This is a genomic window from Holophaga foetida DSM 6591 (genome assembly GCF_000242615.2).
Classification (GTDB): Bacteria; Acidobacteriota; Holophagae; order Holophagales; family Holophagaceae; genus Holophaga; species Holophaga foetida.
This window is the reverse complement of record NZ_KI912268.1, coordinates 3,146,690-3,202,320: the sequence shown is the minus strand read 5'-3', so window position 1 is coordinate 3,202,320 and position 55,631 is coordinate 3,146,690. Positions and strand designations below refer to the sequence as shown.

Below are 55,631 nucleotides of genomic sequence, written 5' to 3'. Positions count from 1 at the left end.
CCATGGCCTTCCATGTCCAACCCACCACAGGAGGTGAACCGTGCCTATCAAACTGATGGCCGCATCCCGCAAGCGCCCCGGCCTGACCCGGGCTGAGTACCAGCGCTACATCGAGTTCTACCACGGCACCATCGCCCGGCAGGAGCGCTTCAAGATCGACTCCTACGTCCAGAACCACGTCATTGACGGCGCCTTCGGCCTCCTCAGCGACACCGACCACCAGAACAAGACGGCGGATCGTGACGCCGTGGTGGAGATCAGCTTCAAGAGCTTCCGGGACATGATGGAGACCCTGGAACCCGCCGTGCCCTCCGCCGCCTCCCAGGACGGCAAGTTCTTCGCCAACGAAAGCACCAATATCATCGTCATGGCCGAGGAGGAGGAGATCCCCGTCCCCACCCCCCTGACCACCTTCAACCCCGGCCTGGGCATCGTCAAGGGCGTGGGCGCCATGAAGGTCCTGCATTACATCATGCGGGATGAGACCGTCTTTCCCGAGGACTACAAGAAATTCTGGCGCATGGCCCACGAAGAAGCCGTGGAGAAGTCCCCCTACTACAAGGAGCAGGCCCGTCGCGTCCAGGCCAACTGGCGCTGCCGCGCCAATGACAATGACGGGGCCGCCCGCAAGCACTTCAAGATGGTCGATCCCCCGGTCTACGACCTGGTGGTCACCCACTGGTTCGACACCATGGAGCAGGTGGGCGCCTTCCGTCAGTACGTGGAAGCCATGCAGAACGCCACGGGCCCAAGGTTCGCCAACTGGTCCCAGTCCTTCTACCTCTACACCAAGCAGATCGTGATCATCCGCGATACGCCCCTGAGCTGAAACGCCCCCGTCGAGACAAGGAGCCCAGTATGTCGACCCCTGAAGCCAAGCAATACAACTACAAAGAGTGGTACGCCACCACCAAGCCCAAGGCGATGCAGCCGGACCTCAGCCCCGAGGAGAAGGCCCGCCCCTTCGCCAAGTATTTCTACGAGGAGATCCCCCAGCCGGATCCCGCCCACTACGCGATGATGGAAAAGCCCTGCGACCCCGCCAAGGCCCTCCACCCCTCCCAGATGAACGAGCTCCTCAATCCCGGTTACCTGGACGTGGAGATCGGGTGGTGCAACCTCCCGGACGGCGCGGGCTTCATCGCCAACAAGATTGTCTACCCTGGTGTCACCGCCGAAATGGTCGACTGGTGGTTCGCCTGGCACCCCCTGGAGGACCTCCGCTACCGCATCTGGTATCCCCCCCAGCACGGCGGCATCCACCTCAGCCCCGAGGGCCGCAAGCGGATCCTGGATGAGAGCATCCCCATGTCCGAGCGCAACTGGGGCGTGGTCCACCACGTCACCGAGAACTGCGACTGCGGCATGGAGAACATCACCATCAGCTTCCTCTCCCCCAAGGACTACGGCTTTGACATGAGCCGCTTCAAGCAGCCCAATGTGGCGACCTTCGCCGGTGGCCAGGGCTGGGCCGTCACCGTGGACAAGAACGACGAGTCCATCACGGCCCCCGCCATGATGTGCCACATCTTCCGGGACACCCCCGAGGGCCTGGAGCACCGCACCCGCTTCTGGCTGGGCTACCGCCTCTCCAATGGCGTCCCCGAGTGCACCCTGCCCCCCGGCGTGGCGGTCCCCCAGGTGGCCATCCAGGGCCTCGCCCGCCATAACGTGAAGGAATTCACCCGCTTCAAGCACTTCCTGCCCCGCATCTACGCGGAGTTCGGCGGGAGGATGACCGTCTAATATCAGATAGGATCAGTGAAAAAAGCAGCATCAGCCGCGGATAAATTGGATAAACGCGGATGAAGAAATGATCTATGGGCGGGGCACCTGGGCCTGCCCCGCAATGCGGGGGCGGACGGCAAAGCCGCCCGCGTTCAGCAAGGGATAGGGAGGCGGAGGCAAGCGAGCTTGCCATAGCCTCCCTATCCCTTGCTGAACCAGTCCCAGGTGCCCAGGTGAACTTTCTTGATCTGCCATCCTGTTCGGAGGTTGAAAGGTCCTTTGCTTTTCATGGAACGGGGGAGGTCAAGCTTCGCAACGCCGGTAACCAGGGCGTCCGTTATTCGCGTGCATCCAATTTATCCGCGGCCAACATGCTTTTCTCCTCGGAAAAATCGCGATCCGTGCCTCTCGAAGCGGAAGAACTCTCCTGGCCGTACGTGTAACCTAAGACCTGACCAGCACCTGCTTGATCGCCGCCACCACCTGGTCCTGGTCCTCCTCCTTCAGCCCGGGCCACAGGGGCAGGGAGAAGAGCCGCTCGCCGCTCCAGTCGGTGTGAGGCAGGCCGTCCTTGGGGAGGGCGTGGGGGTGCTTGGCGTAGAAGTCCCGGTAGAAGGAGTGCTGGTGGGTGGGCTTGTAGTGGATGCCCGTGCCGATGTTCTCCTCCTTGAGGGCGGCCACGAAGGCGTCCCGGTCCATGCCCGCCTTCTCGGGGCGGATGCGGGCCACGAAGAGGTGGAAGCAGTGGGCGTGGTCCCCGTCGCCCTCCCAGGGCATCATCAGCTCCTCGACATCCTTGAATAGCTCCAGGTAGCGGCGGAAGAGCTGGCTCCGACGCTGGTTGAAGCCGTCCAGCTTCTTGATCTGATGGATGCCCATGGCGGCCTGGAGGTCCATGAAGTTGGCCTTGCGGGCGGGCTCCACCACATCGATGTGGGGGCTGCCCTCCTTGCTCTGACGCTTCCAGGCGTCCCGTTCGATCCCGTGGAAACGCAGGCGCTGGATGCGGGCGGCATAAGCCGAGTCGTGGAAGGCCAGGGCCCCGCCCTCGCCGGTGGTCATGTTCTTGTTGGGGTGGAAGCTGTAGGCGGTCATGACGGAACGTGGGTCACTGCCGATCTTCCGCCCCTTGTAGTGGGCGCCCATGGCCTGGGCGGCATCCTCCACCACCCAGAGGCCGTGCTTCTGGGCGGTGGCCCAGATCTCGTCCATGGGACAGGGAAGGCCCGTGAGGTGCACAGGAATGATGCCCTTGGTGCGGGGCGTGATGGCGGCCTCGAGCTTCGCGGGATCGATGTTGAGGGTCCTGGGATCGATGTCCACCAGTACGGGGATGCCCCCCTGGAGCACCACCGTCGACAGGGTGGAGACCCAGGTGAGGGAGGTGGTGATGACCTCATCCCCGGGCTGGAGCCCCAGGACCTGCATGGAGATCTCCTGGCCCGTGGTGGCGCTGTTCATCACCAGGCAGTGCGGCACACCGTTGTAGGCCTTCAGCTCCTCCTCGAAACGGGCGGCCTTGGGCCCCGTCGTGATCCACCCCGACTGGATGGAATCGATAATCTCCTCGATTTCCTCTTGGCCCACCATGGGGCGGGTGAAGGGCAGGAATTCGGATCGGCGGGTGTAGGACATGGAAACTCCGTGACTCTTCAGGATAGCGCGGCCCGGAGACGCTCCAGGACGTCCTCGACCGATGGCGCCCCAACGGGCAGGCGGAGCTGACCCGTGTAGGTGGTCCTTGCCCACTCGAAGAGCAGGGGACCGTTGGCGGGGCCCGCTTGGCAATCTCCGTGATGCTTCCAGTAGTCCAACAGCATCCAGCGCGTCCTGGGAAAGAGGTGCACATGGAAGCGACGATCCATCTCCGCGAAAACCAAGGTATAGACCCGGTCGGCTCCCGCCAGCTCCTCGATGGCCTTCACAGCCTTGGCATAGAGAACCCCGAAGCGGGCGGCCTCCTCCTCGGAGAGTTCACCCGCGGAAGTGGCCGCCCCCTTGCACCGCAGGATCAGGTACCCGGGGATGGCGCAATAGTCCGCCCCGTCGAGGGTGAAGAACTCATCCTCGAAGACTCTCAGCACCTGACTCATGAACACCTCCATACCCATTACAATGGAGCCTTACGAGGAGCTTCATGCACCCCATTCTTTTCCGCATCGGTAACTTTCCTGTCGGCACCTATGGCCTCCTGCTGGTCATCGCCTTCTTTTCCGCCCTGGCCCTGGCCAAGCGCCAGGGGCGCATGGACGGCCTGTCCGGCGATGCCATCGTGGACCTCAGCATCACCCTGCTCCTGGCAGGGGTTGTGGGCGCCAAGGTTCTCATGGTCGTCGTGGATGTGTCCGGGGGTGCCCGCCTCCAGGATGCCTTCAGCCTGGACACTCTCCGGGCGGGAGGCGCCGTGCATGGCGGCATCATCGCCGGAGCCATCGCCCTCTTCTGGCGGGCCCGGAAGCTCAAGCTTAACCTGCCCCTCACCCTGGACGCCTGTGTCCCGGCCGTGGCGCTGGGGCAGGCCATCGGCCGCCTTGGCTGCTTCTCCGCAGGCTGCTGCTACGGCAGCGAAAGCCACAGCGCCCTGGCAGTGATCTTCACCAACCCAGACGCCCACATGCTATCGGGGACCCCCCTCGACCTACCGATCCATCCTGTCCAGCTCTACACCTTCTGCATGAACCTGGCGGTGATGGGCCTTCTGCTCCTGGTTCGCAAACACCGGCGATTCACGGGCCAGGTGCTGGCCAGCTACTTCGTCCTCGAAGGGCTGGGGCGGGCCCTCATGGAGACCTGGCGGGGGGATCTGGACCGCGGGGTCTGGTTCGCGGGGCTCTCCACCGGACGGGTCACCGCCCTCCTCTTCATCATCGCCGGAATCATTCTATGGTTCTGGTTCCGCCGCAGCTACGCGGCCCCCAAGGAGGCTTGAGCCTTGAAGATCATCCTGGAACAGGATTACGCACGTCTGGACCGCTTCCTCACTGAACGATTCCCCGAAATCCCCCGCTCCCAGTGGGATCTCTGGATCCGCTCCGGCAAGGTCGCTGTCAAGGGCCAAGCCGTCACCAAGAGCGGTACCCGCCTCCGGGCCGGGGACGAGGTGGAGACCGAAGTCCCGGACATCACCCCCCCAGGGCTCCACCTCCTGCCCGAGGATCTCGACCTGCCCACGCTCTACGAGGACGACCGGATCTGGATCCTGGACAAACCTGCCGGAGTCGTCGTACACCCAGGTCCCGGCCATCCCACCGGAACCGTGGCCAACGCACTCCTGGGGCGCCTCCAGAAAGAGGCCCTGGCCCTGCAGGAAACCCAGGCCGCCGAGGACGACGACGAGGAGGCTGCGCCCCTCTGGCCCGGTCTGGTCCACCGCCTGGACCGCTTCACCACCGGCTGCCTGGTCACCGCCAAGGACGCCCAGGCCCAGGCTTCCATCCAGGCCCAGTTCAAGGCCCGCACCGTCGACAAGCGCTACCTGGCCTTGGTGCGGAACTCCCGCAGGCTCCCGGAGCTGGGGAGCTTCCTCATCGACGAACCCATCGGCCGCCATCGTCTGGAGCGTCTGAAGATGTGCATCACCACCTCAGGACGCCCCGCCCAGACCCGGGTGAAGGTCCTGGCCAGGGTCGCGGGACTGGCCCTGGTGGAGTGCGAACTCCTGACGGGCCGCACCCACCAGATCCGGGTCCACCTGGGACACCTCGGTGCCCCCATCCTGGGCGACCCCCTCTACGGCGGACCCACCCGCTGGCAGGACGAGGAGAAGCGCGCCATCCTGTGCGAGCACCCCATGCTCCACGCATGGAAACTCTCCCTGGACCACCCCGGGAGCGGTGAACGGGTCGCGGTGATGGCTCCCCTGCCCCCTCCCTTCCAGACCCTCCTGGAACGCCTGGGGATAGAGATCTGAACCCATGGAGCCGAGGCGCCTCTACCGGAGTTCTTCCAGGCCACGGGGTTCGATTTGACTGGAAGATGAAGAAGAAGGGCTGATCGGGATCAGGGAAACCAAACAAATTCCCAACCGTGAAAGCCCCACTTGGCAAAGGGGAAAAACTTCCCATCATTGGTTCAGGATCTCCCGACTCCCATAAAGGAAGGTGTGATGCTGAACCGGTCGTTTGCGATGGCAGCGCAGGGCTCCTGGGGGCTCGACCCCAGTCTGCTACAGCCTGCGTTCCTGATCCCCATCGGCTTTACGCTGCTCGTGCTTCTGGTGCTCCTCTTCCTCAGGCTCCGGGACCTCCCCTCGGACAGGAGGGCCCGCAAGGCGCCAACCATGACCCCCCTGCAACTGGAGTCCCTCATGATGGGCAGCCCCCCCCGGATCGTGGACCTTCGACCCCGCGAAACCTACGAGGGTCCCAAGGGGCACATCCGCGGGGCCATGAGCATCCCGCTGACGGAACTCCGGAAGCGCCTGCATGAACTCGATGCCAAGGAGAAGGACGCCATCATCCTGGTGGACGAGACCGACGAACTCTCCCATCTGGCCCTGCCCCTGCTCACCGGAGAGGGACACAACTGGATCTATGTCCTGCGCGGCGGCATGCGGGCATGGCGCCGCGCCAAACTGCCGGTCTACACCCACAAACCCCTTCCTAAAGCCTGAGACGGTACCCCACCCCTGGTTCAGTGATGAGGTGCCTGGGCCTTGCTGGTTCCGCCTCCAGTTTCTGGCGGAGCTGGGCCATGTAGACCCGCAGGTAGTGGGGCTGGGCCCCGGCGGCATCCCCCCAGATTTCCTTCAGGAGCTGGGTATGGGTGAGAACCCTACCGGCATTGGCCACCAGCGTGGCCAGGAGCTTGTATTCGTTGGGGGTAAGGTGGACCCGCTGGCCAGCTACCGTCAGCTCCCGACGCACACGATCCAGCTTCCACTGCTCCAGCTCGAAAATGGGCTCCCCGACCGGGGCCTGCCCGTGGGCCCCATGCCGAAGGGCCACCCGGATGCGGGCCAGGAGTTCGCCTGTGCCAAAGGGTCAGGTAGTCGTCGGCCCCGGCGTCCAAGGCCTGGATCTTGTCCTCCTCCTGGCCCCGGGCGCTGATGACAATGATCGGGGCGGAGCAGCTCTCCCGCAGCGTCCGAGCAAGCTGCAGGCCATCCCGATCCGGGAGCCCCAGATCCAGCAGGATCACATCAGGGCGATGGACCGCCACCACATCCTCTGCCTCTCGGGCGGTGCAGGCCTCCAGAACGCCATAGCCATGGGTGGTCAGCGAGGCCCTGAGATACCGGACCATCTGCGGTTCGTCATCCACCACGAGGATCTGATTAGGCATGGTCGATGACCTCCACCGGGGGCTGAGGAGGCTGGGGAGCCAAGGGCAGGCTCATCAGGAACTGGGCACCACCACCCGGGCGGTTGCTGGCCTGGATGCGCCCTTCGTGGGCGTCCATGATGCCCTTGCAGATGGCCAGCCCCAGTCCGGCGCCGGGGCGCGCACCCGGCTGCTGGAGCCTTACCAGTTTCTCGAAGATCCGCTCCTCCTCGCCTGCTGGGATGCCAGGCCCATGATCGAGGATCGCCAGGGTTACCGACTTCTCGGTGGCCCAGGCCCTCACCTCGATGGGCTGATCCGGTGGCGAATACTTGTGAGCATTCTCCAGCAGGTTGATGAGCGCCTGTTCGGCCAGGATCGGATCCACCGGCACTAGCGGCAGGTTCTTGGGGAAGTCGAGTTTCACGCCCCGCGTCCCCAGGACCTGGCCGAGGCTGTCCAGGGCCGCGCCCACCAGTTCCTCCACGGGCACCCATTCCTTCTTGAGCTCCAACACACCGGATTCAATGCGGGTCACATCCAGCAGGTTGGAGACCAGGCGATGGAGGCGCTGGGCCTCCTCATGGATGGTCTCCAACAGCTCACGACGGTTCTCCTGCGTCAGACGCCCCTCGTCCTCTAGAAGGGTGCTGGCGGCACCGGTGATCCCCCCCAGGGGGGTACGGAGGTCGTGGGAGACGGAGGAAAGCAGGGCGTTGCGGAGATGCTCCCGATCAGCCTGGCGCTGGTTCTCCAGGGAGCGTTCCGACAACAGAGTGCGCTCCAGAGCCAGAGCCGTCTGATTGCTGAAGGCCTCCAGGAGATGGCGTTGATCCGGTTCAGTCCAGCGCGGGACATCCTCCGGCAGGACCCCCATGACCCCGATGGGTCCATTGGTGCCAGTCAGGGGAAGGTAGAGGGCCTTGGCTCCCGCCAGGGTGTCCGTTTCGAGGCCGGCGACCTCATGGTGATCGAAGGCCCACTGGGCCACCCCGAGCTCCGCCGGGCTGAACTTGGCCGCCAGATCCGCCGGAGGCCACTTGAGACGCCCCTGGGAATCCGGCAGGAAGATCAGGACATGGCTCTGGAACTGGGCTGCCACACTCCGGATGGCCTGGGAGACCATGCGGGCCGTATTGCCGCTGCGGGCGAGGTCTGCACTGAGTTTGAAGAGGGCCAAGGTACGCTGTTCCCGGAAGCGGGCCAGCTTGGCCTGCTGGCGAATCCGCTCCGTGAGATTCCCGATCACGATGCCCATCACCAGCAGCACCAGGAAGGTGGCACTGTGGCGGGTGTCCTGGACCACGAGGGAATATACGGGTGGGATGATGAAGAAGTCCAGTGCCACCACGCTCAGGACCGCAGCAAGGAGACTGGGCAGACGGCCGACCCGGGAGGCCACCACCAGGATGGCCAGGATGTAGACCATGATCACATCGGCCAGCTCGAAATACCGGGCCATGAGAAGCGCCAAGCCCGTGGCCACCGCCACGACCGCGAAGCTCCAAAGGAAGTGGCCGACGGGCGTGTGGCTGGCGGATCGACGGACGGGTTTGGTCTTCCCAGGCTTCTCTTCCCCCGCGATGACATGGATATCGATGGCTCCACTGGCCCGGATCAGGTCGGCCAGCAGCGATCCCGTGAAGAATTCAAGCCAGCGGGGCTTCGTGGGCTTGCCCACCAGGATCTTGGTGACATTGCGCCGCAGAGCCAGAGCCACCAGATCCTCCGCAAGGGCCAGACTCCCCTGGAGCACCACGGTTTCTGCCCCCAGACGCTCGGCCTGGCGCAGGTGCTCCTCGATCTGGACGCGGCTGGCCTCCGAGTAGCTGAGGTACCGCGGCGACTCGATGTAGGCCACGATCCATGGAGCATCCAGGGATTCAGCCATCCGCTTGGCGGCGCGGATGAGGTGGGCCGACTCGGGCCGGGAGCTGATGCAGACCATCAGCCGCTCTCCGGCGGCCCAGGTCTTGCCGATGCCCTTGGCATTCATGTAGCGGCGCATATCCGCATCCACCTGCTCGGCGGTGCGCCGGAGGGCAAGCTCCCGGAGGGCCATGAGATTCCCGCGCCGGAAGAAGCGATCGTTGGCATGCCGGGCCTGCTCGGGAACGTAGACCTTGCCCTCCTGGAGGCGCTCGATGAGCTCCTCGGGCGGAATGTCCACCAGTTCGATCTGGTCCGCCCGGCTCAGGAGCTTGTCCGGGATGTTCTCCCGCACCAGCACCCCCGTGATCTGGGCCACCACATCCCGGAGACTCTCCAGGTGCTGGACATTCAGGGTGGTGTGGACATCAATGCCCGCATCCAGAAGATCCCAGACATCCTGCCAACGCTTGGCGTGGAGGGCCCCGGGGGCATTGGCATGGGCGAGCTCGTCCACCAGGATGACCTTGGGTTTCCGAGCCAGCGCCGCCTCCAGATCAAACTCCTCCAGGGTGGCCCCCCGATAGGGGAAGGACTTTCTTGGAAGGACCTCCAGACCGGCAGTCAGAGCCTGGGATTCAGGGCGCCCATGGGTGTCCAGGAAACCCGCCACCACGTCCACGCCCTCGAGAAGCAGTTCCTGGGCCTCGGAGAGCATGGCGTAGGTCTTCCCCACCCCCGGCGCCGCCCCGAAGAAGATCTTGAGGCGGGCCCGGGATTTCCGAGCCTCATCCTCTTGCGCCTGTTCCAGGACTTCATCGGGGCGGGTATTCATGATGATTCAGTGTAGGCCAAGACCCGTGGAAAGCCCGATATCAGCGTCTTCCCGCACGGGTATGGCAAAGAAGCAGGCTAGTCCGTTGCGGATCAGTTGACAGGAACCAGGCAGAACCTATGCTGGTATCCCACCCCAGGGGGGGTGGGGCAAGATGGAGGATACCCCATGATCCGGCTGAAGATCGAAGGCATGACCTGCGGACATTGCGTCCAGCACGTGAAGACGGCCCTACTCGGAGTTCCCGGCGTCCAGGCCGCAGAGGTTGACCTGAAGAGCCGTAGCGCCCAGGTGACGGGGCTGGCGGATCCCTCTGCCCTGATCGCCGCCGTGGAGGAGGAGGGCTACCAGGCCTCCCAGGAGACCCTCTGATGATCTGCTGCCATGGCCTCAAGCTGGATGAAGAGGTCCAGGAGGATGTCCGCCGTCGCCTCCTTTCCGTGAAGGGGCATGTGGAGGGTGTGCTTCGCATGCTGGAGAACGACCATGTCTACTGCGTGGATGTCCTCAAGCAGCTCAAGGCCGTGGGGGGCGCCCTGGGGAAGGTGGGGGATCAGGTACTGCAGAGCCACCTCCGGAACCACGTGGTAACCGCCCACGAACGCGGCGACGAGGAGCGCATCGTGGGGGAACTGATGGAAATCCTCAAATACCGCTGATGGGAATCCAATGAGCATCCATACCTTCCGTGTCGAGGGCATGAGCTGCGCGAGCTGTGTGCGGCGCGTGGAGAAGGCCTTGGCCGCAGTGCCCGGAGTGGCGCATGCCCAGGTGAACCTCGCCACAGAGGAAGCCAGGGTCGAGGGCGCCGAGCTCTCCCTGGAAGTCCTGGGCCGGGCCCTGGAAGCCAGGGGCTACCACCTGGTATCCCCCACCGACGAACCAGCACCCGAAGCCACCCGGGGGGCCCTGCTGCGCCTCATCCTCGCCTGGGTAGTGACCCTGCCCCTCATGGCGCCGATGCTTCCCGGCCTGCATCTTCACCTTCCCTGGCCCATCCAGGCCCTGCTTTCGGCGGGGGCCGTCTTTGGGGCCGGATGGCCCTTCTTCAGGCGGGCCTTCGGACAGCTCCGGAAGTTGGAGAGCACCATGGATACCCTGGTGGCCCTGGGGGCCCTGGTGAGCTGGGCCTTCGGCCTCTACGAGGGCTGGCGGGGCAGCATGCACCCGCCCTTCGAGACCGCCGCAGCCCTGGTGTCCTTCCTCCTGGTGGGGAAGTATCTGGAGGCCCGGGCCAAGCACCGGGCCACCCACAGCCTCGAAGCCCTGCTGAAGCTGGCTCCCGCCATGGCCTCCCGCCTCGGTGAGGACGGACTGGAGGAGGAGGTGCCCACCCGGATCCTGATGGCGGGGGACCGGGTGCGGGTCCGCCCAGGCTCCGCCATCCCCGTGGACGGCATCGTCCTCTCGGGCCAGGCGGAAGTCGAGGAGGCCCTCCTTACCGGCGAGCCCCTTCCGGTGCCCAAGGGACCGGGGGATGGCGTGCAGGTTGGGGCCATGGTCCACGGCGGCGCCCTGGAGGTCCAGGTCCAGAGCGCGGGCCAGGGCACTTGGCTGGCCAGACTGGCCCGGCAGGTGGCCGAGGCCCAGGGCAGCCGCGCCCCGATCCAGGAGGTGGCGGACAAGGTCTCCGCAGTCTTCGTGCCCGCCATCCTGGTCCTCGCCGCCCTGACCCTGGTGGGCTGGTGGATCGCCACGGGCAGCCTACTCCTGGCCTGGCGCCCGGCGGTGACGGTCCTGGTGATCGCCTGCCCCTGCGCCCTGGGACTGGCCACGCCGGTGGCCATGGCCGCCGCTCTGGGGAGCGCCGCCCGGGGAGGACTCCTGGTACGCCAGGCCGAGGCCATGGAGCGCCTTGCGGATGTCACGGATCTGGTCTTCGACAAGACCGGCACCCTGACCCTGGGGCGCCCTACCCTGAAGGAGATCCAGAGCCCCCAGCTCCCCCGGGAGGAGATCCTGAGGCTGGCCGCCGCCCTGGAGCGGGACTCGGAGCACCCCCTGGCCCGGGGCATCCGGGGGGCGGCCCAGGCTCTCTCCCTCCCTGAGGCCCAGGACTTCAGGGCTTTCCCCGGGGGAGGCGTCGAGGGCCGGGTCGAGGGCCGAGCCCTAAGGCTGGGCAACGAGGCCTTCCTGGGCCTCCCTTTCCCCGAAATCCCGGAGGGCACCGTGACGGTGGGGCTCGCGGAGGGATCCACCCTCCTGGGACTCATCCTGCTGGAGGATGCCCTACGCCCGGAGACGCCCCGGGTGCTGGACGCCCTCCGACGCCAGGGCCTGAGGATCCACCTCCTGAGCGGCGATCGCCCGGAGGTGGTCAGGCGACTGGGCACTCAGCTCGGCATCGAGGAGGCCCGGGGGGGCTGCAAGCCGGAGGACAAGCAGAAGCGGATCCAGGAACTCCAGGCCGCGGGCGCCATCGTGGCCTTCGTGGGAGATGGCGTCAACGACGCCTCGGCCCTGGCCCAGGCAGACGCGGGCATCTCTCTGCCGGGCCTGGAGGCTACCCAGGCAGCGGCCCCCCTCAACCTCCTCCGGGAGGGCCTGGACCCACTGCTTCAGGCCCATGCCCTGGCCCGTCGAACCCGAAGCGTCGTGCGGCAAAATCTAGCCTGGGCCTTCGGCTACAACCTCGTCCTGGTCCCCCTGGCCGCCTTCAACCTCCTGGATAAGCTGGGAGGCCCGGCCCTGGCCGGCGCCGCCATGGGCCTCAGTTCCCTGACCGTGGTGCTCAACGCCCTGCGGCTGCGAAACGCCAGGTGACAGGGGAGGGCCGCTGGCTTAACCGCGCCGTCTGGGGCGTGGCCCTGACCAGCTTCTTCTCGGAGAAAGCGCGATTCACAGCCCCCGAACGGAACGCCTACACCCGATAATGGTGGCCTGGAGGCCATCGTGACCCTTCCCGTAATGTTCGCCTGCATGCTCGCCCTGGCCGACCCGACGGCAGCGACGGGCATCCAGCGTCCTGTCTGGATCGAGCAGCTTCCCCAGGAGCCGGGTCGGATCTATGCCCTCGGGACTGCAGATCTTGGACCCTTCACGTCTGAAGGGCGGGCCCTGGCCCAGGCCTCGGATCGGGCTCGACTGGAAGTCGTCGCGCGCCTGCGGGTGAGCGTCAAGGGACAGACGAGCACGACGACGCGCACCACCCAGATGGGTTCCGGTGGAAGCTCCTACGGGTACGGCGACAAGACCAGCCGGGACACACTGCAGGTGGGAACCCAGGCCGAGGACCTTCCTGGGCTCACCGTGGAGCAGACCTACCTTGATGCCACCGGGCGCACAGCGTATGCCCTGGCCGTCCTGGACCTGGGGCAGGCCGAGGCCTCGCTCCAGGGACGGCTCACGGGCCTGGAGAACAGCCGCCATGGCCTGGAGAAGGAGCGAAGCCGTCGCGCCCGCTGGCGCCTCAGGAAGCTCCAGGGAGATCTCGACCGCCTGGGCGAGTTGACCGCCCTCCTTTCCCTAGACCCTCTCCTGGCCCGGACCCGTGCCGAACGGGTAATCGTGGACAAGCGCCTCGCCGCTCTGGAAGCAGCGGATCTGCCCCCCCTGGATCTCGGCAAGTGCGCCATGGCCCTGCGCCCCAATATCGCGCTGCCCCCGGCCATGGAGGAGTTCCTCAGCTCACGCATCACCGAGAGCGGCCTCAAGTGCAGGGAGGCGGGCGCGGATTTCCGACTGGAGCTGACCTTCAGCGGAGGTTCCAAGGGGCCGGCCTTCATCTATGCGGAACCCCAGTTCGTGGGAAGCATCCTCTACCGCCTGGAGGCCACGGCCCAGATCACCGATGCTGGTGGAGTGGTCCTGGCCAAGGCGCCTCCGATCTCGCTTTCCCAGGAGCAGACCCCCGAGGGCCTGAGCGCCCAGTTCCATCGGCAATTCGAACGCCGCTGGGGCATGCTGCTGGACCAGCTCCTGGCCGAGTTGCAGTAGAAGCGAGAAATGTAACGTTTTACATTCGGCGTTGAAAAGACTCGCAGCAGTTCAGAATGGCTTTCGCCAGGGCCTCTTGATTGGCCTTGAATCTCCGAGTGGGTACAAGGACGGAGACCGCCGCCATCTCGCCCTCATATCCCTCCATAGCCACACCAAGGGAACAGATCCCGACGATGTTCTCCTCCCGATCAAAGGCGACACGGGTCCCCCGTATCGAGGCCAACTCCCGATCCATGTCCTCCCAGGTGACGATCGTATTCTTGGTCAAGGGTTTGAGGGGCATCTGCCTGCGCAGGGCCTCAAGCTCATGCTCAGGAAGCGCTGCCAGCATGGCTTTGCCGATTGCGGTGCCGTGCAGGGGAAGCGAACTGCCGACGGCGCTGGTCACCCTGAGCGCATGGGTCCCATGAATCTGCGCCACCACCACGGCACTGCCGTGGGAGAGGATCGAGAGTTCAACGGTTTCGCCAGTTTCACTGGCCAGGCGGACCAGGAAAGGGTGGATCATCGTCACGAGATCGAAGGGGCGCACGGAGTTCGCGAGAAGGGTCAAGGCTGGCCCAAGCCGAAAGCCACTTTTTGCCGAGGCGGCGATCACCAGATTGGATTCCTCCAAGGTCTTCACGATGCGCTGCACCGTGGAGCGCGGCAAGTCCATGATCTGAGCCAATGCAGCCAGGGTCAGGCCATCGCGATGGCGAGCCAGGACAAAGAGGATATCTGCAGCACGGGCGACCACCTGGATCACAGAACTTCCCGCTTTTTCCGACGAGGATGACATCGACATTCAATCCTTTTAGGAGATTAACGACATTCCATATGCCAACATCCGCGACGACTCAGATCTGCCTTACAAATGTTAATAGATACAGAATAACGCGTTTTATCACTCATCATAATGTACCGTTTTATGTGGAGAACTCCGTCCCTGACGTTCCTTTCCAAAAAGAGGAAAGCCCTGATAGTCAGGGCTTTCCTCTTTTTGGAATGGAGACAGATGCTACTCCATCACTACCCATACCCGGCGGCCGTCCTTGACGCCCTGAACCAGGACCATCATGGCTTCGGAGAGCTGCTTGCTCTTGGAGGAGCCATCCTTGAGGTCGACGATGGAGATGACATCGTCTTCCTTGATGGGAGGCAGGGCAACGCTCCGGGGAATCTCGCCGCGGGTGGGCTTGGCATTGGGATCCATCTTGGAGGGGGGATCCGGAACCACAAAGCCATCGCCCTTCTCAAGCGCGTCTACGCTGGTACGGAAGAGGGCCGCCAGGGCCACCATGGCGGAACCCGAGGGGACGATCTTGTCACGCTCCCAGAACGAAATGGAGGCCTGGTCCACACGCAGGGCTTCGGCCATCTCCTCCTGGGACCAGCGCCAAGTCACGCGCACGGCCTTGATGCGGCCACCCAGCGTATCGAGAGAGATTGGATTTTCGGGACTGGATTCTGCGCGTCTCAAGGGAAACCCTCCTATAGGAAGAATGCGATAAAACAAGCAGATCTTGCAATCATAAATTCATGACCGTAACGCGATTTATAGGTTCGGCTCGTAGAAAGGGTTTCTCTTCACCATGCCCCAAACGGACTTGACCGGGAAAAAACAGCCACCTACCGATGAGCAATATAGGCTCTTTTTTTTGGTGCGCCCGCGAAGAGCAGCTGAATTCAAAGAAGAACCCAAGTCACCGGACTCCACCAAATAAGGATGACTAATCTTGAAGGACACCCCCTGCAGTCTATCCCCGCGAGGGAGGAACCCGAACTTGTTTATACTAATGCGTCACCCCATGGGAGTTGAACCGCATGGCCCCCCGGGCCAGTGAGGCGAAGACGCCGACGAAGTTCAGAATGGCGAAGACCACAAAGCTCGCCTTCATCCCCATCAGGAAGTGCCCCGAGTACCCGGAAGTCCCAATGGTCCATGCCCCCACAAAGTGGGTGGTGATCAGGGAAACGATGGCCATGCTCAGGGCCTGCCCCACCACCCGAGCCGTCCCCATGGCCGAGGAGGCCACACCGTATTGCGTGCGGTCCACCGAGCCCATGATGGCGTTCGTGTTGGGGGCAGAGAACAGGGCGTAGCCCAGTCCGATGAAGGCCAGGTTCCACAGGATCAGAGAAACGCTTGAGCCCTCCCGCAGAAACACAAAGATCAGCAATCCGGCAGTGTTCACAGCCATCCCCAGGGAGGAGAGGATCCTAGGCTCGATGCGGTCCGAGAGCTTCCCAACGATGGGGGAGAGGACCGCCATCACCACCGACTGCACCAGCAGAATGCCACCCGCGGACCTCAGAGACACGCCCCGCACCGTCTGAAGATAGAGACTGAGCAGGAAGGGCATGGCGAAGATGGAGCTGTAGTTGATGACGGAGGCAAGGTTGGAGAAGGCGAAGACCCGATTGTGGGTGAAGAGGGTGATGGGCAGGATGGGGTGGGCCGTGCGGCCTTCATGGATCACAAAGACCACGAGGAAGGCCAGCCCCAGGAGGGTGATCCCCCAGTAGGCCGTGGAGAGCGACAGACTGCTGGAACCGTAAAGGAAGAGCACCAGCCCCACGATGCAGAGCAGGCTCCCCAGAGGATCGATGCGGGCGAGATCAGGAGCAGTCCAGGGGCCATGAAGATTGACGAGCGTCATGACCAGCACCGCCAGGGCGATGATCGCGAGGAAGATGAAGATCCCCTTCCATCCGAACCAGCTGCAGATCGCCCCTCCCAGGATGGGCCCTGCGGAGTAGGCAAAGTAGACGATGCCCACATTGATACCCATGGCCTTGCCCCGTTCCTGGGGCGGCACCACTGTCGTCAGCAGGGCCACGGCAGTGGAGAAGATCATGGATGCCCCCACCCCCTGCAAGGTCCTGAAGATGATGAGCCAATGGATGGTGGGTGCCATGGCGCAGGCCGCCGAAGCGAGAAAAAAGAAGAAGAGCCCGAGCTTGAAGATCCGTACCCGACCCGTCAGATCCGCCAACTTGCCCATGGGGAGGAGCAGGGAGCCGGTGACCAGCAGGAAAGAAGCCACCACCCAGTTCAGCAGATACTGGCTGCCGTGGAAGGCAAGGCCGATCGAAGGCACCGCCAGGTTCAGCGAGCTGATCATGAATGGAACAAGAAACGAGGTCACCATACAGATGGCATAGACCCACTTGGCTTCTCTGGTGGCAAGCGACATATCCGTTCTCCCAAGCGTTGGTTTCCAAGCTTTAAGGAATACCGTCCCTGGCAGACGAAGGGAAATCGAAGCTCCTGCTTGCCGAAACAATGCCCCTCTATTTCATGATCTGAAGCACCATCTCCACCCGGTTGAAGGGCGTCATGAAGTAGAAGCCGTCCACATGGGGCCTGAGCCTCCGGGCCACATCCCCCGCCAGCTCGACCCCGACAGCCTCGGCCTCATCCTTCGGCATTTCGGGATGGAAGCGGTTGATGAAGTCCTGGGGGACCTGGATCCCAGGCATCTCGTTGTTGAGGAACTGGGCGTTGCGGTAGCTCACCAGAGGCAGGATGCCGCCGAGGATCTTCACCCCCGCGGGGCGCGCCATGGTCGCCAGGTAGTCGATGACCTCCTGGGAGTAGATGGGCTGGGTCAGGAAGAAGGTGGCCCCCCGGGACGCCTTGGTGGCCATGCGGGCCACCTCGGCATCCCGGTTGGCGGCGTTCAGATTCAGAGCACCCCCGATCAGGAAGGGATCCCCCTGGAAGGGCCCCCGGTTGAGCTCCGCCAGGAATTCGATGAGGCGGAAGGAATTCAGGTTGAAGACCGCCTTGATCTCGGCCCGATCCCCCGCCGGAATGGCATCCCCCGTCACCGCCAGCAGGTTGCGCAGCCCCTCGATATGTCCCGCCAGGAAACCGGACTTGAGGGCGTTCAGATTCTTGTCCCGGCAGCAGACATGGGGCATGGTCTGGATACCCACCTCCCGCTGGACCTTGGCCGCCATGGCCAGGGAATCCACCCTGGCCCGGGCCATGGGCGAATCGGCAATGGTCAGGAGATCCACCCCAGCCTCCAGGCATCGGCGGGCCCCCTGGAGGAGCTTGCTGGCGTCTGTATCAAAGGGAGGATCCAGCTCCACGGCCACCACGAAGTCCCCCCTCTTCAGTTTTTCGGCAAAGGGGTTCGGGGCGGCCACCGGCCTGACTGGTGCCGCCTCGGCCACACGGAAGGCCACCCGCTCCGCAGACGACCTGCCCATCAACTCCGCCAGGGCCCGGATGTGGGCTGGCGTGGAACCACAGCACCCGCCAAGGACGCGGGCCCCCTGGCGGTGGATATCCCGCATCCGCTCCGCGAAATAGGCCGGGTTGGGATGATAGATGGTGCGCTCGTTCACCAGCTCGGGGTATCCGGCATTGGGCATGACGGAAACCAGGTCGTTCCCCAGATCCAGGCGCTGGAGGGTTCTCAGGAGGTGGGTGGGTCCGGCCCCGCAGTTGAAACCATAGGCATCGAGGGTGCCGAGGGCCTTCAGCTCCCGCACCAGCCGATCATTGGGCACCCCCTTGCGGCTCAGACCTTCGGGGGTCGTGGCGAACTGGGCCAGGATGAAAGCGGCCGGGCACCGCTCCCGGAGATAGGCCGTTGCGTCCCTCAGAGGCTCCAGACTGCTGAAGGTCTCGAAGATGAAGTGCTCCACCCCCTCCTGCAGAAGGGTGTCCACCAGGAACCGGTATTCCCCCTGAACATCCACCAGGCTTCCGTCCGGACTCAGTTCGGGAACAGGGCCGATGCTGGCGGCCACCAGAACCCCGGTCCCCAGTGCGGCTCGCCGGGCGATCTCCACCCCGGCCCGGAGGATGCGAGCAGCCTCGTCCCGGGGTACCCCCAGGGCGAGGCTGCTGGCACCGAAGGTATTGGTGCGGATCAGCCGGGCCCCCGCTGCGATGTATTCAGCGTGGATGCTCTGGATCAGCTCGGGGCGATCCAGGTTCGCCCGCTCCACGGCGCCGCTGTCCTCCCCGGTGATCTGGGTGAAGTAGGTGCCCATGGCCCCATCGGCGATCAGGAAGGGCTCGGCGCCCAGGATCCGCTGCATGCTATCCCTCCGCCCGCCCCAAAGGGACGGAACCCAAAGTTTATCCATGAGATAGAAGGGATGTGGTCCGACGAGAGAAAGCCATCCCTTGCCTTCATCCCCCACCCGTGGAATTCTGGTCATACCAATACATGCTGGTTAACGGGAAGCAGGTGTGAAACCTGCGCTGCCCCGCAACGGTATGCACCTCGGCGAAAGCCGGGAGACTTGACCGGAACCACTGGGGCTGCGATCCCGGGAAGGTGACGGGGATCTGCCAGGATCCGTCGCGTGCGAGCCCGGAGACCGATCCAGCATTCTCCAAACCCGCCGTGGGAGCGGATACGGATCGGCCCTCCGGGGCCTTCCCTCTGCCCCCCGGTCCCATGCGTGGAGGCATGAGATGGGACAGACCCGCATCGCACTTCTGCTCGCCCTCGGGGCGAGCCTCATGGCCGAAAGCACCGCAGGGAGCTTCAAGCCAAAAGCAGAGGCCAGCGCCACGGTGAGCGTCACCGCGGAGGCCAGTCCGGTCGAACTGGTGGAGACCCCGAACCCGGTAACGGTGGTGACTTCCGCAAAGCTTGAGCGCATCGGAGCCGACAACCTCTCCGACCTGCTCCAGGATCTCTTCCCCGGGCAGGTCTACCGCACGGGGGCCATCGGCGCCACCTCCTCCTTCCAGCTGGGCGGCGCCCGCTCCCAGGACGTGGCCGTCACCATTGATGGGGTGCGGGTCAACGACCCCTCGGGCACCGTGGGCACCAATATGAGCATGGTGAATCTGGTGGGCATTGATCGGGCCGAGATACAGCAGGGTCCATGCTCTGCCCGCTACGGATCCAGCGCCATGGGCGGCTCCGTAGCTCTCTACTCCGCGGGAAGCCCAAAGGATGGGTTCAGCGGCAGCTTCCGCCTGAAGGGCGGAACCGCCGGGATCGTGGGCACCACCTTCGCGCCAACCTATGGGTGGAACAGCGGATGGGTCCGGGCTTCCGTGGACCTCCAGCGGCAGGATTCCAACCTTGAGGCGGCCAACGCCTACCGTTCCACCGGGGTCTTCCTGGGCGCCGGCCAGGAGCTGGGAGCAAACACCCTCGCCACCCTCAGCTACCGGAATGCCTACATCGGCGTACCCCTTCCCATCGCCTCCATCAGCAAGAGAGCGACTGATCCTGCCGCCGCCTACGACGAGGAGCGCGGAACCCAGAGCCGCAACGAGATGCTGAGCGCCTCCATTCAGACCGTCTTCTCTCCCACCCTCCGGGGCGCCCTGGGACTGGGGGGCTATGAAGTCAACCGCATCGAGCCTGCCATGGGCACGGGCAGCCCCTCGCCCTACCACAGCCGCAGCAAGCAGGCCACGGGCAGCCTGACCTGGGACCCCGTCTCCATCCTTTCCACCACCTTCGCCGTGGAGGCCACGGAGGCCCAGGCCGAGATCCCGATCTCCGCAGTGATCTACAGGGGTGAGGACACCCACCTTGCGGCCTCCGCCGAGGCCGAGGTGAAGGTCATCCCCACCCTCAGAATCGTGGGGTCTCTGCGCTGGGAGCACGCCGCCCAGGACCTCCCCACGGCGACCCTGGGCCACCGTGAGGAGCGACGCTCCGCCGTGTACACCGGCAAGGGCGGGGTGAACTGGATCCTGCCTGCGGGCTTCCGGGTCTACGCCTCGGCGGGCTGGGGATTCAGCAACCCGCTCCTCTACCAGTCTGTCTACAACGCCAGGAAGGCCGGCGAGGCCCTTGATGATGAGAAGAGCAAGTTCATCCAAAGCGGCCTGAGCTACGAATCGGGCCCATGGAAGGCCCAGCTGAGTCTTTCCAGGACGCTATACGCCAGCCTGGTCTATTTCGACACCACCCCCTACCTCTACTACAACGGCCAGGGGATCCGCATCCAGTCCGCCGAGCTCTCCGGAGGATACGAGACCAAGGCCTGGGGCCTGACGGGCTTCTACCGCAACCAGGAAGCCCGGGACACCAGCAAGTCGGAAGCCCAACAGCTCACCTCCAGCGCCGTATACCGCCGCCCCTTCCAGGCCTGCGGCCTAGCCACCTACTGGGTGCTGGGCGATGTCCGCATGGATGGCCGCTGGTCCTGGACCGGCTCCCAGTACGAGAGTGGCTTCGCCTACCGGACCCACTTCAACGACCTGAGCCTCAGCGCCACCTGGGCGGTAAGCCAGCAGCTCTCCCTGGCCCTCCGGGGCGAGAATCTGATGCAGCCCCATGCCAGCAAGTCGGCCTGGATGTCGCGGACCTACGATTTCAAGAACGATGCCTCCCAGGTCTACGGATATCCCGCCCAGTCCCCCAGCCTCACGGCGGAACTGCGTTACCGTTTCTGACATGAAACGCCTGATCTTTCTCTTCGCACTGGTTCCCGCCCTCCTCTGGGGGCGGGTTCCCCTCCGGGTGGTGAGCCACACGGTGGGAACGGATGATCTGCTGCTGGCCGTGGCGGATCCGGGGCAGATTGCGGCCCTCAGCCGCTTCAGCCGGGATCCGAGGTATTCGATCCACGCCAGGGAGAACGAAAAACACCCCACGGTGCGGGATGCGGAGGCTGAGAGCATCCTGCGCCACAAGCCGGACCTGGTGCTCATCACCAGCTATTCGAAACCCGAGGTGGTGGAACTGCTCCGGCGCTCCAAGGTCAACCTGATGCTCTTCGATCACTTCGAGTCCCTGGAGGATGCCTACGCCAATCTTCGGCGCCTGGGACAGACCCTGGGACACCCGGAGAGGGCCGAGGCGGTCATCCAAAGGAGCCAGGCAAGGGTGGCGGAACTCCAGAAGCGTCTGGCGGGGGTCAAGCCCGTGCGGGTGATGGCCGCAGGGATCTATCCCTTCGTAGCGGGTGCAGGGACGACCTTCGATGACCTCTGCCTTCACGCCGGGGCCATCAATGTCGTGGCACAGGCCGGGGTGAAGGGCCACCAGCCCATGCCCACGGAGAAGGTGCTCACCTGGAACCCGGATGTGCTGGTAGGGGCCAAGGATGAGGACCTGCCGACCATCCTGCCCAAGACGCCGCCATACAAATACCTTCCCGCCATGAAATACGGCAGGCTGGTGCTCATCCCGAGGGCCCTTTTCTCCAACACCACCCACCTACGGATCGAAGGCTACGAGTGGCTGGCCCGGGCCCTTCACCCCGAACGCTTCCGTTAAATCACTGATAGGAAACCGCCGTCAGCCAAGGGCTGGGAGGACTTTTGGCAGGCCCCGAAACTGTGTCCCCTCCATCCCAGTCAGTCTTTTGCTTTTCTCTGCGCCCTCTCTTTTGAACCTCTGCGCCCTCTGCGTTTACTCTTTTGATCTTCCAGGCCGAGCAGATCCGCCCATCTGGTCAGACTAGTTCTTGCCGTATGCCTCCAAACCGTGGGATCCTGGGGGTTCACAACACGTGCTGGTTAACGGGAAACAGGTGTAAAACCTGCGCTGCCCCGCAACGGTATGCACCTCGGCGAAAGCCGGGAGACTTTGCTGGAACCACTGGGACTGCGATCCCGGGAAGGTTTCAGGGGGCCTGTAAAGGACCCGTCGCGTGCGAGCCCGGAGACCGATCCAGCATTCCCCAGAACCCGCCGTGGGAGCGGGAAGGGATCGGGACTCCTGCCCCTTTTCCTCCGCGCCACGGACCCATGCGTGGAGGCATGAGATGGGACAGACCCGAATTGCACTATTGCTCGCCCTTGGGGCGAGTCTCATGGCGGGCACGAACGCCGAAGCCATCGCCGAAAGCCCCAAGCCCAAGGCCGAGGCCAGCGCCACCGTAACCGTGACCGCCGAAGCCAGCCCCGTGGAACTGGTGAAGACACCGAATCCGGTAAAGGTGGTGACCCCCGAGAAGCTGGATCAGGTCGGCGCAAGCAACCTCTCCGACCTGATCCAGGCCCTCTTCCCCGGTCAGGTGAGCCGCACCGGAGGCATCGGAGCCACCTCTTCCTTCATGCTGGGAGGCTCCCGCCCCCAGGATGTGGCGGTCACCATTGATGGCATCCGCATCAATGACGCATCTGGACTGGTCGGCACCAACATGAGTCTGGTTAACCTGGCTGGCATCGACCGCGCCGAGATCCAACAGGGTCCCTGCTCGGCCCGTTTCGGCTCCAGCGCCATGGGTGGCAGCGTGGCACTCTACTCCACCGGAAGCGCCAAAGATGGTTTCAGTGGAGACTTCCGCCTCAAGGGTGGAACGGGAGGTATCGTCGGCACCACCTTTGCTCCCGCTTACGGCTGGGGTAGCGGCTGGGTCCGGGGCTCTGTAGATCTTCAGCAGCAGGACTCGAACCTGGAATCCGAAAACTCCTACCGCTCGACGGGAGTCTTCCTGGGAGGAGGCCAGCAGATCAGCGACTGGGGCCTGGCCACCCTCAGCTACCGGAACGCCTATACCGGTTCGCCCATTCCCATCGTCTACGCCTACTACGGGACAACCCCATACGGTGCCTCTTACTACGACGAGACCCGCGAAACGCGCAGCAGAGACCAGGTGCTGAGCGCCTCCCTCGATGTCATCTTCCGGCCCAACCTCAAGGGCTCCCTAACTCTCGGTGGCCATGAGCTGAACAGGCTCGAACCGGGGATGGCCGCAGGAGATCCCGCCGTTCCGTTCTTGAGTCGTGGGAAACAGGCCACAGCCAACCTCAGCTGGGAACCTTTCCGCATCCTCGCCCTGAACGTCAGCACTGAGGTTCTGCAATCCCGGGTCAGGGCATCCGACCTTGAGGGCACAGCCTTCCTCGTTGGCGAAGACAAGCACTTCGCCTTTGCCACAGAGGCCCAGCTGGAGGTAATCCCGACCCTAAGACTCGTGGGATCCGTACGCTGGGAGCAGGACAAACAGGAGGTTCCCACCGATACCCTCGGGAATATGGTGGATCACAGTTCCTCCCAGTACACCGGCAAGGGCGGTGTGAACTGGAACCTCCCGGCAGGTTTCAGAGTCTATGCCTCCGCAGGCTGGGGTTTCAGCAACCCCCAGCTTTACCATTCGATCTTCAATGCCCGTTACGGCGGAGAAACCCTCGAAAACGAGAAGAGCAAGTTCATCCAAACCGGGGTGAGCTTCGAGAGGGGTCCATGGAAAGGCAAGCTGGAACTCTCACGGACCATATACTCCAGCTTGGTTTACTACGACTACAACGGTGGGACCTGGATCCCCTCCTGGTACGGGTATTCTGGGGTATACCGCAACGGGAACGGTATCCGCATCCAGTCCGCCGAGATCTCGGGCGGTTACGAATCAAAGCACTGGGGACTGACCAGTTTCTATCGCAACCAAGAGGCCCGGGACACCAGCGTGGAGGAGTCCCTGCAGCTGACCTCCAGCGCCGTGATCCGACGCCCATTTCAGTCCCTCGGACTGGCCGCCTACTGTGTCCTGGGGGATGTCCGCATGGATGCACGGTGGTCCTGGACCGGCTCCCAGTATGAGAACGGCTTCGTCTACCGCACCCACTACAACGACCTGAGCATTTCCGCAGCCTGGGCCATCCAGCAGAACCTTTCGGTCACCTTGCGGGGCGACAACCTGATGCAGCCCCATGCATCGAAGGAGGCCTGGATGTCCAGGACCAATGACTTCCGGAACGATGCATCCCAGGTCTACGGTTATCCAGCCATGTCTCCCAGCCTTTCAGCGGAACTGCGCTACCGTTTCTAGATATGAAACGCCTGCTCTGCATTCTCGCCCTGGTGCCCGCCCTCCTCTGGGGGCGGGCACCGCTCCGCGTGGTGAGCCACACGGTGGGCACGGATGACCTGCTGCTGGCGGTGGCGGACCCGGGGCAGATCGCGGCCCTGAGCCACCTCGCCCGGAACCCCAAGTTCTCTGTGCACGCGAAGGACAACCAGCGCATCCCGGTGATCCGGGACAGCGAGGCCGAGAGCATCCTGCGCTACAAGCCGGACCTGGTGCTCATCACCAACTACTCCCGGCCCGAGGTGGTGGAACTGCTCCGGCGGTCGAAGATCAATCTCATGCTCTTCGACCGTTTCGAGTCCCTGGAGGATGCCTACGCCAATCTACGGCGTCTGGGCCAGACCCTGGGACACCCTGATCGGGCCGAGACCATCATCCGCCGGACCCAGGGCCGAGTGAACGAACTGCAGCAGCGACTGGCCGGGGTGAAGCCTCGCCGAGTGATGTCCGCGGCGATCTACCCCTTTGTGGCGGGCTCGGACACCTCCTTCAACGATATCTGTCTCCATGCCGGAGCCATCAACGTGGCGGCCCAGGCGGGGATCAAGGGCCACCAGCCTCTGCCCACGGAACAGGTGCTCCGTTGGAACCCGGAAGTCCTGGTGGGCCCCAAGGACGAGGAGAAGGACCTGCCCAGCATCCTGCGCCAGACGCCCCCCTACAAATACCTCCCTGCCATGAAATACGGCAACCTGGTGCTCATCCCCGGAGCCCTGTTGGCCAGCACTACCCATACCCGGGTGGATGCCTATGAGTGGCTGGCCCGGGCCCTTCACCCGGAGCGATTCCGATGAAACGATGGCCCGCTCCCACCCTCTTCCTGTCCCTCCTCCTGGTGGCCGCGATCCTGGCATCCCTTGGGATCGGAGAAATGGGCTTCTCCCCCAGGGAAGTGATCCAGGCCTTGGCGGGCCGAGGCGATGAGTTGACCCGCACGGTGCTCTGGGATGTCCGCCTGCCCCGCACCCTGGTGGGCATCGCCGCCGGAGCTGGCTTGGCCGCCTCAGGTGTCGCCATGCAGGCCTTCTTCCGCAATCCCCTGGCCAGCCCGGGGCTCCTGGGGGTCAGCAGCGGAGGCGCCATGGGCGCGGTCCTGGTGCTGGCCTTCGGCATCGGCCAGACCTCCCTCTTCACCGTCCCCCTGGCCTCCATCCTCGGAGCGTTCATCGCCACGGGTGCTGTCATGGCCCTAGCCCACAAGGGGGCCAGCACCGAGCACCTCATTCTGGCAGGCGTGGCCCTCAACGCCCTCTTCGGAGCCGTCACCAGCTTCCTCCTCAGCCTCACCGCAGGGCAGTTCCAGGTGAGCGGCCAGATCCTCTTCTGGCTCATGGGGGGCATTGAGAACCGCACCTGGGCCCATGTGTGGATGGGGCTGCCTGGCGTTCTCGTGGCCTGCTTCCTCATGCTGCCCCTGGGGCGGCGCCTCAATATCTTCTCCCTCGGGGAGGCCAGCGCCCAGAGCCTGGGCGTGGACGTCAAACGCCTCCGCTGGGAACTCATCATCCTTTCCACGGTCCTGACGGCCCTGGCCACGGCCACCGCGGGTGTGGTCGGTTTCGTGGGGCTGGTGGTGCCCCATCTCCTGCGCCTCCTCTTCGGTCCCGACCATCGGCACCTCGTGCCCCTCTCGATGCTCGGGGGCGCGGCCTTCGTCCTCATCTGCGACCTCCCCACCCGCTGTCTTTCCTCGGGGATGCGACTCGGCGTGGTGACCGCCATCGCCGGTGGCCCCTTCCTTCTTTATCTCCTTCGGAGGCGGACATGACGGCCATCGAAGCCACTGGCCTCACCGTGGGAGAGCGCCTGAAGTCCCTGGATCTGGCGCTGCCCAAGGGCTGCCTCGCCGCGGTGATGGGCCCCAACGGTGCTGGCAAGTCCACCCTTCTCCAGGCCCTGGCCGGGCTTCTGCCTGCCAAGGGCAAGGTCCACTGGCAGGGCCGGGATCTCAAGAAGATCCCCATCCTGGATCGGGGCCGCCTCCTGGCCTGGCTCCCCCAGGAGTCCCACGCCGAATTCGCCTTCCCCGTGCGGGACGTGGTGGTCCAGGGGCGCTACGCCTGGGACGATGAGGACCAGGGGGTGGATCAGATCCTGGAGCGCCTGGATCTCTGCCATCTGGCCAAGCGCCCCGTGACGCGACTTTCCGGCGGCGAACGCCAGCGGGTCTTCCTGGCCCGGGCCCTGGCCACCGAAGCCCCCATCCAGCTCTGGGATGAGCCCATCAGCCAGCTCGATGCCCGCCATGCCCTGGAGGTCCTCCGCCTTGGCCGTCAGCTCGCGGAACAGGGGGCCACAGTCCTCATGTCCGTCCACGACTTGCGCCTGGTGCGTTTCATGGACCAAGTCCTGGTCCTGAAGGACGGCGAACTGCGGGCCAATGGCGCCCCGAACGAAGTCTTCACCCCCGAGCTCATCCTGGAGGTCTTCGGCGTCCAGGCCCGCTGGGAGAACGCCATGGTGCTGGAACTGCCCTGACAGACGTGATGGTCGGGCTTTGCCCGGCCACCACGTGGGGGTCAAAGGGGGGACATCGCGAGCGCAGTGAGCAGGCGGTCCCCCCTTTCATGGCAGAACAAACGGCCCGCCAATGACGGGCCGTTCCTTTGGAGCAGAGAGCGTCTACTTCCCGAGGGCCTTCAAGGCAGCCTTGGCAGCCATGCGTCCGGAATTGACCGCGAAGCCGTAAGTCGTCCCGGGGACGTCGAGGGGATAGGTGTCGCCGAAGAGGCCTCCGACGGCATCATTGCCCACCACGTAAAGACCGGGGATCACATCCCAGTTCTTGTCCAGAGCCTGGAGTTTGGGATTGACGGTGACGCCACCCAGGGATGTCAGGTAGTAGGGGTCCAGCTTGACCGCATAGAGCTTGCCAGTGGGCTTGTGCATCAGCTCCTTGGGCTTCAGGAAGTCAGCGTCGTAGTGCGCGTCCACAGCATGGCTGTAGCTCTCCATGGTGGCCTTCAGGGTGGTGGCAGGGACACCCATCTTGGTGGCCAGTTCATCCAGACTGTTGGCCTCCACGAAGTTCTTTCCCTTGAGGGCCGTCTGGCAATCATCATCCAGCTTGGGGATGGGAATGGCGTGCTGGACCAGGACGCCGATACCCCAGTCGGGACCATCCTTCTTGACGTGCTGCCTCATGTTCTCGTCGAAGATGCTCCAGCCGAAGCCCTGGCGGCGGATGGCATTGCCCGCGATGCTGAAATTGCGGAGGATCTCCTCATTGCAGAAACGCTCACCCCGCTTGTTCACCAGGATGTTGGTGGGTTGCCAGCCGAGGCAGCTCACCGTCAGGGGCGTGGTCCTGGGATCGGCAGCCGGGAACCACTGCATGTGGGACATGCCTTCCACCGCAGCCCCCGCGTCCATGGCCATTCGGATGCCGTCGCCTGTCTTGTTGAAGGGAACCGCCGCACCGGCGCCAGCATCCCCGCAGTATTTGGTGACCCACTCCCGGTTCTCTGCGTAACCGCCGGTGGCGATGATCACGGCTCCCGCCCCGATACGGATGGCCTTGCCAGCCTTGTCCTTGGCCACCACGCCCACCACCTTCTTCCCGTCCATGATGAGCTCCTGGCCAGGGGTCTGCATCATGATGGTGATGTTCTGGTTCGCCTTGGCATTCCCGAAGAGGACCTTCACCAGCGTGTGGCCCTTGCCTTCGATCAGGTGCCAGGTGCGCAGTCCCCTGGCCTCGGGCGCCGTGGTCCCGGTCGTGACGAAGGGAACGCCCTGTTTGCGGCGGAGCCAGGAGAAGGTCTGGTCAGATTCATTGATGTAGGCCCGGATCAGGGGAGCGTTGCCCTGCCAGTGGTTGGATTCCTCCATCTCGATGCGGAAGACCTCATCCTTGGTGTTGACGATGAGCTGCTCCCGCTGCATTTCGGTTTCGGCGCCGAAGATCCCCTCGGCCGCATTGGAAGTGCCGCCTGGGAAGGGATTCTTCTCCAGGAGCACCACCTTGGCGCCCCCCTCGGCTGCGGTCAGGGATGCGCAAAGCCCCGCACCGCCGGAACCGACCACGACGATGTCGGTCTGGGTATCAAAAGCCGGAGCGGCGAAGCCCCAGACACCGACCGCCGCAAGAGCGACCAGACGTCCCACTGAAGAAATGCGTGTCATGACTCCTCCTTGGAGATGAATCACCTGCGTTCGGATTGCCTATCGAACAGCATGGTTGCTGCGAAGCAACACCCAGGGGCCGGAGGCCCCCGGGCGGGATCGCGTGGATAGGTTCTACTTGCCAGTCGCGGCGGAGATCATGGCCTTGACGTTTTCCACCTTCGCGTTGGGAGGGCAGGAGCATCCGCAGGAGAGGATGAAGCCAGGGCCGTTGGCCTTGATCATGTCGGTGCAGTATTTGTAGACCTGATCAGGGGTGCCAAGCACCAGCATGCCCGCGGGGACGTCGCCCTTGATGGCGATGTGGCCGCCCAGCTTCTCGCGGATCTTGGCCATATCGGTCACACCATCCGACTCGAAGATGACCGAACCCGGCTTGAAGGCCCGGAAACAGTCGAGATCACGCTCCCAATTGCCGTCGGCATGGATGTCACAGACATAACCCTCCGCGTTGACCATGTCCACGGTCTCCTTGATGAACTTGAAGACATAGCGTTCCCAGAGCTTGGGGGAATAGAACTCGCTGGCGCCCCGGGCAGGGGAGACGAAGACCACCGGGGACTTGCCAGTGCTCGCGCGGATCATCCCGCGGAGCTGCTCGAGGTTCTCCTTCTGGATCACCTCCAGAACCTCGGAGATTTTGTCGGGCATGGTGAAGAGATCCCGCATGAACTTGCCCATGGAGCGGCCGCCACTCAAGTATTCATTGACGGTGATGGTCACCAGCTCGGAGTAGACATACATGCCGTGGGCTTCGAACTTCTGAACGGCCTCGCCGGCATGGGCCAGGTCCGCGCCCAGAGCGGGCAGGTCCACCCCGAGGCGCCCCATCACGTAGCCCGGCATGAAGGCGTTCCAGCCCTTGGCGAGGATCGTGTCGTAGTCCTCGCGGGTCATCACCTCCCGCTCATCGAGCTGCCAGAGGGCATCATCGGGAAGCTCGCGACCCGGAAGCTTGACCTTGGTCATGAAGATGAGGGGAAAGAGAGGACCCGCAGGGAAGGCGGAATTGACGCCATCCAGATCCCCACCGAGCGCCACGGCGGATTCCACCATGATGTCGCTGGCCATCGGGATTCCCTTGCAGAGATCGGCGATCTTGCGACCCCGCTCCTTGGCAAAGAAGGAGTCGGCCATGAGCACCACAGGGGTGCGGTCCGTCTTCTCAAGCCTGATGGTCTTCTTGAGGCGGTCCAGCCGCTCGTTCAGGAGTTCTTCCGGGGTCTTCATAGACAAGTCTCCTTCAGGGGGATGAGTGGTCAGGCCATGCTGGCCTGGGTTGTGGAAATGGAGTCGAGGATGATCAGGGAGATGGCAACAGGAATGCCAAGACCCTGGAACCCCGCTCCGATGAGTTCTCAAACATGCGCAATAACTACAGGGTAGGCATTTGTCGCCACATGGCCCGTTCCCGGGACAACTTTTTCCCCTGAGCATTTCTTGTTCAAATCCGTACCAAAGCAGCGCATCCTTGGTACAAACCTGAACAAATGAGGGACAAGATGCTCCCGCCCCCAAGCTCTGGAGTTGATCTGGAAATGGAGTCGAAGCTGCGCTCGGAGGTGGCATCCTCCTGGATGCGCTGCCAGGCCGCCGGTTTGGACCCCCAGGTTCTGGAGGATCCCCTCGACCTTTCGGATGCCGAGGTCCTGGATCTGATCGGGAAGAAGGGGGAACTGATACGCCACGCCCGCCCTTTCATGGTTCAGCTGCACAAGTTCCTGTCCGGCAGCGGCTTCGTGCTGCTGCTCTTCGATGAGACGGGACACCTGCTGGAGACCGTGGGCGATGCCAAGATGCTGCGAGGCACCCGCCACTTCGCCCGGGGCGCCTCCTGGGCCGAGCCCAGGCTCGGCAGCAACGCCGTCGGGATGGTCCTGAGCAGCGGCCACCCCTTCCAGATCTCGGGATCAGAGCACTACCATCGCCTCCTCCAAAGCTGGACGAGTGCCGCGGCCCCCATCTTCAGCGAGGGGGGGAAGCTGGTGGGAATCCTGGGCCTCGCCGGACCGGCCTCTGGTGCCCATGCCCACACCCTGGGCATGGTCCTGGCCTCGACCAAGGCCGTCGAACGGGAGCTCAAGGTCCGCCTCAAGCACAATGAGATGGTCCTTCTAGACAACCACTTCTCCAGCATCCTCCTGACGGTTTCCGATGCGGTCATCGTCCTGGATGTGGAGGGCGTCGTCATCCAGATCAACCCCGTTGCGGAACGGCTCCTGGGCGCCTCCCATCGCAACGTCGTGGGGACCAGGATGGATGACCTGACCCGGGACAGTCTCCCCATCCACGGCCTCCTGGGGCGAGGCGTGGAATTCAACGACCGTGAGATGGAGATCCACTGGGGACGGGGCCGCTACAACTGTCTGGCCAGCGGGCGCCCCATCCGGGACGAATCCGCCACCGTCATCGGGGGCGTGTTCTTCTTCAACCCCATCCACAAGATCAAGCAGCTCGTGAACCGCTTCAGCGGTGCCGAGGCCACCTTCCGTTTCGAGGACATCCTGGGTGAGGCCAAGGTCCTGAAGAAGGCCATCCATCTCGGGCATCTGGCCTCCCAGAACAACAGTAATGTCCTGCTCACCGGCGACAGCGGAACCGGCAAGGAGATGTTCGCCCAGGCCATCCACAACCGCTCCCGGCGGGCCGAGGGCCCCTTCATCGCCGTGAATTGCGGCGCCATCCCCCGGGAGCTCATCGCCAGTGAGCTCTTCGGCTACCAGGAAGGCTCCTTCACGGGGGCCAACAAGGGAGGACGCCCAGGAAAGTTCGAGCTCGCCAGCGGCGGCACCCTCTTTCTGGACGAGATCGGAGACATGCCCATCGAGCAGCAGGTGGCCCTGCTGCGGGTACTTCAGGATCACACCATCACCCGCATCGGCGGGGAAGGGCCCTTGGCCGTGGACGTCCGCATCATCTGTGCCACGAACAAGGATCTCCCGGGGGCCATCCAGAAGGGCACCCTGCGGGAGGACCTCTACTACCGCCTGAATGTCTCCCCCATCCGCCTGCCATCTCTGAGGGAGCACCTGGAGGACATCCCCCTTCTGGTGGCGGCCTTCCTGCGGAAACTGGCCCCCCAGCCCAACGGACTCTCCCACGTGGTGGACCAGACTGTCGTCGAGACCCTCCAGGCCTATTCCTGGCCAGGCAATGTCCGGGAACTCCAGAACGCCGTGGAGCGCATCGCCCACGCCGCCAACGGAAGCCAGATCACTCTGGAGCACCTGCCCGAGGAATTCCTGTCCCGCCTCCACGCCACCCCCGAGCACCCGGCATCAGGCTCCCATTCCCTGGGACCGGGGACCTTGCGTCAACAGCTGGACCAGCAGGAGAAGAACGAGTTGATGGCAGCCCTCCTGCAACATAAGGGATGCCTCACCAAGTCTGCCAACGCACTGGGGATGAGCCGGAACACCCTCTACCGGAGACTGAAATACCACGGCATCGAAACCAGAAAACAGTAGCGGGTCCTGGCACGGCCCTCGCTCCTGACAAGGCATCTGTCGGGAGAATGTCGTGGTTCGCCGTGCCTTGATCTGTTTCGGAATGCTGGTGGGAATGGGACTTTGGGCCGAGACGCCTACCCCTCCTCCCTCCCCGGCGCAGCAGGAACTTCAGCAGAAGTTCACCCTGGATGACGGGAAACCGACGCAGGGTCAGAGCGCTGCCCCTTCCCAACCCTCTGGATGGCGAGCCATCGGCTCCACCATCTTTGTGCTTGCCCTGGCGGGTGGCGGGCTCTGGGCCTTCCGCAAGTGGGGCGCCCGCCATATCCCCGGCACCGGGGGCAGCCGCCTCAAGCTGGAGGAGACGCTGGCCCTGGGCGAGCGCCGCCACGTCTCCATCCTGCGGGCTGACGACGAGCACTTCCTTATCGCCATGACTCCCCAGGGGGTGACTTTCCTGGCCCGCCTGGATGGCGTATCCGGGACCGGCACCTTCGATCAGGCCATGAACCGGGACATGGCCATGGACGCCCCCGTACCCATCCGGGAAATGGAGGCGCGACTGAAGGGGGGATCAAGATGAAACGCCTCCTCCGATTCCTGCCCATGATCCTGATGCTCCTCATGGCCGGGGTCTCGCTCCATGCCCAGCAGGCCGCCCTGCCCTCCGTGACCGTCGATTTCGGCAAGACCCCCCAGGGCCCTGCCCTCAGTTCCACCCTCCAGGTCGTGCTGGTGCTCACGGTCCTGACCTTGGCCCCCACCATCCTCATGACCACCACCTGCTTCACCAGGATGCTGGTGGTGCTGCATTTCCTCCGTCAGGGCCTGGGGACCCAGACAGCTCCCTCCAACCAGGTGCTCTTGAGCCTGACCCTGGTGATGACCTTCTTCGTCATGGCCCCGGTGGGCAGGGAGATCAACCAGACGGTCCTCCAGCCCCTGAACCGCAACGAACTGACCGTGGATCAGGCCATGGAGCGGACAGCAGCGCCCCTCAAGGTCTTCATGCTCAGGCACACCAGGAAGAAGGACATCTCCCTCTTCCTGAAGATCGCCAAGGCTCCGGCTCCCCAGACCAAGGCGGATGTGCCCATGGAAGTCCTCGTCCCTGCCTTCCTCATCAGCGAACTCAAGACCGCCTTCGAGATCGGCTTCATGGTCTTCCTGCCCTTCCTCATCGTGGACATGGTCGTGGCCTCGATTCTTCTCAGCATGGGCATGATGATGCTGCCCCCGGTGGTGATCTCCCTGCCCTTCAAGGTCCTGCTCTTCGTTCTGGTGGATGGCTGGTACCTGATCGTCGGCTCCTTGGTACGGGGGTACACCGGATGAACGAACTCATCATTGTCCAGATCGCCCGGGAGGCCGTGCAGACCGCCATCTACGTCGCCGGTCCGGCCCTCATCGTCTCCATGGCCGTGGGCCTCGTCATCTCCATCTTCCAGGTGGTCACCAGCCTCCAGGACGCCACCGTGGCCTTCGTGCCCAAGGTGGTGGCGGTCATGCTGGTGGTCGTCATCAGCTTTCCCTGGATGATGCGGGTGATGGTCCAGTTCACCACCAAGATGTTCACGGACTTCAACTTCGTCGTGCAGAACATCCCATGAAAATATCAAATTCCACCACCAGGGCACCAAGGCGGGAAGAAAAGCCCAAGAAATGCCACTTCAGCATTTCTTGCCTTTCTCTCCCTTGGTGCCTTAGGGGCTTGGTGGTGGAATTTTATTTATGAATAATATTCTCTTAAATCCGGCCACCTGGGTCCTCACGCAGGGCCGGGTCCTGGTGTGGGTTCTGGTCCTGATGCGCATGACGGGACTCATGGCCTCCATGCCGGGCCTGGGTCAGGAACGGGTGCCGGTGGTGATGCGGGCCGCCCTGGCCATCCTCATGAGCATGATCATCGCACCGGTGGTACCCCTTCCGAAGGCCCTCCCCGTGGGGATATGGGACTCGGTGGGCTTCATGGCCGCGGAACTGGCGGCGGGAGTCATGATGGGGCTCATGGTGTCGTGGATCATGGAAGCCGTGGCCTTCGGAGGGCAGCTCATGGACACCCAGATGGGCTTCTCCTTCGTTCAGATCGTGGACCCGGGCACTTCCCAGTCCGTATCCGTCTCCAGCACCATTCTGATGCAGCTCACCATGCTCTTCATCTTCACCTCGGGCCTGCACCACAACATGATCCTTGCCCTGGTGGAGAGCTACCGGGTCCTTCCCATGGGCCAGGGCATGCCCAGCAAGGCCCCGGAGATCGTGGCGGTCACAGGCATGATCCTGGCCAAGGGGGTACAGCTCGCTGCTCCGGTTCTTCTCACCCTATTCCTGGTGGACGTGCTCCAGGGCATTTCAGCCAAGTTCATGCCCCAGCTTCAGCTCATCCAGCTCACCTTCCCCCTCAAGATCGCCCTCGGTCTGGTGGTGGTGGGCTACATCATGAGGGAGCTCGGGCCCTGGCTCAGGCCCCTGCTGGAAGCCGCTCCCGTTGAGGCCCTGCGCCTCATCCATCCATGAAGGATCCGGGCCGCACCGAGAAAGCGACTCCCAAGCGCCGGAAAAAGGCCAGGGAAGACGGGATGATCCTGCGGGTGCCTGACCTGGATGCCACCCTTCTCCTCTGGGCCAACTTCTTTCTCTTCCTGGGGCTCTGGGGCAGCACCTTCACCCTGCTTGCCAACCAGACCGCCTATTTTCTCCGTAAGGCCTCGGATCCCAGCTATCTGACGGACGGCAATCTCGGTCACCTGGGGACGGATCTCCTCAGTATCGTCCTCCGTGTGCTTCTGCCCTTCCTGGGCTTGAACTGGCTCATCGCCCTGGGCATCCAGGCCGCACAGCATGGTTTTCAGCCCACCTTCGAGATGCTCAAGCTCAAGTTTGATCGGCTCAACCCCTTCTCGGGAATGAAACGTCTGCTTTCCTTCCGCTCCCTCATGGAAACAGCCAAGAGTCTCGCCAAGTTCGCGATCCTGGCCTGGGCGGCCTATGGCGTCCTGGGCCCCCGCATGGGGCAGATCCTGGCCACCCTCCAGCTCCCTCTCGGCCAGACCCTGGCCTTCATGCAGGACACCCTCTTCGCCCTCTACCGCAACGTCATGCTGGCCATGCTGACCATTGCTGCGGTGGATTTCGCCTACCAGCGCCACGTGTTTGAAGACAACCTGAAGATGACCAAGCAGGAGATCAGGGACGAAGCCAAGGATTCTGATGGCAATCCGGAGATCAAGGGACGACAGAAGTCCATGATGGTGGCGGCTCTCATGCGCCGCATCCGGACGGCTGTCCCCAAGGCCAGCGTGGTCATCACCAACCCCACCCACTTCGCGGTGGCCCTGAAGTACGAGCCGGGCTCGCCAGCCCCCATATGCGTGGCCAAGGGCGTGGACCACCTGGCATTCCAGATCCGCCAGATCGCCAAAGACCACGACATCACCATCGTGGAGAACGTTCCCCTGGCGAGGGCGCTCTACCGCAGTGTCGAAGTGGACAAGGCCATCCCCCCGGACCTCTACCAGGCCGTCGCCCAGGTGCTGGCCTACGTGTACAAGCTGAAAGGGAGCCTGGGGCAGAGCGTGAGGATGCGATAGCTCCCATTAACAGGCCCGGCCAAGGCCGGGCCTGTTATCAAGCACGCTCAGGAGTGCTTCGCTTCTCGGTAGACCTCGGCCCCGGTGGCCTCGAACTCCTGAGCCTTTTCCTGGAGACCAGCCTTCAGGGCCTCCTCCTCGCTCATGCCGTGGCTCTTGGCGTACTCGCGTACATCCTGGCTGATCTTCATCGAGCAGAAGTGGGGGCCGCACATGGAGCAGAAGTGGGCCTGTTTGGCGCCTTCCTGGGGGAGCGTCGCGTCGTGGAAGGCGATGGCGGTCTCGGGGTCCATGGCCAGGTGGAACTGATCCTCCCAGCGGAACTCGAAGCGGGCCTTGCTCATGGCGTTGTCCCAGGCCATGGCACCGGGGTGCCCCTTTGCCAGATCGGCGGCGTGGGCGGCGATCTTGTAAGCAATAACGCCGTCCTTCACGTCCTTCTTGTTGGGCAGGCCCAGGTGCTCCTTGGGTGTGACGTAGCAGAGCATGGCGGTACCCATGGAGCCGATCATGGCGGCACCGATGGCGGAGGTGATGTGGTCATAGCCGGGGGCCACATCGGTGGTCAGGGGGCCGAGCGTGTAGAAGGGCGCCTCGTGGCAGACCTTGAGCTGGCGGTCCATGTTCTCCTGGATCAGGTGCATGGGCACGTGGCCGGGGCCCTCGATCATCACCTGGACATCGTGCTTCCAGGCCACCTGGGTCAGCTCGCCCAGGGTGTCCAGCTCGGCGAACTGGGCCTCGTCATTGGCATCGTAGAGCGAACCGGGCCGCAGGCCGTCCCCCAGGGAGAAGGCCACGTCGTAGGCCTTGAGAATCTCGCAGATGTCCTCGAAGTGCGTGTAGAGGAAGTTCTCCGTGTGGTGGGCCAGGCACCACTTGGCCAGGATCGACCCGCCCCGGCTCACAATGCCCGTCATGCGCTTCGCCGTCAGGGGCACATAGCGCAGGAGCACCCCGGCATGGATGGTGAAGTAGTCCACGCCCTGCTCGCACTGCTCGATGAGGGTGTCCCGGAAGATCTCCCAGTTGAGGTCCTCGGCCTTGCCGTTGACCTTCTCCAGGGCCTGGTAGATGGGCACGGTGCCAATGGGCACGGGGCTGTTTCGCAGGATCCACTCCCGGGTCTCGTGGATGTTGGCCCCGGTGCTGAGGTCCATGACCGTATCCGAACCCCAGCGGATGGACCAAGCCATCTTCTCCACCTCCTCCTCAATGGAGGAGGCCACGGCGGAGTTGCCGATGTTGGCATTGATCTTCACCATGAAGTTGCGCCCGATGATCATGGGCTCCACCTCGGGGTGGTTGATGTTGGCGGGAATCACCGCCCGGCCCCTGGCCACCTCATCCCGCACGAACTCGGGGGTGATGCGGCTCTTGATGCTGGCGGCCTCGCGCCCCAGGTTTTCCCGGATGGCGATGTATTCCATCTCCGGCGTGACGATGCCCTGCTTGGCGTAGTGCATCTGGGTGATGCACTTCCCGGCCTTGGCCCGCAGGGGGCGGCGCATGGAGGGGAAGCGGATGGCGTCCAGGGAGGCATCCCCCTCCCGCTGGAGGCGGTAGTGGCTCGTGGCCCCGGGCAGTTCTTCCACATCCCCCCGCTCCAGGATCCAGGGCTGGCGGATGGCGGGCATCCCCATGGCCAGATCGATCTGGACGGAGGGGTCGGTGTAGGGGCCCGACGGGTCGTAGAGCCTCACGGGCTCATTGGCCGTGAGTTCGCCGTTGAAGTCCCGGGTGGGGCTCAGCTTCACCTGGCGCATGGGCACCCGCAGATCAGGGCGGGAGCCGGGAATATAGATCTTCTCGGAAGCGGGGAAGGGTTTCTGGCAGGTCTCAAGGAGGGATTCCCGGACCGGGACCGAGGGGTGGGACATGTCTACTCCGAAGGGCCTGATGGCTCAAGGCGACCAGGGACTGGCTGGCCCTCTAGGTTATCGCGGGGCACTCGACATTTCCCCGGCATAATCAGTGCGACAAGGCACAGTTTGGGAAACAACTGAAGTAGTATCGATTTTCAAGGCTAAGCTTCACGCGCACGATTAGTGTTATGCAAAGGAATAGGACTCCCGGAGGCCCCGTGTCTGAACCCAACAGCAAAAGAGAAGAAAAGGGCATTCCAGACCAGCTGATCCAGATCGCACACGAGCAGGAGGGTGGGGCTGAGCGGGTTCTGGGGCAAATCGAGGTCGTCCAGAACAGCTTCGAGGAGATCCAGGCCATCACCCGGGACTGCCAGGAGATCCTCTCGACCCTGCTCCCCCCTTCCGAGGACCGGGACAGACTCGTCAGCCGGATGGAGGAGATCGCCATCCACGCGGACAACGGCCTGTACAACGTCCAGGGGGTCTATGACCTCTTCCAGTACCAGGACATCGTCCGCCAGAAGCTGGAGAAGGTGGGTCACCGCCTCATCGATGTCTCCGAATACATCCTGACCAACCTGCTCCCCGCCGAAGAGAACACCAAGCGCTCAGCCTCCGCCGGTCGGGACATCCTCCAGCGCAAGGCCCAGGAGGCAGACCAGGTGAAGGATGAGGCCGACGCGGTCATCGCGGAGTTCTTCGCCAAGCTGAGGGCCCAGAAGCCGCCCCAGCCCTGACAGATTCGCCGCAGACGGCTCCTCCCGATGCGGGTATCTTGGATCCCGGGGTACCTCCCGGGAGTGTGCGGATGACCTTCTTCAAAACGCTTGGACTGGTGGCCCTGGCCTGCGGCCTTCTGCAGGCGCAGTCCCCCGTCGAAGATCCCGTCATGAAGGCCCGCACCCAGCGGGCCCAAGCCCAGGGCGTGAGTGAGGGTGACCTTCCTCCGGTCCCCAAGGGGATCATCGAACCGCCCCCACTCCCTCCCCCGGAACTCCACGTCCGGGACATGGTCCGCAGTTCCCGGGCCACCACCCGGGCTTCAAGGGTGGCCAGACGGAAGGCTGGGCGTCGCGTCAAGGTGGCTCGGGGCAAGGCTGGCCGGGAAAAGGTCGTCCAAGCCAAGGGCAGGGCTCAGAAGACCAAGGCCACCCCGAAGGCCGTCAAGACCGCCAAAAAGAGAGGGAAGCGCCGATGAGTTCCGATCGTCCCATGATCGCCGTAGTGATGGCTGGCGGGCGCGGAACGCGTTTCTGGCCGCGTTCCAGGACCAGGAGACCCAAGCAGTTCCTGGCCATGACGGGAGCGGAGACCATGCTGGAACAGACGGTGAGCCGCCTGATTCCCGACTTCGATCCGGCCAATATCTACGTCGTGACCACCGAGGACCTGGCCGCGGACTGCCGGACCATGCTCCCCCAGTTGCCCGCGGACAACATCATCCTTGAGCCGGAGGGGCGCAATACGGCCCCCTGTCTGGCCCTGGCCCTGGCCACCATCGAACGGAAGACCCCGGACGGCGTGATGGTCGTATTGAGCGCGGACCATTGGATCGGAGACCGGGAGCTCTTCCTCGGGGACATCCGGACCGCCGTGGACCACGCAGCCAGGAACCACGACCTGGTGACCTTCGGCATCCGCCCCACCTATCCGGAGACCGGATACGGCTACATCGAGACCGAAGGCACTGGCGAGGTCCTCTCCGTGAAGGCCTTCCGCGAGAAGCCTCCGATCGAGACCGCCATCGAGTATCTGGAGTCTGGCCGCCACTACTGGAATGCCGGGATGTTCGTCTGGACGCTCCAGGATCTGCGGAGCGAGCTTAGGACCCACTGCCCGGAAACCTTGGCCCCCCTGGACGAGTGGGTAGCCGCAGGCGCGTCTCCCGCAGCCCTCTCGGCAGCCTACGCCCGCCTGCCCAAGCTATCCATCGACTATGCCCTCATGGAGAAATCCCGCCGAGTGGCCGTGGTCCCCACCCGATTCCGCTGGTCCGACGTGGGATCCTGGCCCGCCGCCACGGAGTTCCACCAGCCGGATGCCGAGGGCAATGTGGTCCAGGGGGACGCCCTGCTGCTGGATTCCGCCAACTGCGCCATTTTCGGAAGCAAGCGACTGATCGCGGGGGTCGGCCTCCAGGACCTCATCATCGTGGATGAGGCCGACGCCCTGCTGATCTGCCAGAAAGACCGGGCCCAGGAGGTCAAGACCATCGTGGACCGCCTCCAGGCCATGGGCAGGACTGATCTGCTTTGAAGGAATGAGCATGCTGCGACCCGCCACTTCCCACACCGACAAGCCCTGGGGGGGATTCTCCCAGTACGTGCTGAACACCCCCTGCACCGTGAAGATCCTGTTATGCAACCCCGGCCAGCAGCTCAGCCTCCAGAAGCATGCCCAGCGAGGTGAACTGTGGGTGGCCCTGGATGACGGAGCGGTCGTGGAGCTCGATGGCCAAGTGATCACCCCGGATCGCGGCGCGGAGATCTGGATCCCCACCGGTGCCACCCACCGATTGAGCTGCCCCTCCAGTCACCCACGCCCCGTGCGGATCATGGAGATAAGCCTCGGCCACTTCGACGAAAACGATATCGAACGATTGGAAGACGTTTACGGGAGAAGGTGACCGCCCGCCGACAGATCCGACAAAACGCCGGGCAGCAATCTCCGAAAGGGAAACGTACAAGGTGGCGTGAGCCCTAACAGGCGTATAGACTGGTAAGTGAGGTGCCCTTCGGGGCTTCCCGCCACCATTTTTTCCCTCCACTTTTCCAGTCCTGACTACGGGACTCCCGCTCCATTCCCCACCAAAGCATTCCCACCAAAACATCCCACACGAACCGCCCCTGCCTCGGGGCGTTTCACTGTACCCAGACCTATGTCCATGGCGAATTGTAATGGGCGCATTGGGAGGGCCGGTGGCCAGGACAAAGATCGATACCCAACTCCACTGAAGGAGCTCGAGGGCCAAACCTCGCGTCGGGTCCCCGGACAGGGTGTAATCCGGGTCATGGATCGCCTCCCGGTGGCTATGCGACCTTGCTCCGCAGGCGTTCTGTGCGGTCCTTCACCACCGTTACCAGATTATCCAGCTCGCCCTCCTGGAGGCCCTGGTTGCGCAGGTTCTCCCGCGCCGGGGCCAGGACCTTGAGGAGGCTGTCCGCCTGGTTCAGGATGCGGCGCTTCACGAGGGGGTAGCCCAGGCCAGCCTGGTCGGCGAACTCGGCCCAGGTCCGGGCATCAAGGGCCTCCAGGGTGGCCGCCTGGCCGATCTTCATGGCGAACCTCGAACTCAGCTCGGGGTAGCACACCGTGGAGAGCAGGTCGTACAGAGGCGCAAGAATGGGGCCGTGCGCGCCATAGAGGAGGGAGAAGTTCTTGGCGTGGGCATCCGCGTTGCCGATGGCCGCGTTGAAGATCACCGCATCCAAGAGCCTGATCACATCGACGGCCGGACGGATGGACACCTCCCGCAACAGGTTGAAACAGTCCTTCAGGCCCGGCCCCCCCTCGGATTGGTATTTCCGCTCGGGCGGAACCCCCAGGGCCTGGCAGAAGTCTTCCTGGTGCAGTCGCCGTGTCAGTCCATGTTCATCCACGACACGGTCGTAGCGCTGGACCAGGAGAAAGGTCCGGGGGGTGCCATCCGTCGATTGGAGGCATCGCGGCTCGACGGGAGCCACCTCCAGCCCTACGGCCGCCGCCAGCTTCATGGCCAGCGCCTCGTTCTCCGTCGTGCCACTGAACCGGGCGATGGGGGGCTTGAGGATGTGGGTCGTGGGCTGACCGGGGGCGGACAGCAGGATCCGTCCGGCCGAGACGACCACTGGGAGCTTGCCCTGGGCTCCCGCCAGGGACAGGCGCAGGCCATCCTCTCCCGCCAGCATGGGGCGCTTGGGCAACAGGTCCATGATGCGCAGAATGTCGCCATCCGCGAGGGGGCGGGGCTCAAAGGGCCCTGCCTCGGCGCGGGGCTGTGATCCCTGCGGCAGGAGTTGGAGCGCCCCCGCCACTTCGCCCCCCAGGTGGTCCAGGAGGGCGAAGTCATTGGCCTCGGAGACCCCCAGGGCCTGGGCCACGGCTGTCCGCTGTCCCTCTTCGGGCAGCAACCCCCCGAAGAAGGGGCGGCAGGCGCGCCGGGAAAAGGCTTCGCTCCGCAGGGGAAGGGAGGCGGACAGCGGACGGGCCTCAGCGGTTTGCAACCACTCCGGCGCATAGCGGAAGCCCAGCTCCCCATGCGGGTTCTGGGTCAACTGGCCCACCACCCTGCCATCCCACCAGACCACCAGCCTCTTCACGACTCATCTCCAAGTTCCAGCCCGGGCGGCGGGACCACCTTCAGGGAGCAGCCCAGGGCATCCAGGACAACGAGGGCCTTGCCGATCTGAGCGGTCGGCTTGCCGGCCTCCAGATCCACGATGAAGCGTACGCCCACCCTGGCCGCACCGGCCAGCTCGTCCTGGCGCAGGCCCTGTGCCTTGCGGATCCGGCGGACCAGGGCACCAAGTTCGGATGGGGTCAGCTTAGGCATGTTGTTTTCCCGATCGGTAAAGCATAGATTCCAGACGGGTAGGATTCCAATGAAATTTCCCGGTCGGTAAATTATGATCCAGAAACGTTTCTGCGAAGCGATAGTTTTCCCGATCGGTATTTTTCACATAGAGGGGTGATTTGCCGACACATTTGCCGCACATGCGGCAAATGTGTCAAATTAATATACTTACGACCTATCCATCCCCCGTTTCAGGGTCGCAATGATGTCGTCCAGGTTGCCCGGCAGGTGCCGCTCAAGCGGCACCCGGTAGGCTTCAAGGAGGCCACTTCGCATGGCCTGAAGCAACTCGTCCAGAAACCAGGCCAAAAAGTCTGTGATGTCGAGACCACCGTGCTGGGCGCCCTCCAGGGCGTCATAGTAGGTCTCTTTGTTACGCATGATCTGACCTGAAACGCTGTAGAAGCGCAGATGGCTGCGATCTGCTTGGGCCAGGGCAAGATCACCGATCGTGCGCGCCAGCCGACCATTGCCATCCTCGAAGGGATGGATCGTAACGAACCAGAAGTGGGCAATACCCGATCGAATCAGCTCGTCCATCCCCTCCGGTGGATGGTTGAACCAGGTCAGGAAGTCGTGAATCTCTTGTCCGAGCCGAACACGGGGAGGGGCTTCAAAGTGAATCTTCTGCGGCGAACCCGGGCGCTTTGAGGAGGAGACACCCCCTGTGAAGCCATGTGATCCCTTCCAGAACCCGGGGATCCGCTAGAGAATCCCGGGCAGGGAGGGCCTGGTGACCAGAAGGGGCGAACGGGACCCCCCCTCCCCCAGGAGCGCGAGAGCGGCGGACAGGACATCCCCGGGCAACAGGCCGAGCATGCAGCGGTGGTCCGTGGGGCACTGCCGCTTGTGGCAGGGCGCACATGCCACGCGGTTCCAGAGGGCATGGGCCCTGACCCCCAGGGGATGGGAAGTCGCTGGGTCCGTGGGGCCATAGAGGGCCAGGACCGGAGCCCCCAGGGCACCTGCCAGATGCACCAGACCGCTGTCGTTGGCAAGGACCAGGGATGCCCGGGCCGCCAGTCCCCCAAGGGCCCGCAGGTCCGTCCGGCCCACCAGATCGAGCACCCCCGGATTGCCACCCGCCAGGAAGGCCCCCAGCTCGGCCTCCCGGGTCGTGCCCACGACCACAGAACGCAGCCCATGGGCAGTGAAGCATTCCAGGAGGGCCTTCCACTGGGCCGGGGGCCACTGCTTGGCGGTGCCGCCGGAGGCCCCCGGAGCGATCAACAGGAAGGGTCCGAAGTTGCCGGGAAGCGCATCCTCCGCCGCCTCGGCCCAGGCCACCGGGAGTTCCAGTTCCGCACCGGTGGCGGGAAGCTCACCTGACAGTTCAAGGGCGTCGATCATGAGTTTGCGGATGCGCAGGGCATAGTGGTCCTGGTCGCTCCAGCGGGGCAGAACCCGCGTAAGGAGCAGGTTCCGCCCCTGCTCTCCCCAACCCAGACGCTCCGGCACCCTCCCCAGGAAGGCCTCCACCCCGGTCCCCAGGCTCTTGGGGAGCAGGATAGCCTGATCGGCCTTGATTTCCCGGATCTGGCGGGCCCTCGCCAGGATGCCATCGGCCCAGGGCAACACCTCACCAATGCCGTAGGCCCGCACCACATCAGCCACACTGGGCCTGGCCTGGATGAAGATCTCCGCATCGGGATGGCGCAATCTGAGCAGTCGCAGGGCTGGAGCCTGGAAGACAGTGTCCCCCAGCCAGTTCAGGGATCGGATGAAGATGCGCAAGGCCATGGAGGCAGTCTACCCTCTCCTCATGCGCATCGCCTTCATCACCCCCCCGATCATCAAGCCTTCGGAGCCTGGGCTCTCCGCCGCTGCGGCCGCCCAGTGGTTCCGCTCCCGGGGGGTGGATGCCTTTGCCGTGGACGCCAGCATCGCCTGGTACGGCCACACCCTATCGGTCAGCAACCTGGAAGCAATCCTCGCTGCTGGCGAGGCGACCCAGGCCCAGCGCCAGGCCGCCCGGCACGTCCAGGAGGGAGCCCTGCGAAAGTCCGGGACCTATGCTGACCGCCGTGTCTACTCCTCCGCCTGCAATCACTTGGTCAACGCCCTCAAGCTGGCCTCCCTTCCCAAGCCGGATTTCCTCCTGCGCGTGGCGGATGTCGAGTGGAAGGGGCGTCGCCCCCAGCGCTCCGAGGACCTGGAGGCGGCGGCCACCACTCCAGGCCCCTACGACGCGTACTTCACCGAAGAGCTCATCCCCGAATTGCTGGAGAAGGGCGTCACCCACGCCGCCCTTTCGCTGACCTTCCTCCACCAGACCTACGCGGCCTTCCGCCTGGCGGAACTCCTGCGGATGCATGCCCCGGGCATCCGGCGCTGGATGGGTGGCCCACTGGTGGCCTGCTGGAAGGCGGTGGGTGTGCCCCTGGACGCGCCCCTCTTCGAGCGCTTCCACAAGGTCTGCTCCACCTCCAGCGAAGTCGAGATGGAGGAGTTGGCCCTGGAACTGGGAGGGCACCCCGGTGTGGAACCGGCCCTCCTGGCCCCGGATCTGGACAGCACGCCCTGGGCGCAGTATCTGGTGCCCCAACCCACGATCCCCGTGGCCCTGGGCCGAGGCTGCTACTGGCGGCGCTGCACCTTCTGTCCCGACTACCTCCACCCCAAGTATCACCCCTGCGGCACCGACGCACTGGAGATCTGGCTCCGGTCAGTGGCCCAACGCTTCCCGGGCGGTGCCATGCTCCACCTCACGGACTCGGCCCTCTCCCCAGCCCTCCTGGATCGGGTGGCCAGCACCGTGATCCGCCACAAGCTACCCTTGCGCTGGCATGGCTTCGTGCGCCTGGAGGCGGGTTTCGCCCGGCCGGGCTTCGCCCAACACTTGGCGGAGGGGGGCTGCACCCTCCTGCAGTGGGGTCTGGAGACGGCCTCGGCCCGACTCCTGCATCTGATGGACAAGGGCGTGGGCCCGGAACAGGCCCGGGCGGTCCTGCGGGCCAGCGCCGCCGCAGGGATCAAGAACCACGCCTACCTGCTCTTCGGCCTCCCCACGGAGACCGAAGCGGATCGGGAAGAGACCCTGGCCTTCGTCCAGGCGGAGGCGGACTCCCTCCACGACCTCAACGCCTCCATCCTCAACCTGCCCCGGCGCAGCCCCATGCACGAGCACCCGGAGCGTTTCGGCATCACGGAGCTGCGCCCCTTCGGGGCGGAGGCGGACCTCTCCCTCTACCTGGACTTCCGCTGCGGCGAATCCCACCCGAGGCTGGAGGCCCGGCGCTGGATCGGGGGCCGCTTCGGCCGGGACCCCATCGTCAAGCGCATCCTGGGGGAGCTCAACAACCCTTTCAAGGCCAACCACGCCTGTTTCCTTCCTTCGGGCCAGGAGCGGTAGGATGCCCCTGACCAAGCTATCCTGGAAGCTGGAGTCATCATGGCGAAGAAGAAGCTCGAACCCACCCTCAAGACCCTCCCCAAGCGGGCCGTCACGGCCCCCTCGAAGCAGCTGGAGACCTTTGCCAGCCCCCGTCCCGGGCGTCCCTTCGAGATCGTCTTCGAGACGGAGGAGTTCACCTGCCTCTGCCCCATGACGGGGCAGCCGGACTTCGCCAGGCTCAAGATCACCTACATGCCGGACCAGCTCTGCGTGGAGAGCAAGAGCCTCAAGCTCTACCTCTGGAGCTACCGCAACGAGGGCGCCTTCCACGAGGCCGTGACCAACCAGATCGCCGACGACCTCGTGGCCGCCCTCAAGCCCACCTGGCTCCGGGTGGACGGCGACTTCCTCATCCGGGGCGGCATCCGCACCCTGGTGGCCGTGGAGCACGGCAAGCGGCCAGCCTGATGAGGGTCATCGTCGCCCTGGGCTCCAATCTGGGGGACCGCCAGGCCAACCTGGAGGCGGGCCTGGCGGCTCTCCTGGAACTGGGAAAGGCCACCCCTTCGCCCATGCTTATGGAGACACCGGACGAATCCGGCACGGGTCCCGCCTACATGAACACCGTGGCCCTCCTGGAGACCAGCCTGGAGCTGCCCCGCCTCCTGGAGGAACTGCTGCGCCGGGAGATCCGCCTGGGAAGGCGCCGGGATGGCGTGCGCAATGCCCCCCGTCCTCTCGACCTGGATCTCATCGCCGCGGAAGGTCAGCAGGGCAGCTGGCGCTGGCCCAGCCCCCCGGACCTGGCATGCCTCGGCGCCGAACTCACCCTGGAACTGCCCCACCCGAGGGCCCGGGGACGGGCCTTCGTCATGGAGCCCTGGATAGCCATGGGGCAGGATCTGCCGGAAAGCCTCCTACCCTAGGCTCTCGTCCAGGCGTCGGCTGCCCTCCTCCCGGGCCCCTTCCAGACGTTCCCGGGCCAGCTCCAGAAGGGTGCGGCATCGAAGGGTCATCTCGCTGCGGTAGACTCCCTCCTCCACTTCCCTGAGGTTGGTGAGAGCGTTCCAGAGGCCACCCCGCAGGCCACTGTAGGCCAACTGCAGTCCCACCAGGCCATCGGTGATGGCAGCAGGGTGGGCGAGGTGGATGGCCACCGCGGCGGCCTCCATGGCCTCGAAACAGGCCTCGGCGGTTCGGAAGGGAACGTCGATAACGTTGCGGAGGCACTTCTCCACGGCCAGCTCCCGTTGCTGCCGATCGGCCCCAGTACCCACAGGCACCCGTCGGGCCTTCAGGTAGGCCCCGTAGGCTTCGGTATCCTCGTCCACGGCATGCAGAAGGGTGTCCATCGCCCGATGAGCCTGCTCGGCGGCTTTCAACAGGGCATCTGAGCATTCCGGAGGATGGGGCTTGGACTGGGTGAGATTGGCCACCATGGCGGCCAGGGCCGCCCCCTGGGCCCCGGCAAGGGCAGCCGCCGCCCCGCCCCCGGGCGTGGGGTTGTGGCGGCTCAGTTCCGTCACGAAGTCCGCCACCCTCATGGCGGTGGGCCCCTCCTCGAAGACCCGGGGCAGCCCCAGGACCTTCTTCTCCACATCGAAGGGGCTGACATCCCGGAGTCCCATGGCCTTCACGGCGTATTCCAGGACGTCCCTCACGGGAATGTGAGGGGAGCGCCCGTCCCGGGAGAGGTAGAACTGACCCGCCTCGAAAAGCGCGTGGAAGGGCATGAGCCCCACAATCTCGGAGCCCGTCACCCTGAGCCCCCGCTGCGCGGCCAGTGCCCTGGCCGCTTCCAGGACGCGGTGGGGAGGCGTCACCAGGGGACGGGTGAGGTTGATGGAGATCTGGGCGCGCCCATAGGCCTCCACATACCACCCGATGGCCCGGCATTCCGGAAAAAGCCCCGCCCGATAGACTTTGTGTCCCGCCAGACCCGAGGTCAAATCGATGTCGTTGAGCAGCAGGAGCTCCCGCAGCTCGTAGCCGTGGACCTCCCGGCAATGGGCCTCCAGGGCCTCCAGGCTGGGCGCGTCGAAGTCGCAGTTCCCGCAGGGCAGGAAGCCGGGGGAATAGACCAGCTCCTGGCCGCTGAGGTAGAAGGCGTCCCTCTGCCCACGGCGGGCCACCCGCCCCCTTTCCCGCAGCTCAAAGGCGATGTCAGCGGCCTGGGTCTTGTCCCGACTGTCGAGGTTGATGTTGTAGGCGATGAGGAATTCCCGGGCTCCGGTGCTGAGGGCCCCGAAGGAGGGCACGAAGCAGGCCGGTCCGAAGTCCGGTGCCCATTCCGGCTGCTGGAGCTTGGCCGCCAACCCTTCGTACTCGCCCCGACGGATGGAGGCGACATTCCGTCGTTCGGGGCGGCTTGCCGCCTGCTCGTAGAGGTAGACCGGAATGCCCAGATCCTCCCCCACCCGTTGGCCCAAACGCCTCGCCAGCTCGGCGCAATCCTCCAGGGTCACGCCTTCGATGGGCACGAAGGGGCACACATCGCAGGCCCCGAGCCGGGGGTGGCTGCCGATCTGGTCCCGCATGTCGATGATCTCGGCAGCCCGCATGACACTTCGGAAGGCGGCCTCCAGCACCTGCTCCGGCTCGCCCAGGAAGGTCACCACCGTGCGGTTGGCGTCCGCTCCAGAATCCACCCCCAGGAGCTGGATGCCCTCCACGGACTCGATGGCCTCCGTGATCAGCCGGATCTTGGCCGTATCCCGGCCCTCGGAGAAGTTGGGGACGCATTCCACAAGTCGCTGTACACCCTGCACCTTCATGGCGGCCTCCCAAGGTCTGACGCCCTCAGAGTGGGGCCTGTGACACGCCCCGGCCAGTCAAGAAGCGCCCGTCCCACATTTTTGTGCCCCGGACGGGAAATCCTACATATTTGGAGACATGGGTTCGGCCACAAAGCCAGGAAAGCAAGCAGGGTCCGCATTCCACCGCAGTGGACCGGATCTTGCCAAGCCCACCCCCATGGACACCCACGCACTGATCGATCACCTCGGAAACCTCCTGGAACAGAACGACCGGATCGACCCCGAACTCTATTCCAAGTACCGGGTCATGCGAGGCCTGCGGGACGAAGCCGGCACCGGCGTCCTGGTGGGCCTCACCGAGATCGGAGACGTCCGGGCCTACATCTTCGACGAGGAGGAGAAGGTGCCGGTGGAGGGCAAGCTCTTCTACCGGGGCATTGAGATCAACGATCTGGTCAACGGCTTCCAGGGCGAGGGGCGCCTGGGCTTCGAGGAGTGCTGCTACCTCCTCCTGGTCGGCGAACTCCCGGACCAGGAGCAGCTGGCCGCGTTCCAGGATCTGCTCGGCCAGCTGCGCCCCCTGCCCAAGGGCTTCACCGAGGACATGATCCTCAAGGCCCCCAGCACGGACATCATGAACAAGCTGGCCCGCAGCGTCCTGGTCTCCTATTCCTACGACCCCAACCCCGATGACCTCAGCCCGCGCAACGTCCTGCGCCAGTGCATCGAGCTCATCGCCCGCCTCCCCACCATGGCCGCCTACGGCTACCAGGCCAAGAACCACTACCACGCCAAGCGCAGCCTCTTCCTGCACCCGCCGGTGAAGGAGCTGGGCATCGCCGAGAACATCCTCCACATGACCCGGCCCGACAGCCGCTACACCCGCCTGGAGGCGGAGACGCTGGACCTCGCCCTGGTGCTCCACGCCGAGCATGGCGGAGGCAACAACTCCACCTTCGTGGCCCACGTGGTGACGTCCACGGGCACCGACACCTATTCCGCCATCGCCGCGGCCATCGGCTCCCTGAAGGGACCCCAGCACGGCGGCGCCGCCCACAAGGTCATGGACATGATGGACGACATCCGGCGCGGCGTGACTGACTGGACGGACGAGGATGAGATCTCCGCCTACCTGGGGAAGATCCTGCGCCGCGAGGCCTACGACGGCACGGGACTCATCTACGGCATCGGCCACGCCGTCTATACCCTGTCGGACCCCAGAACCATCCTCCTCAAACGGAAGGCGGAATTGTTGGCCACCGAAAAGGGGCTCGAGAAGGAACTGGGGCTCTACAAGGCCATCGAGCGGCTGACCCCGGACGTCTTCGCCAAGGTCAAGGGCAGCGACAAGATCATGTGCGCCAACGTGGACTTCTACTCCGGCTTCGTCTACCGAATGCTTGGCATCCCCCGGGAACTCTACACCCCCATCTTCGCCGTGGGCCGCATGGCTGGCTGGTGCGCCCACCGCATGGAGGAACTGGTGAATGGCGGCAAGATCATCCGCCCCGCCTACAAGAGCGTCATTCCGAAGCGAGGCTATACCCCCATGGAGCAAAGGAGCCCAAACCGCTAATCACATCACCAAGGCGTCTTGTCCAGAAACACAGTTTCTCGCATATTGAAATATTTAATTTATCACAAAGAAAGGAAAGCAATCTCTTCGTTTGATAGACTGGTGGATGTCTGACTTATTGGAGTGCTCCATGAGCCTTCTTGATTCCACCTTCTCCAGCCTCTCCTCCCGTCTGCCGCAGTTGCCAGGCAGTATTGCGGACCTTCTCAACGCCTTCATCGACCAGGCCACCCGCCTCATCGAGATCCACTTCGCCGAGGGCAGCGGCATCCCCCCGGGCATGTTCCTGGTGCTCCGCATCAAGGGAAGAGAAGCGATTAATGTCGGGCTGCGTTACGAAGTCTGGGTTTTCTCCCAGGATGCCCATGTCGCCCTCAAGACCCTCGAAGGCGTGCCCGTCCAGATCAGCCTCCTCACGGATTCCGGCGGTAAGCGCCTCATCTGCGGCGTCATCACCGAGGTCCACAGCGAAGGCAGCGATGGCGGACTGTCCAACTACCGTCTAGTGGTGGAGCCCGTCACCGCCGCCCTGCGCCTGGGCCGCAGTTCCCGCATCTTCCTCCAGAAGACCGATCTGGAGATCGTGACGCTCCTGATCAACGAGGAACTCAACAACAATAGCGTTTTTGCCTCGACCCTCCACCTCGACGACCGTTGCCTCAAGAAGCAGAGCTACCCCGTCCGGGACTTCGCCTTCCTCTGCGCCGAGAACAAGTGGGACTTCATCCGCCGCCGCCTCGCCAAGATCGGCGTCTCCTTCGTCATCCTGCCCCACCCCGATAGCACCCCGGAGCACCCCCAGCACACCCTCGTCCTCTTCGACGACCCCCGGGATCTGGACGAGAACGAGGCCGGGGAGGTGCGCTTCCACCGGGCCGATGGCACCGAGGCCTCCGACACCATCACCAGCTGGCAGGCCCAGCGGGTGCTCCAGGTGGGCAAGGTCACCCGCCGCGCCTGGGATCACAGCAATAGCTCGCTGAGCACCACCAGCGAGGAGCTCCTTTCGGACCAGGGGAGCTTCGGCAACGCCCTGGCTTCGACCCTGGAGGACTACCGCCACGAGGCCCCCCTGGAGCACGACGTGCTGGAGGGCCACGAGAAGGCCACCACCAGCCGGGCCCAGGTCTGGGAGCAGCGCACCAAGGGCTTTTCAGGAGGAGGGACGGTACGGGATTTCTGCGTGGGCACCAGCTTCGTCCTGGAGGATCACCCCGTCCACGACCGGGACCCCCAGGCCCAGCGCACCTTCGTGCTGACGGCCCTGGAGCTGGAAGCCGAGAACAACTTCGGGGGATTGAAGACCGACCATCAGGCTTCCCAGGTCTACACCAACCGCTTCGAATGCCTGCGCCAGAGCATCCCCATCCTGCCCGAGGAGATCGAGGCCCCGATCCCCGGCCCCATCACCGCCACGGTGGTGGGCCCCGAAGGCGAGGAGGTCCACACCGACGAGGTGGGCCGCATCAAGGTCGAACTCCACTGCACCCGCAAGGAGGATCACCCCGAGGCCGGAGCCACTGGCACGGACCGCGACTGCACCTGGGTGCGCCTGCTCCAGCCCTGGTCCAGCCAGGGCATGGGCGGAGGTTTCCTCCCCCGGGCCGGGGACGAGGTGCTGATCCAGTTCATGAACAACGACCCCGACAAGCCCGTGGTCCTGGGGGTGCTGCCCGGCGGCCGCCGCAAGCCCGCCATGTTCAGCCTGGCCTCCAGCCTCCCAGGCGACAAGGCCATCTCCGGCATGCGCTCCAAGATGCACAAGGGCACGGGTGGCAACGAACTCCTCTTCGATGACAGCACCAACGAGCTGCGGGCCCGACTCGCCTCCGATCACGCCAAGACCGAACTGAACCTCGGCCACATCGTGCACCCCCGAGCCCTGGGCCTGGCGGAGCCCAAGGGCACGGGTTTCGAGCTGCGGAGCGAAGCCTACGGCGCCCTGCGCGGCGAAAAGGGCCTGCTGATCAGCACCGAAGGCGGCAGCGCCGCCCTGGAATCCGCAGGGCTGCACAGCCAGCTCGAAGGGGGCCAGGAACTCTCCAAGGCCCTGAGCGAGGTGTCCGAGAAACACCAGCTCGAAGCCCTGGGCACCCTGGAAAGCGCCAAGAAGCTCCAGGAGACCCTGAAGAAGACCCAGACCACCAAGGGCACCGAAATCCCCGCCTTCGGCGAGCCCGTGCTCGCCATGAGCAGCCCCGCAGGCATCGTCCAGAGCACCCCCGCCAGCCATGTCACCACCGCAGGCGAGCACATCCACCTCGATAGCGGCCAGGACACCGTGATCGCCGCAGGCAAGCGCATCATGATGGCCGCCCAGGAGGCCTGGAGCGTATTCGCCGCCAAATCCGGCATCAAGGCCATCGCAGGCAAAGGCAATGTGGATATCCAGGCCCACGAAGGGAAGATCGGCGTGGTGGCCGACCAGGATGTCCAGATCGTCAGCGCCAACAACAGCGTCGAAGTCCTCGCCAAGACCTCCATCCGCCTCGCCGCGGGGGGCTGCGAACTCCTCCTCAAGGACGGGAAGCTGACCCTCAAGATGCCCGGCAACCTGGAGATCCATGCGGCGGGGATGAAGTTGATGGGGCCGGACACGCCTAGCACGCCCTTGCCACAGTTGCCCAAGGATGAACTGTCATCCCTGCCAGACGAATTGAAGCGGAACCTTTCCGCATGAGGTTCCCAATGCGTTTACTCAAATCAGCCTTTTTATGCCTCGCCGCCCTGGTTCCGGCCATGGCCGAGCTGTCCCCTCCCGTTGAGGTCACCATCTGCGGAGTGCCCGCTACGGTGCAGTTCGACAGTGAATCCGCGCGTTACGACACCTATCTGGTCAATGACAAGGATGAGTGGGTCTCGGACGGCCTTCAGTGGATACCGGGAAAGCCACCCTTCGGCTGGGAGCGGCGGCCCCGGGCACTGCGACCAGGCGAACATCTTCGGACCTTCAAGCCCGAGGATCTGAAGGCCCTCTTCGACGGTGACCCCAAGACTGCCTTCAGGTTTCCTACCAATTCCTCTCCGTGCAACATCCTCATCACCTTCAAAGAGCCTCAGCTTGTCGACGCCTGCATCATCCGTTCCGGTTGGCAGAAGGACCTCAAGACCTTCAATCACTTTGAGGTACCCACCTGGATAAGCGTCGATTTCGAGGGGGATGAACCCCGAAAATGTACACTTGCCGATGAAGAGAACTATCGCCGCGTCAATGGGTACATGCGCATGGATGGAAAGGTCATCCAGCCGCCCACTTGGTACCACGGATGGAAGGTCAAGGACTATCCCATCCTGCAACCCGCAGCCACTTCCAAGAACATGTCAGAGCGCCTCCTCATGTTCGACAAGCCCCGCAAGGCCATCAGACTGCGCATCGAATTCGGGGTGATGCCCGAAACGCCGCCCGTCCGCCGACACTTCGAATGCGAGGAAAGCTATGTGAAAAGCTGCATTTCGGAGCTGCTGCCTGTGCTGGTGGGGCACCCCACGGGGAACACGTTGCGAGATGGGCTGATCGAGGTGCTGAGGAAGGTGAGAGACAAGAAATGCCAGGAATTGACCATCCTCAAGCCCCTGCCGGATATCACCAAGGGGGTCGGAGAGAGATGGATGCGGAGGGCGATTGGCGAACCCATTTACGACTCCTTTTTTAGACTCTTTTTTGAAGGATATATTCCGTATTACGACGGCTATCCCACCATACGGCTGGCCTATCGTGGATCCCGAATATGGGCATACGGAGACAAGCACTACCTTGACAAAATCGGCGAGGCCTGGGAATACCCTGTGCTGATCGTGGACGGCACGGGTGCCATCGTGGACGCCTGGGAGCGTAGCGATTATGACGGCAACGAACTTCCCTGATTCGAGAGGCAGACATGATCATCTTTGTTGATCCCAGTGGGGAACGCTTCACTCAGGCAGAACTCTATGCATTCTTTGCCCGCGTTTGGACTCAGGCCCAGGTGGTCTTTGGGTTCCAGGGAGACTCGAGCTACAACTTCCAGGCCGCCGACATGCGCGTGAACGTCATGGGCATCCGAGGGCTGTTCTACGCATTCAAGGACAACAAGACGACTTATCAGAACAGCAGCGTCGCCGTGAACAAAAGCGGGGTCTTTGATGACTGCATCCTGGTAATGCAGAACAAAGGCTCCAACGCCAAGCTTCATGCCTTCAGCGCCTCTTTGGAATACGGGAAGCCTTCCAAGGGGGAGGAAAGGCCGGACAAGCTCCGAGACCTGCGCCTGGGCATGCACCGGTACAAAATCGACGTTCATCCCCATGGCAGGCCAAGAGTGGATCTCGGCAAAACCTCTTTTTACCCAAACGGGAAAAGCTATCGGGCCCTGCGGCCCTTCAAGGCCGGAGCCTATCACGACGGCAACCAGGACCGTACTCAGAACCCGAAAGAGGGGCTTCATTGCAATGATTACCGTTATGTTTTCGATAAGGCTTCCAATGCGTGTACTTAAATTTACATTGCTCTGCTTTACTATACTGATTCCGGCCATGGCACAAATCTGCCCATCAGCGGTGGATGTCAGTGTTTGCGGCGCTCCTGCAAAAGTGTCTTTCGAGGGGGACTATTGGTTTGACCAAAACATAGTGATTAATGACAAAGGTGAGAGGATTTCGGACAAGTTTAAGTGGGTCCAGGGGGAGGACCACGGCTGGAAACCAGAACCGCGTAGGCGCCTGGCTCCGGATGGGCACACACCCGTCTTTGACCCTAAACCGCTATTTGACGATGATCCGGAAACTGTATTTAGCTTCCCATTACAGAACGACTATTACGATCACTGCATGGACGAATTCCTTGTTGTAAAGTTTGAGGAACAACAAACCATGGACGGAATTATAATCCGGCCTGGATGGCAGAAGGATATTGAGACTTTTAACCGTTTTGAATTACCGACCGTGATATCGATCGAATTACGAGGAGATGAGTCTACTCAAGATGTTTTTGTGACACTACCAATGGATGGGAAGGTCACTCACTCACCCATGAGGTATCGGGGACGAAAAATTCGGGATTTTCCCATCCTGCGGCCTGCGGCAACATCTAAAAACATGTCAGAGCGCCTCATTATGTTTGATAGACCCCGCAATGTAAAAACACTTCTCCTCTGTTTTGGAACATTACAGGACCCCGCGCACGTCATGCGACGCTTTGGCCATGAGGGAAAGCCGCACATCAGAGCCTATATTTCAGACTTACTGCCCGTATTGGTTGGGCATTCCACAGGAAACAAGCTGAGAGATGGTCTAATCGATGCGTTAAGAAAGATACGGGATAGGAGATATTATGACTTGAAAATTCATCAAACCTTGCCTGATATCACAACAACTGCCAGCCAAAACAGGCTGTCAGGAAATACAGGAGATCCAGTACATGAATCGTTCTTTGGACCATTTCGGAGTGGGTTCTTCTCTAATAGTGAAAACCCTTGTAGTATTCGATTAAAAAAAGAGAATAGCCTTCTATGGGCCTATGGTGGTCGATGTGGTAATTCTAACAATGTACAATTCCCGGTAGTCATAACAAATGAATCAGGAGAAATTATTAGCGCATGGTGGCGTGATTGTTTCGACGGGAACAACCTTCCTTAATTGCGAGGTATAGCATGATCGTCTTTGTTGACTCTAATGGAGTACACTTCACAGAATTAGAAATTTTGTAGCCGTTCAGCCCCCTCCGCATGGAGGGGGTTTCTGATTCCACGGGGACCGCATCAGGCTGTGAAATCCGGTGCGGCGATTCCGACGAGGCTGGCCTTCATGGCCTGAGTCAGCCACTCCAGCAGGTCCACGCCGCGCTTCCGGGCCGTGCCTGCCAGGGTCAGCATGCGCTCCACAAAGCGGGCGCCATGCTCGCTCTCCACCCCCAGGCTCACCTTCCGCCACAGCACCGCCTTGCGGATCGCCCTCTCGGCTTCATTGTTGGTCGGCACCACCCCTTCATGGGTCAGGTAGGTCCAGAGTCGATCCCATTGCCGGAGCAGATCGTT

The 55,631-nt window shown here is 63.7% G+C and carries 51 protein-coding genes and 2 riboswitches; of the genes, 33 read left to right on the top strand and 18 right to left on the bottom strand.

Annotation, left to right across the window (positions count from 1 at the left end):
* Positions 1 to 40: 40 nt before the first annotated feature.
* Complete coding sequence (locus HOLFODRAFT_RS0214480) at positions 41 to 829, top strand: EthD domain-containing protein (protein ID WP_005031891.1); 789 nt, start codon at positions 41 to 43, stop codon at positions 827 to 829.
* A 29-nt stretch (positions 830 to 858) separates the two neighbouring features.
* Positions 859 to 1,746: a DAPG hydrolase family protein gene (locus HOLFODRAFT_RS0214475; protein WP_005031893.1), complete on the top strand. Its 888-nt coding sequence runs from the start codon at positions 859 to 861 to the stop codon at positions 1,744 to 1,746.
* A gap of 426 nt (positions 1,747 to 2,172) precedes the next feature.
* Here HOLFODRAFT_RS0214475 and HOLFODRAFT_RS0214470 read toward each other — a convergent pair whose 3' ends face one another.
* Positions 2,173 to 3,363 carry a DegT/DnrJ/EryC1/StrS family aminotransferase gene (locus HOLFODRAFT_RS0214470; protein ID WP_005031895.1) on the bottom strand — a complete coding sequence of 397 codons (1,191 nt, stop codon included), beginning with the start codon at positions 3,361 to 3,363 and terminating at the stop codon, positions 2,173 to 2,175.
* Between the two features lie 17 nt (positions 3,364 to 3,380).
* Entirely contained in the window at positions 3,381 to 3,821 is a 441-nt protein-coding gene (locus HOLFODRAFT_RS0214465; protein WP_005031899.1) for an HIT family protein, read from the bottom strand.
* Between the two features lie 44 nt (positions 3,822 to 3,865).
* Here HOLFODRAFT_RS0214465 and HOLFODRAFT_RS21535 point away from each other — a divergent pair, with 44 nt between their 5' ends.
* The 3 genes from HOLFODRAFT_RS21535 to HOLFODRAFT_RS0214450 all read left to right on the top strand — a co-directional run bounded on the left by HOLFODRAFT_RS21535 (position 3,866) and on the right by HOLFODRAFT_RS0214450 (position 6,340).
* Entirely contained in the window at positions 3,866 to 4,657 is a 792-nt protein-coding gene (locus tag HOLFODRAFT_RS21535) for a prolipoprotein diacylglyceryl transferase (protein WP_005031902.1), read from the top strand.
* Between the two features lie 3 nt (positions 4,658 to 4,660).
* On the top strand, positions 4,661 to 5,638 hold the full coding sequence (locus tag HOLFODRAFT_RS0214455; RefSeq protein WP_005031904.1) for an RluA family pseudouridine synthase: 978 nt from the start codon (positions 4,661 to 4,663) through the stop codon (positions 5,636 to 5,638).
* 195 nt (positions 5,639 to 5,833) lie between these two features.
* Positions 5,834 to 6,340, top strand: coding sequence for a rhodanese-like domain-containing protein (locus tag HOLFODRAFT_RS0214450; protein ID WP_005031906.1), 507 nt, complete (start codon positions 5,834 to 5,836; stop codon positions 6,338 to 6,340).
* Here HOLFODRAFT_RS0214450 and HOLFODRAFT_RS25135 read toward each other — a convergent pair.
* From HOLFODRAFT_RS25135 to HOLFODRAFT_RS0214440, 3 genes are read right to left on the bottom strand one after another with little or no spacing between them, the layout of a single operon-like run.
* Entirely contained in the window at positions 6,330 to 6,617 is a 288-nt protein-coding gene (locus HOLFODRAFT_RS25135; RefSeq protein ID WP_425280013.1) for a winged helix-turn-helix domain-containing protein, read from the bottom strand. The two genes, HOLFODRAFT_RS0214450 and HOLFODRAFT_RS25135, sit on opposite strands and share 11 nt — an antisense overlap.
* A complete protein-coding gene (locus HOLFODRAFT_RS25830; RefSeq protein WP_425280012.1) occupies positions 6,502 to 6,972 on the bottom strand; it encodes a response regulator in 471 nt (156 codons plus the stop codon). The genes HOLFODRAFT_RS25135 and HOLFODRAFT_RS25830 overlap by 116 nt, the downstream gene beginning before the upstream one ends.
* 31 nt (positions 6,973 to 7,003) lie before the next feature.
* Positions 7,004 to 9,694, bottom strand: coding sequence for a sensor histidine kinase (locus HOLFODRAFT_RS0214440; RefSeq protein WP_005031912.1), 2,691 nt, complete (start codon positions 9,692 to 9,694; stop codon positions 7,004 to 7,006).
* Positions 9,695 to 9,862: 168 nt separating this feature from the next.
* On the opposite strand from HOLFODRAFT_RS0214440, the gene HOLFODRAFT_RS0214435 reads away from it, so the two are divergent.
* The 4 genes from HOLFODRAFT_RS0214435 (at position 9,863) to HOLFODRAFT_RS0214420 (ending at position 13,630) form a co-directional block, all read left to right on the top strand.
* On the top strand, positions 9,863 to 10,066 hold the full coding sequence (locus HOLFODRAFT_RS0214435; RefSeq protein WP_005031914.1) for a CopZ family metallochaperone: 204 nt from the start codon (positions 9,863 to 9,865) through the stop codon (positions 10,064 to 10,066).
* Positions 10,066 to 10,353, top strand: coding sequence for a metal-sensitive transcriptional regulator (locus tag HOLFODRAFT_RS0214430; protein ID WP_005031917.1), 288 nt, complete (start codon positions 10,066 to 10,068; stop codon positions 10,351 to 10,353). The genes HOLFODRAFT_RS0214435 and HOLFODRAFT_RS0214430 overlap by 1 nt, the downstream gene beginning before the upstream one ends.
* A gap of 10 nt (positions 10,354 to 10,363) precedes the next feature.
* On the top strand, positions 10,364 to 12,457 hold the full coding sequence (locus HOLFODRAFT_RS21525; protein WP_005031920.1) for a heavy metal translocating P-type ATPase: 2,094 nt from the start codon (positions 10,364 to 10,366) through the stop codon (positions 12,455 to 12,457).
* 129 nt (positions 12,458 to 12,586) lie between these two features.
* A complete protein-coding gene (locus HOLFODRAFT_RS0214420) occupies positions 12,587 to 13,630 on the top strand; it encodes a hypothetical protein (protein ID WP_005031922.1) in 1,044 nt (347 codons plus the stop codon).
* Between the two features lie 19 nt (positions 13,631 to 13,649).
* Here the strand turns inward: HOLFODRAFT_RS0214420 and HOLFODRAFT_RS0214415 are convergent, their stop codons facing one another.
* The 4 genes from HOLFODRAFT_RS0214415 to HOLFODRAFT_RS0214400 all read right to left on the bottom strand — a co-directional run bounded on the left by HOLFODRAFT_RS0214415 (position 13,650) and on the right by HOLFODRAFT_RS0214400 (position 18,676).
* Positions 13,650 to 14,381 (bottom strand): IclR family transcriptional regulator, encoded by a 732-nt coding sequence (locus tag HOLFODRAFT_RS0214415; RefSeq protein ID WP_052572572.1) that lies wholly within the window; start codon positions 14,379 to 14,381, stop codon positions 13,650 to 13,652.
* 252 nt (positions 14,382 to 14,633) lie between these two features.
* Complete coding sequence (locus tag HOLFODRAFT_RS21520; RefSeq protein ID WP_005031925.1) at positions 14,634 to 15,095, bottom strand: helix-turn-helix transcriptional regulator; 462 nt, start codon at positions 15,093 to 15,095, stop codon at positions 14,634 to 14,636.
* A 313-nt stretch (positions 15,096 to 15,408) separates the two neighbouring features.
* Complete coding sequence (locus HOLFODRAFT_RS0214405; RefSeq protein ID WP_005031927.1) at positions 15,409 to 16,812, bottom strand: MFS transporter; 1,404 nt, start codon at positions 16,810 to 16,812, stop codon at positions 15,409 to 15,411.
* 97 nt (positions 16,813 to 16,909) lie between these two features.
* Positions 16,910 to 18,676 carry a bifunctional homocysteine S-methyltransferase/methylenetetrahydrofolate reductase gene (locus HOLFODRAFT_RS0214400; protein ID WP_005031929.1) on the bottom strand — a complete coding sequence of 589 codons (1,767 nt, stop codon included), beginning with the start codon at positions 18,674 to 18,676 and terminating at the stop codon, positions 16,910 to 16,912.
* A 102-nt stretch (positions 18,677 to 18,778) separates the two neighbouring features.
* Positions 18,779 to 18,982, top strand: a riboswitch (cobalamin riboswitch).
* Positions 18,983 to 19,058: 76 nt separating this feature from the next.
* On the opposite strand from HOLFODRAFT_RS0214400, the gene HOLFODRAFT_RS0214395 reads away from it, so the two are divergent.
* The 6 genes from HOLFODRAFT_RS0214395 to HOLFODRAFT_RS0214370 all read left to right on the top strand — a co-directional run bounded on the left by HOLFODRAFT_RS0214395 (position 19,059) and on the right by HOLFODRAFT_RS0214370 (position 26,848).
* Positions 19,059 to 21,008 (top strand): TonB-dependent receptor plug domain-containing protein, encoded by a 1,950-nt coding sequence (locus tag HOLFODRAFT_RS0214395; RefSeq protein WP_005031931.1) that lies wholly within the window; start codon positions 19,059 to 19,061, stop codon positions 21,006 to 21,008.
* A gap of 1 nt (position 21,009) precedes the next feature.
* Positions 21,010 to 21,834, top strand: a complete 825-nt coding sequence (locus HOLFODRAFT_RS21515) for an ABC transporter substrate-binding protein (protein WP_005031933.1) — start codon at positions 21,010 to 21,012, stop codon at positions 21,832 to 21,834.
* A gap of 203 nt (positions 21,835 to 22,037) precedes the next feature.
* Positions 22,038 to 22,248: riboswitch (cobalamin riboswitch) on the top strand.
* 76 nt (positions 22,249 to 22,324) lie between these two features.
* Positions 22,325 to 24,331 (top strand): TonB-dependent receptor plug domain-containing protein, encoded by a 2,007-nt coding sequence (locus HOLFODRAFT_RS0214385; RefSeq protein ID WP_005031935.1) that lies wholly within the window; start codon positions 22,325 to 22,327, stop codon positions 24,329 to 24,331.
* A 2-nt stretch (positions 24,332 to 24,333) separates the two neighbouring features.
* Positions 24,334 to 25,164 carry an ABC transporter substrate-binding protein gene (locus HOLFODRAFT_RS21510; RefSeq protein WP_005031937.1) on the top strand — a complete coding sequence of 277 codons (831 nt, stop codon included), beginning with the start codon at positions 24,334 to 24,336 and terminating at the stop codon, positions 25,162 to 25,164.
* Complete coding sequence (locus HOLFODRAFT_RS0214375) at positions 25,161 to 26,138, top strand: FecCD family ABC transporter permease (protein ID WP_005031939.1); 978 nt, start codon at positions 25,161 to 25,163, stop codon at positions 26,136 to 26,138. Before HOLFODRAFT_RS21510 ends, HOLFODRAFT_RS0214375 begins: the two co-directional genes overlap by 4 nt.
* The gene (locus HOLFODRAFT_RS0214370; RefSeq protein ID WP_005031941.1) at positions 26,135 to 26,848 is read left to right on the top strand and encodes an ABC transporter ATP-binding protein; all 714 of its coding nucleotides are present in this window, start codon (positions 26,135 to 26,137) and stop codon (positions 26,846 to 26,848) included. The genes HOLFODRAFT_RS0214375 and HOLFODRAFT_RS0214370 overlap by 4 nt, the downstream gene beginning before the upstream one ends.
* Positions 26,849 to 26,992: 144 nt before the next feature.
* Here the strand turns inward: HOLFODRAFT_RS0214370 and HOLFODRAFT_RS0214365 are convergent, their stop codons facing one another.
* Together HOLFODRAFT_RS0214365 and HOLFODRAFT_RS0214360 are read right to left on the bottom strand one after the other, a co-directional pair.
* Positions 26,993 to 28,495, bottom strand: a complete 1,503-nt coding sequence (locus tag HOLFODRAFT_RS0214365) for an FAD-dependent oxidoreductase (RefSeq protein ID WP_005031943.1) — start codon at positions 28,493 to 28,495, stop codon at positions 26,993 to 26,995.
* Between the two features lie 114 nt (positions 28,496 to 28,609).
* On the bottom strand, positions 28,610 to 29,725 hold the full coding sequence (locus HOLFODRAFT_RS0214360; protein ID WP_005031945.1) for a uroporphyrinogen decarboxylase family protein: 1,116 nt from the start codon (positions 29,723 to 29,725) through the stop codon (positions 28,610 to 28,612).
* Positions 29,726 to 30,033: 308 nt separating this feature from the next.
* Between HOLFODRAFT_RS0214360 and HOLFODRAFT_RS0214355 the strand changes: the two genes are divergently transcribed.
* From HOLFODRAFT_RS0214355 to flhB, 6 genes are all read left to right on the top strand, one after another.
* Positions 30,034 to 31,962, top strand: a complete 1,929-nt coding sequence (locus HOLFODRAFT_RS0214355) for a sigma-54-dependent Fis family transcriptional regulator (RefSeq protein ID WP_211237969.1) — start codon at positions 30,034 to 30,036, stop codon at positions 31,960 to 31,962.
* 52 nt (positions 31,963 to 32,014) lie between these two features.
* Positions 32,015 to 32,527, top strand: coding sequence for a FliO/MopB family protein (locus HOLFODRAFT_RS0214350; protein WP_005031950.1), 513 nt, complete (start codon positions 32,015 to 32,017; stop codon positions 32,525 to 32,527).
* Positions 32,524 to 33,279, top strand: a complete 756-nt coding sequence (gene fliP, locus HOLFODRAFT_RS0214345) for a flagellar type III secretion system pore protein FliP (RefSeq protein WP_005031952.1) — start codon at positions 32,524 to 32,526, stop codon at positions 33,277 to 33,279. Before HOLFODRAFT_RS0214350 ends, fliP begins: the two co-directional genes overlap by 4 nt.
* Entirely contained in the window at positions 33,276 to 33,554 is a 279-nt protein-coding gene (locus tag HOLFODRAFT_RS0214340; protein ID WP_005031953.1) for a flagellar biosynthetic protein FliQ, read from the top strand. Before fliP ends, HOLFODRAFT_RS0214340 begins: the two co-directional genes overlap by 4 nt.
* A gap of 121 nt (positions 33,555 to 33,675) precedes the next feature.
* Positions 33,676 to 34,461, top strand: a complete 786-nt coding sequence (locus HOLFODRAFT_RS0214335) for a flagellar biosynthetic protein FliR (RefSeq protein ID WP_005031956.1) — start codon at positions 33,676 to 33,678, stop codon at positions 34,459 to 34,461.
* Positions 34,458 to 35,534 carry a flagellar biosynthesis protein FlhB gene (gene flhB / locus HOLFODRAFT_RS21505; protein ID WP_005031958.1) on the top strand — a complete coding sequence of 359 codons (1,077 nt, stop codon included), beginning with the start codon at positions 34,458 to 34,460 and terminating at the stop codon, positions 35,532 to 35,534. Before HOLFODRAFT_RS0214335 ends, flhB begins: the two co-directional genes overlap by 4 nt.
* Positions 35,535 to 35,581: 47 nt before the next feature.
* Here the strand turns inward: flhB and thiC are convergent, their stop codons facing one another.
* Entirely contained in the window at positions 35,582 to 37,414 is a 1,833-nt protein-coding gene (thiC, locus tag HOLFODRAFT_RS0214325) for a phosphomethylpyrimidine synthase ThiC (RefSeq protein ID WP_005031960.1), read from the bottom strand.
* Positions 37,415 to 37,617: 203 nt separating this feature from the next.
* On the opposite strand from thiC, the gene HOLFODRAFT_RS0214320 reads away from it, so the two are divergent.
* The 4 genes from HOLFODRAFT_RS0214320 to HOLFODRAFT_RS25580 all read left to right on the top strand — a co-directional run bounded on the left by HOLFODRAFT_RS0214320 (position 37,618) and on the right by HOLFODRAFT_RS25580 (position 40,028).
* A complete protein-coding gene (locus HOLFODRAFT_RS0214320; protein ID WP_005031962.1) occupies positions 37,618 to 38,139 on the top strand; it encodes a hypothetical protein in 522 nt (173 codons plus the stop codon).
* A 71-nt stretch (positions 38,140 to 38,210) separates the two neighbouring features.
* On the top strand, positions 38,211 to 38,600 hold the full coding sequence (locus HOLFODRAFT_RS0214315; RefSeq protein ID WP_005031964.1) for a hypothetical protein: 390 nt from the start codon (positions 38,211 to 38,213) through the stop codon (positions 38,598 to 38,600).
* Entirely contained in the window at positions 38,597 to 39,658 is a 1,062-nt protein-coding gene (locus HOLFODRAFT_RS0214310; protein WP_005031965.1) for a mannose-1-phosphate guanylyltransferase, read from the top strand. Before HOLFODRAFT_RS0214315 ends, HOLFODRAFT_RS0214310 begins: the two co-directional genes overlap by 4 nt.
* Before the next feature lie 10 nt (positions 39,659 to 39,668).
* Positions 39,669 to 40,028, top strand: coding sequence for a phosphomannose isomerase type II C-terminal cupin domain (locus HOLFODRAFT_RS25580; RefSeq protein WP_005031967.1), 360 nt, complete (start codon positions 39,669 to 39,671; stop codon positions 40,026 to 40,028).
* Positions 40,029 to 40,431: 403 nt separating this feature from the next.
* On the opposite strand, the gene HOLFODRAFT_RS0214300 is transcribed toward HOLFODRAFT_RS25580, so the two are convergent.
* From HOLFODRAFT_RS0214300 to waaF, 4 genes are all read right to left on the bottom strand, one after another.
* Positions 40,432 to 41,700 carry a type II toxin-antitoxin system HipA family toxin gene (locus tag HOLFODRAFT_RS0214300; RefSeq protein ID WP_005031968.1) on the bottom strand — a complete coding sequence of 423 codons (1,269 nt, stop codon included), beginning with the start codon at positions 41,698 to 41,700 and terminating at the stop codon, positions 40,432 to 40,434.
* Positions 41,697 to 41,933, bottom strand: coding sequence for a helix-turn-helix domain-containing protein (locus tag HOLFODRAFT_RS0214295; RefSeq protein WP_005031970.1), 237 nt, complete (start codon positions 41,931 to 41,933; stop codon positions 41,697 to 41,699). The genes HOLFODRAFT_RS0214300 and HOLFODRAFT_RS0214295 overlap by 4 nt, the downstream gene beginning before the upstream one ends.
* A 189-nt stretch (positions 41,934 to 42,122) precedes the next feature.
* Positions 42,123 to 42,578, bottom strand: coding sequence for a Fic family protein (locus HOLFODRAFT_RS21500; protein WP_482793353.1), 456 nt, complete (start codon positions 42,576 to 42,578; stop codon positions 42,123 to 42,125).
* 81 nt (positions 42,579 to 42,659) lie between these two features.
* Positions 42,660 to 43,694, bottom strand: coding sequence for a lipopolysaccharide heptosyltransferase II (gene waaF, locus HOLFODRAFT_RS0214285; RefSeq protein WP_005031973.1), 1,035 nt, complete (start codon positions 43,692 to 43,694; stop codon positions 42,660 to 42,662).
* Here waaF and HOLFODRAFT_RS0214280 point away from each other — a divergent pair.
* The 3 genes from HOLFODRAFT_RS0214280 to folK are packed head-to-tail and all read left to right on the top strand — an operon-like array spanning position 43,675 to position 46,214.
* On the top strand, positions 43,675 to 45,306 hold the full coding sequence (locus tag HOLFODRAFT_RS0214280) for a B12-binding domain-containing radical SAM protein (protein WP_158412964.1): 1,632 nt from the start codon (positions 43,675 to 43,677) through the stop codon (positions 45,304 to 45,306). The genes waaF and HOLFODRAFT_RS0214280 overlap by 20 nt on opposite strands.
* A 39-nt stretch (positions 45,307 to 45,345) precedes the next feature.
* On the top strand, positions 45,346 to 45,756 hold the full coding sequence (gene queF / locus HOLFODRAFT_RS0214275; RefSeq protein ID WP_005031977.1) for a preQ(1) synthase: 411 nt from the start codon (positions 45,346 to 45,348) through the stop codon (positions 45,754 to 45,756).
* Positions 45,756 to 46,214, top strand: coding sequence for a 2-amino-4-hydroxy-6-hydroxymethyldihydropteridine diphosphokinase (folK, locus tag HOLFODRAFT_RS21495; RefSeq protein ID WP_005031979.1), 459 nt, complete (start codon positions 45,756 to 45,758; stop codon positions 46,212 to 46,214). Before queF ends, folK begins: the two co-directional genes overlap by 1 nt.
* Here folK and ftcD read toward each other — a convergent pair.
* A complete protein-coding gene (ftcD, locus tag HOLFODRAFT_RS0214265; protein ID WP_005031981.1) occupies positions 46,206 to 48,062 on the bottom strand; it encodes a glutamate formimidoyltransferase in 1,857 nt (618 codons plus the stop codon). The two genes, folK and ftcD, sit on opposite strands and share 9 nt — an antisense overlap.
* Before the next feature lie 199 nt (positions 48,063 to 48,261).
* On the opposite strand from ftcD, the gene HOLFODRAFT_RS0214260 reads away from it, so the two are divergent.
* From HOLFODRAFT_RS0214260 to HOLFODRAFT_RS24605, 5 genes are all read left to right on the top strand, one after another.
* On the top strand, positions 48,262 to 49,620 hold the full coding sequence (locus HOLFODRAFT_RS0214260) for a citrate/2-methylcitrate synthase (protein WP_005031984.1): 1,359 nt from the start codon (positions 48,262 to 48,264) through the stop codon (positions 49,618 to 49,620).
* Between the two features lie 130 nt (positions 49,621 to 49,750).
* Positions 49,751 to 52,300: a type VI secretion system Vgr family protein gene (locus HOLFODRAFT_RS0214255; RefSeq protein ID WP_005031986.1), complete on the top strand. Its 2,550-nt coding sequence runs from the start codon at positions 49,751 to 49,753 to the stop codon at positions 52,298 to 52,300.
* Between the two features lie 8 nt (positions 52,301 to 52,308).
* Entirely contained in the window at positions 52,309 to 53,484 is a 1,176-nt protein-coding gene (locus HOLFODRAFT_RS0214250; RefSeq protein WP_005031988.1) for a hypothetical protein, read from the top strand.
* A gap of 14 nt (positions 53,485 to 53,498) precedes the next feature.
* Positions 53,499 to 54,095, top strand: a complete 597-nt coding sequence (locus HOLFODRAFT_RS0214245) for a hypothetical protein (RefSeq protein ID WP_005031991.1) — start codon at positions 53,499 to 53,501, stop codon at positions 54,093 to 54,095.
* A gap of 37 nt (positions 54,096 to 54,132) precedes the next feature.
* Positions 54,133 to 55,233 (top strand): hypothetical protein, encoded by a 1,101-nt coding sequence (locus tag HOLFODRAFT_RS24605; RefSeq protein WP_148300461.1) that lies wholly within the window; start codon positions 54,133 to 54,135, stop codon positions 55,231 to 55,233.
* Between the two features lie 122 nt (positions 55,234 to 55,355).
* Here the strand turns inward: HOLFODRAFT_RS24605 and HOLFODRAFT_RS21490 are convergent.
* Positions 55,356 to 55,631: IS66 family transposase (locus HOLFODRAFT_RS21490; RefSeq protein ID WP_148300507.1), on the bottom strand; the 276-nt coding region annotated here is incomplete at its 5' end.

What these genes read in the sequence shown, in the direction of transcription:
- HOLFODRAFT_RS0214475 (WP_005031893.1), top strand. Translation starts at nt 859, where the DNA reads ATGTCGACCCCTGAAGCCAAGCAATACAACTACAAAGAGTGGTACGCC.
- HOLFODRAFT_RS0214405 (WP_005031927.1), bottom strand. Translation starts at nt 16,812, where the DNA reads ATGTCGCTTGCCACCAGAGAAGCCAAGTGGGTCTATGCCATCTGTATG.
- HOLFODRAFT_RS0214245 (WP_005031991.1), top strand. Translation starts at nt 53,499, where the DNA reads ATGATCATCTTTGTTGATCCCAGTGGGGAACGCTTCACTCAGGCAGAA.
- HOLFODRAFT_RS0214355 (WP_211237969.1), top strand. Translation starts at nt 30,034, where the DNA reads ATGGAGTCGAAGCTGCGCTCGGAGGTGGCATCCTCCTGGATGCGCTGC.
- HOLFODRAFT_RS25830 (WP_425280012.1), bottom strand. Translation starts at nt 6,972, where the DNA reads ATGGTCCGGTATCTCAGGGCCTCGCTGACCACCCATGGCTATGGCGTT.
- folK (WP_005031979.1), top strand. Translation starts at nt 45,756, where the DNA reads ATGAGGGTCATCGTCGCCCTGGGCTCCAATCTGGGGGACCGCCAGGCC.
- HOLFODRAFT_RS0214430 (WP_005031917.1), top strand. Translation starts at nt 10,066, where the DNA reads ATGATCTGCTGCCATGGCCTCAAGCTGGATGAAGAGGTCCAGGAGGAT.
- flhB (WP_005031958.1), top strand. Translation starts at nt 34,458, where the DNA reads ATGAAGGATCCGGGCCGCACCGAGAAAGCGACTCCCAAGCGCCGGAAA.
- HOLFODRAFT_RS21535 (WP_005031902.1), top strand. Translation starts at nt 3,866, where the DNA reads ATGCACCCCATTCTTTTCCGCATCGGTAACTTTCCTGTCGGCACCTAT.
- HOLFODRAFT_RS0214385 (WP_005031935.1), top strand. Translation starts at nt 22,325, where the DNA reads ATGGGACAGACCCGAATTGCACTATTGCTCGCCCTTGGGGCGAGTCTC.
- HOLFODRAFT_RS21525 (WP_005031920.1), top strand. Translation starts at nt 10,364, where the DNA reads ATGAGCATCCATACCTTCCGTGTCGAGGGCATGAGCTGCGCGAGCTGT.
- HOLFODRAFT_RS21510 (WP_005031937.1), top strand. Translation starts at nt 24,334, where the DNA reads ATGAAACGCCTGCTCTGCATTCTCGCCCTGGTGCCCGCCCTCCTCTGG.
- fliP (WP_005031952.1), top strand. Translation starts at nt 32,524, where the DNA reads ATGAAACGCCTCCTCCGATTCCTGCCCATGATCCTGATGCTCCTCATG.
- HOLFODRAFT_RS0214315 (WP_005031964.1), top strand. Translation starts at nt 38,211, where the DNA reads ATGACCTTCTTCAAAACGCTTGGACTGGTGGCCCTGGCCTGCGGCCTT.
- HOLFODRAFT_RS0214280 (WP_158412964.1), top strand. Translation starts at nt 43,675, where the DNA reads ATGAAGATGCGCAAGGCCATGGAGGCAGTCTACCCTCTCCTCATGCGC.
- HOLFODRAFT_RS0214375 (WP_005031939.1), top strand. Translation starts at nt 25,161, where the DNA reads ATGAAACGATGGCCCGCTCCCACCCTCTTCCTGTCCCTCCTCCTGGTG.
- HOLFODRAFT_RS0214470 (WP_005031895.1), bottom strand. Translation starts at nt 3,363, where the DNA reads ATGTCCTACACCCGCCGATCCGAATTCCTGCCCTTCACCCGCCCCATG.
- HOLFODRAFT_RS0214450 (WP_005031906.1), top strand. Translation starts at nt 5,834, where the DNA reads ATGCTGAACCGGTCGTTTGCGATGGCAGCGCAGGGCTCCTGGGGGCTC.
- HOLFODRAFT_RS25580 (WP_005031967.1), top strand. Translation starts at nt 39,669, where the DNA reads ATGCTGCGACCCGCCACTTCCCACACCGACAAGCCCTGGGGGGGATTC.
- HOLFODRAFT_RS0214400 (WP_005031929.1), bottom strand. Translation starts at nt 18,676, where the DNA reads ATGCAGCGGATCCTGGGCGCCGAGCCCTTCCTGATCGCCGATGGGGCC.
- HOLFODRAFT_RS0214440 (WP_005031912.1), bottom strand. Translation starts at nt 9,694, where the DNA reads ATGAATACCCGCCCCGATGAAGTCCTGGAACAGGCGCAAGAGGATGAG.
- thiC (WP_005031960.1), bottom strand. Translation starts at nt 37,414, where the DNA reads ATGTCCCACCCCTCGGTCCCGGTCCGGGAATCCCTCCTTGAGACCTGC.
- HOLFODRAFT_RS0214340 (WP_005031953.1), top strand. Translation starts at nt 33,276, where the DNA reads ATGAACGAACTCATCATTGTCCAGATCGCCCGGGAGGCCGTGCAGACC.
- HOLFODRAFT_RS0214365 (WP_005031943.1), bottom strand. Translation starts at nt 28,495, where the DNA reads ATGACACGCATTTCTTCAGTGGGACGTCTGGTCGCTCTTGCGGCGGTC.
- HOLFODRAFT_RS0214250 (WP_005031988.1), top strand. Translation starts at nt 52,309, where the DNA reads ATGCGTTTACTCAAATCAGCCTTTTTATGCCTCGCCGCCCTGGTTCCG.
- HOLFODRAFT_RS21515 (WP_005031933.1), top strand. Translation starts at nt 21,010, where the DNA reads ATGAAACGCCTGATCTTTCTCTTCGCACTGGTTCCCGCCCTCCTCTGG.
- HOLFODRAFT_RS0214295 (WP_005031970.1), bottom strand. Translation starts at nt 41,933, where the DNA reads ATGCCTAAGCTGACCCCATCCGAACTTGGTGCCCTGGTCCGCCGGATC.
- HOLFODRAFT_RS0214370 (WP_005031941.1), top strand. Translation starts at nt 26,135, where the DNA reads ATGACGGCCATCGAAGCCACTGGCCTCACCGTGGGAGAGCGCCTGAAG.
- queF (WP_005031977.1), top strand. Translation starts at nt 45,346, where the DNA reads ATGGCGAAGAAGAAGCTCGAACCCACCCTCAAGACCCTCCCCAAGCGG.
- HOLFODRAFT_RS0214260 (WP_005031984.1), top strand. Translation starts at nt 48,262, where the DNA reads ATGGACACCCACGCACTGATCGATCACCTCGGAAACCTCCTGGAACAG.
- HOLFODRAFT_RS0214335 (WP_005031956.1), top strand. Translation starts at nt 33,676, where the DNA reads ATGAATAATATTCTCTTAAATCCGGCCACCTGGGTCCTCACGCAGGGC.
- HOLFODRAFT_RS0214435 (WP_005031914.1), top strand. Translation starts at nt 9,863, where the DNA reads ATGATCCGGCTGAAGATCGAAGGCATGACCTGCGGACATTGCGTCCAG.
- HOLFODRAFT_RS0214310 (WP_005031965.1), top strand. Translation starts at nt 38,597, where the DNA reads ATGAGTTCCGATCGTCCCATGATCGCCGTAGTGATGGCTGGCGGGCGC.
- ftcD (WP_005031981.1), bottom strand. Translation starts at nt 48,062, where the DNA reads ATGAAGGTGCAGGGTGTACAGCGACTTGTGGAATGCGTCCCCAACTTC.
- HOLFODRAFT_RS0214395 (WP_005031931.1), top strand. Translation starts at nt 19,059, where the DNA reads ATGGGACAGACCCGCATCGCACTTCTGCTCGCCCTCGGGGCGAGCCTC.
- HOLFODRAFT_RS24605 (WP_148300461.1), top strand. Translation starts at nt 54,133, where the DNA reads ATGGCACAAATCTGCCCATCAGCGGTGGATGTCAGTGTTTGCGGCGCT.
- HOLFODRAFT_RS0214255 (WP_005031986.1), top strand. Translation starts at nt 49,751, where the DNA reads ATGAGCCTTCTTGATTCCACCTTCTCCAGCCTCTCCTCCCGTCTGCCG.
- waaF (WP_005031973.1), bottom strand. Translation starts at nt 43,694, where the DNA reads ATGGCCTTGCGCATCTTCATCCGATCCCTGAACTGGCTGGGGGACACT.
- HOLFODRAFT_RS0214360 (WP_005031945.1), bottom strand. Translation starts at nt 29,725, where the DNA reads ATGAAGACCCCGGAAGAACTCCTGAACGAGCGGCTGGACCGCCTCAAG.
- HOLFODRAFT_RS0214465 (WP_005031899.1), bottom strand. Translation starts at nt 3,821, where the DNA reads ATGAGTCAGGTGCTGAGAGTCTTCGAGGATGAGTTCTTCACCCTCGAC.